Source organism: Aliiroseovarius sp. (assembly GCF_965228805.1).
Classification (GTDB): Bacteria; Pseudomonadota; Alphaproteobacteria; order Rhodobacterales; family Rhodobacteraceae; genus JASBTN01.
In genome coordinates this window covers 2,533,392-2,587,004 of record NZ_CBDDIE010000003.1, presented here as the reverse complement: position 1 = coordinate 2,587,004, position 53,613 = coordinate 2,533,392, and the positions used below count along the sequence as shown (strand labels likewise).

Here is a 53,613-nt window from a genome sequence, read left to right as displayed (position 1 = left end):
CCGCGTGATCCTGGGCACCGTGGCGGTGGAAAACCCCGATCTGGTGCGCGAAGCCGCCCGCGCGTTCCCCGGCAAGGTCGCGGTGGGCATCGACGCCCGCAATGGCCGTGTGGCGACCAAGGGCTGGGCCGAAGAGACCGACGTCATGGTCACCGACCTCGCCAAGAGCTTCGAGGACGCGGGCGTGGCCGCGATCATCTACACCGACATCAACCGCGACGGCGCGATGCAGGGTCCGAATGTCGAGGCAACCGCCGACCTCGCCCGCGCCGTGTCGATCCCGGTCATCGCCTCTGGCGGCGTGTCGTCGCTGGACGACCTACGCGCGTTGAAATCCTGTGGCACGGATCTGAACGGCGCCATCTCGGGCCGCGCGCTTTATGACGGCGCCATCGACCTGGCCGAGGCGCTGTCGGTGCTGAAATGACCCGCAAACGGCTTGGCATCCTGCTGATCGTATTCTCGGCCCTGCCCTTCGTCGGGCAGATTGCCGGGCTGCTTGCGGTCGGAGCGGCAGGCTGCACCGGGCCGGATTGCGCCTGGCTCACGACCCCGATGGGACGTTTGGCGGGGAGCGCCGTGAATGCAGGTGCCTGGGTCATGTTCACCGCCCCTCTTGGGGTGATCGGGCTGGCGCTGTTGATCATCGACGGGTTGAAGGGCGCGAAGCCGACCGACTGACATTGCGCGGACGCCCCGCTTGCCCTATCACAGCCCCGGAAGAACACCGGAGGCGACATGCTGAAAACCCGCATCATCCCCTGCCTGGACGTGGCCGAAGGGCGCACCGTCAAGGGCGTGAACTTCGTCGACCTGATCGACGCGGGCGACCCGGTGGAACAGGCGCGTGCCTATGACGCTGCGGGCGCCGATGAGCTGGTGTTTCTGGACATCAAGGCGACGCATGAAAACCGCGGCACCATGTTCGACCTGGCCACGCGCACGGCGGAACATTGTTTCATGCCGCTGACCATCGGCGGCGGTGTGCGCACCCCGGAAGATGTGCGCGACCTGCTGCTGGCGGGCGCTGACAAGGTCAGCTTCAACTCGGCGGCCGTGGCCGACCCGGACGTGGTCGCGCGCTCCGCCGACCGCTTCGGTAGCCAATGCATCGTCGTCGCCATCGACGCCAAGACGATCGAGACCGACGCGGATGGTAATGGTGTCAAATGGGGCATCTTTACCCACGGTGGCCGCAAACCGGCGCTGGATGCCGACGGAAACCAGATCGACGCGGTCGAGTTCGCCAAGACCGTTGAGGCCAAGGGCGCGGGTGAGATCCTGCTGACCTCAATGGATCGCGACGGCACCAAGGCCGGGTTCAACCTGCCCCTGACCCGCGCAATCTCTGACGCGGTCGGCGTGCCTGTGATTGCCTCCGGCGGCGTTGGCACCCTGGACCACCTGGTCGAGGGCGTGACCGAAGGCCATGCCAGCGCCGTTCTGGCCGCCTCGATCTTCCATTTCGGCGAATACACCATCCGCGAGGCCAAGGAACACATGGCCGCCGCGGGCATTCCGATGAGGCTGTGATGAGTACCCTTGAGACCCTCGAAGCCACCATTCAGGCGCGTATCGACGCTGATCCCGACAGTTCCTGGACCGCCAAACTGCTGTCCAAGGGGCCGGAGAAATGCGCCGAGAAGTTTGGGGAAGAGGCCATCGAGGCCGTCATCGCAGCGGTGAAGAACGATCGCGAGAACCTGACCTACGAGGCGGCGGACGTGCTTTATCACCTCATGGTCATGTTGGCCGCGCGCGATGTGCCGCTGGCCGATGTGCTGGCCGAACTCGACCGGCGCCAAGGCACATCTGGTATCGAAGAGAAGGCCGCGCGCGGGTAGCCGCCCAGATTGGCAGCCCCACGCGCGTTCCTGCCTAGATTGCCCGCAAGATCGGACGCCCGAACAGCGTCCGTTTCACCGATCCACGCGGCGTAGCTGCCTGCGCGCGTAACATGGCGAATATGCCGGGATAGGATCCCTTGATCTCTTGGGTCATGGCAGACCTCCTTGAACAGCCCTGCCACAGAATTGCACCAAGGTATGAACAGGCGGTTAACCAATCCGCTCGGACAGCTCTGACACGGTCAAATCCCCGAAAAGACGCGGATATTCGATCGCCGGGCAGCGGTCCATGACGACATCCACCCCGGCCGCACGCGCCTTTTCGGCGGCCGCCTCGTTCACCACACCCAGTTGCATCCAGACGGTTTTGAGATTGGGCAGGTGCTCCAACGCGGCGTCCACCACGGGCTCGACCGCGTCGGAGCGACGAAAGATGTCCACCATGTCGACCTCCGGCGGCAAGGAGGCCAGGTCAGGCACGATGATTTCACCGAACATTTCCTGCCCGGCCAGGCCCGGATTGACCCCGATCACCCGGTATCCGCGCCCATGAAGATAACGCGCGACCCCGTTCGAGGCCCGTTCCGGTTTGTGCGACAGGCCCACCACGGCAATGGTGCGCGTGCACTTCAGAATGTCTTCGATACTGCTCATGTGCCTAGCCTAACCCATTCATCCTCATAAAAAAGCGCCCGGGGGATGCCCGGGCGCAGAGTGTGTGGAACGAGGGACAGTGAAGTGAGATATCGGGGGTTCCACGCCCCGCTCTCATGAACACAGATAGGGTCTCTTTCCTCTCATAAAAGAGGGTGTAAAGAAGTTGTGAAGATCGGGTTAACGCCCTGTGATCACGCGTCCAGAATGCCCGGCCAATTTGCACGGCCCTTGGCGATGTTGCCGGGCACGTCCTTCAGCCACAGCTCGCGCGCACGCAGATTGGCGTTCAGATACAGGCGATCCTCGTAGACGGTCCAGGCTTCGGGCTGGGTCGGGGCGAGGTAGCCCAGGCTGGCCGCATAGGCGCAGTAGCCGCCGAAATTCGGGGTGAACCGCTCGCGGTCGGCCAGGAACATGTCGCGGTTGGTGGCGGAGGCGAACCGCAGCGTCGCGCCATCCCAGTCCGCGATGAACTCGGCAGAGCCTTCGACCGGCTTGCCCTCGATGAAATAGGCGACCGGATCATAGCCATTGATCGCCACGCCACCCGTGTTGAAGACGGAGGGGCTGGCGGCCTGGGCCACCTGGGCGAAAGCGGGGATCAGCGGGGCAGCGGCAAGGCCGGCAAGCAGGGAACGGCGGGTCAGCATCGGGGGGTCCTTTCGGTTGGTTTCCCCCAATCTGGCGGCTTTGGCGCGCCGCGTAACCCCGCCTCGCGCGCCTGTGACCGGATGTGTGAGATGTTACATCTTCGCCCGTGCGGCGTAGAGCCCGACGGCGGCCGCATTGGATACGTTCAGCGAGCCGAACCCGCGCGCGGCGTCGATCTTGACCAGGCTGTCGCAGGTTTCCTTGGTGCGCTGGCGCAGGCCCGGGCCTTCGGCGCCCAGCACCAGGCCGATGGCCCGACCCTTGGCCCCTTCCAGCGCCTGATCCAGCGTGACCTCGGCCTCACCGTCCATGCCATAGAGCAGGAAGCCCATCTCGCGCAGAGCCTCCATCGTGTCGGCCAGGTTGCGCACCTTTAGATAGGGCTGACGTTCCAGCGCGCCCGAGGCGGTCTTGGCAAGCGCGCCTGTTTCCGGGGCGGAATTGCGGGCCGGGGCAATGACGGCCCGGGCACCGAAGACCTCGGCAGACCGCAGGATGGCGCCCACGTTATGCGGGTCGGTCACCCGGTCCAGCAGGACGACGAGCGGCGCACCGTCGCCCTGCAGGCAGACCTCTTCCAGCGAGCCCCAGGACAGCGGTTTGACTTCCAAGGCTGCGCCCTGATGCACCGAGCCCGGATCAATCGGCACGGAAAACTTGCGCGGATCGACGATCTCCGGCTCCATGCCAGAGGCCGCTATGGCCTCGCCCAACTTGTCGGCGGCGTTCTTGGTCAGGACCAGGCGCAGGCGGTCGCGGGCGGGGTTCATCAGCGCGTCGCGCACTGCGTGCAACCCGAAGAGCCAGACGGTCTGCGCCGCCGCTGCGCGCTTGGATTGCTCTTTTTCAATGACCCATTTGGGCTTCTTCATGGGTCCGTTCCCCCGCATCTATGACAGGCGCAGGTAATGCGTCAGAGAAAGGCGCATCGCAAGCAATTTTCCGGTTGACGATGCTTTTCACTGGGCTTATTCAGCCCCTCACGTCAGGCGCGCAAGCGCCGGGCAAGTGGGCGACAGGCCGCAAGGTGTGGCAGGGGACTGTAACTCCCTCGCGGAGACGCACGCTTGGTTCGATTCCAAGGTCGCCCACCACTTTCCCTCCGAAACCGGATGAAAGTGGTCACCACGAAGTGGTGTCATTTCGTCGCAGGAAGGGACAAACCCTCCACCGGACACTGAAATTCCTGGGCTTTTTCAGCCATTTTGGCGATAATTTGCACAAAACGGGCGAGTTTCCGCTTAGGGGAAGCTTTAGGTTTACCCTTTGTTGACCAAATTCGCCGATCAATGCGAAACGTCGCCAATTGCCGCGTCAAGCGGTCTACAGGACCACCTTTGGGACAGAGAAGCGAATGATCCGACTTGCACCACTCAAGCGCATGGCCTTTGCTGTGTCCATGGCTGTTGCATCCCTTGCAGCCACGGAGGCGCAAGCGTTGATCCTCTGCGGCGATGACATGACCCGCGAAATTCCCCGCCGTTCGGCCCGGGCGGCCTCCGGCAGCGCCGTGATGGACCGTGTGATGAGCCTGGGCGGGGCCGAACGTGATCGCGCGATCACCCGCGAGGTGCTGGCGGGCAACATTCCTGATCACCTGCGCCAACTGGTGCCGGTCGGCTTTGACGGTGCGCTGTCCAACGGCCAGCCGGTCGTGGTGGTGCTCTGCGTGACGCCGGACTACCTGGCCGTGGGCTCGGACAATGACCATGTGCGCGTGCCGCTGGGCCTGCCCGCCGCTGCCCGCATTGCCGATGAACTGGGCTTCTTCCTGCCCACCACCCGCATCGTCGACGCGATCTATGAACAGGCCGAGGTGCAGCTGAGCCCCTCGCCGATGGAACCGACCAGCGCAATGGTCACCACCGATTACATGCGCCGTCATGATGCCACGGTGACCCGCCAGCGCGCCCGTGTAACCCGTTTCCTGGACACGCTGACTGCCGGGCAGAAGAAGGACCTGGTGCTGACAACCCGGCTCTACAGCAAACCCGGCCAGGTGGCGATCTATGGCTGGCACCGTCCCAACGGGCGCCCGATCCAGCCCCTGTCGACCGTACATGGCGCACAATACGCCGATTACAGCCACGGCATCCGCCTCGTCGCCCGCATCGCCTATGTGAACGGCCGCAAGGTGCCGCTGGACGAGCTGATGCGCCACCCGGAACTGGCCAGCCTCGTCAGCTCCGAAGGCCCGGTGGACGCGGCACGGTTGCAGGCCTCACTGTACTGAACGCAGATCCAGATCACACAGAGTTCAGAACGCCCGCCGAGACTTCGGCGGGCGTTTTTCGTTGACCGGATCAAGGTCCGGCCTAGTCCACCGATTTGCAGCAGCGGAAACCCAGGTGGTAATTCGCGTGGCTGCCGGTGCTCATCACCTGGCTGCCATGCCAATAGGGCGCGCGCCAGCGGCACCAGTCCTCATGCGCGCGGTACTTGTCGAAGATGAACCAGCTGCCCTTCATCTCGGTCACCCCCATGCCACCGGCCGAGGTCATCTGGGCAGGCGTCATCGGCAGGTTCATATGCTCCGCCGCATTGCCGTGCTGGTCATAGACGCCCAACGCCGAGACGCAGCCGGGGAAGGCGCCGGTCGGGTAGGTGTTCGAACCGCAGCGCCCAAAACCACCACCGGCACAGCCCGGGCTTTTTGAGCTGTTGGCGGCACAGACCCCGCGCTGGTAATTCGACCCGTAGGCCCAGTTCTTGGTCGCGGCATAACGCGCGTTGTGGCGGTTGCGCATGGCCGCGACCGAGCCCGCACCGAAGGGGTAATCAGGTTCGGTCAACGCCCCCGCACAGGCCCCTTCCCATTCGTGCGCGTCGCAGAGCCGCTTGCCCTGGGCCGCGCAGACCTGCGCCGCCTCGCGCGCCTTGATCCAAACGACCGGGTAGGTGCAGGGGATGTTCGGGAACTCGAACATGTCGATACAGGCCTGGGCGTCCTCGGGTCGCTGGGTGGCCGGGTCGTAAAGCGGTGCCATATAGCGGTCGCCGCAGATGCGCCTGTTGCGGGCATTGTCATAGCTCGACGGCCCGCCGGGAATCCGCGCCGCGCATTGTTCGGGTGTCAGGGGATGGACCGAGATCGCCGGGTTGCCCTGCCCCGCGAATCCGGAGGCGGCGAAAATCTCCTTGATGCGGGCAAGTTCGGCGGCGGACAGGTTGTGCACCCTGTCAAGCTGTTCGAACATTCGGGCATTCTGCTGGGCCAGGGTTTCGGCGGTCGCCGGGGCGGCCAGGCTCGCAAGGATCAGCAGAACGCGCAGCATCATGGGTCAAGTCCCTCCTTCAAGGTCAGGTAGAAGAAATCGCGGTTGTCGACGAAGCCCAGGTAACGCGGGATCACATCGCCCGAACGCGCCCGTTTCTCGATTGCCGCCATGCCGGGCATCAGGTGTTCGACATGCAGCGAGCCTTCGTTGCGGGTAAAGAGGGCGAGGTGCGTATGCTCCATCGCGTTCATGTCCAAGAGCATCGCGTAATCACAGCCGTAGCCCTGGAAGGCCCGCGCCATGGCCGAGGGCGTGGCGGTCGAGAACCAGCCGTAGATCAGCCATTGCTTGCCGTTCGCTTCCTTCATGCAGGCGCCGGCACGCAGGGTGCGCAGCTTGGCCTCGGCGGAGCCCGACCAGTTGCCCGGCCCCCAATGGGGCACCAGAGGGCCGGGAATGCCGTCTTCGACCAGGGGCACGCCGTTCTGCCGCGCAAAGCGGATGCGCGGCAGCATCTCGTTGTCTTCCTCGGTCCAGGTCTTCATCCCGTAGGTGCCATCCGTCAGCACATAGATCGTCGACAGGCGTGGTTGCAGCTTGGACAAGATGACGCCGTGTTCGATGAACCCGTAGTGGGAGCCATAATTCAGGCGGATATACTCGCCCCATTTGAACGCCGAATGCTGCCGCTTGAACCCGCCGGTAAAGACGGCCACGGCGCGGTCGGCCATCTGCGGCGGGATCATGCCCAGACGCACCAACGGCTTGGCATTGCTGACCCCGTCCGGGCCGGGCATTCCACGCGGGCGCACGTCCCAAGGGGGACGCGGCGACCATTCGAGACCTGGGTGGGCGGTGCCCACGGCATAGTTGATATCGAAGCGGGAAAGATCGAAGGCCACGAATTGCGCATTCGCCCGGCTTTCCACACCATCAAGCCAATTGGTTTTGCCCTCGCCTTTCAAAACCTCTTGCGCCAGGTGGCGCGGCTGGATGGTCGAGGTATAGACCCCTTCGGCCCCGGCAATCGGATACCAAAGCCCCATGGTCATGTTCTTGTTGTCCGCGCCCTCGAAACCCAGCGCATTGTAGGTGCGCACCACCGGGCGATCCTCCAGCGCGTAATCCATCGTGGCCGCACCGGGGCCAAGGTCCAGACGCCCCTGCCCGTTGGCCTCAAGCGCTTCGGAGGTCGTCATCTCACTGTCGCGGAAGAAGGTCCCCTTGACGAAATTGACGATGCTTTCCCCGCCCCAGACGTTTTCGCGCAGGAACTCGGTCGTGGCCTCGAGGTTCGAGCGCGAGCCCGACACCTGGTTGCGCAGGTAGATGCGGTCACCGCAAAGCGGCGCGAAGGGCAGCCCGGTCTTGCGCGCGACACTCAGGGAGGCGCCGGTGCCCAGCCACGGCGCACAGCGCAGCGTACCATCGGCATTTTCGACCACCAGCGCCGTGCGCCCTTCGGTATAGAGGCGCAGGGTCTGGCCGGTGGGGTTCGGATTTTCCAGGTGATAGCTGTCCTGAACCTTGCCCTCGGCGGTTTCCAGGCGCAGCAGGAACCAGCTGTTGACCGCCGGGTTCAGCGAGATCAGGCGCACCACGCGGCCGTCTTTCAGGGGGGCGGCGACTTCCTCACGGAAGGGTTGAAGCTCATGGATAGCCTTTGGCCGCACCTCCTCATAGGTGGCCCATTGTGCTTCCAGTTCCTCGGCGGTCTGCGCCAGGGCCGGAATGCCCCCGATCAGCGCGCCCGCCAAAGCTGCCCCCTTAAATGACCAGTGTGACAAGGCCCAAAGCTCCCTTCCGTCCAAGGCAAACGGGGTGTGCCCCCCGCTTTCGCCGAAATGCGGTCGCGACTCGCGACAATTCAATCGAAGTTTCGTTTAAACGCTTCTTCGTAAGGATATTGCGGCACAATTCTTAAACTGTCACCAATCTTGTCCGAAAAAATGCCCGACAGACAGGATTGTGATCGACAGGGGGTGGGTTTTCACGCCCCCTGGGCCAGCTGGTGTTCAGGCCGCGCCCTGCCCGTCGCCGAAGACGAAACGCTTGTCGAGCCGGTACTTGACCACGTAGCCCACGGTCAGCCCCGCCACCGCCCCCAGTTCGCGGGCAATATCCGTGCCCCAGACCGCCCAGGCCCCAGCCTCCGCCCCCCAGAAGATCGCCGTGGTGACGACACCCATCAAGGTATAGAGGCCGAACTTGCGCCCGTGCGTCGCCGCCCCTGTGGTGAGATCAAAGAAGATCCAGCGCTTGTCCAGAAGGTATTTCAGCACCAGCCCGACCCCGGTGCCGATGCCGATAGCCAGGGCCAGGGCGCCTGCCCCGTCATAGGTGGCCAGGCTGACCCGCTGCGCGGCCAGGTTGGCCAGGGTGGCCAGCACGGCAAACCCCGCGTAGCGCGTCACCAGTTGCGTATTCGTCAGCCGAGCCATGGGCGCGACTTGACCACGGCGCCGCCCCTTGCGCAAGGCCCGGTCGCCGTGGCATCTCTGCCGGGTCGCAGAAACCCGAGACAGCCCATGCAGATCGCCCATGTCACTGCCCCCGGCCGCGGGGAGACCAACAGGCTCCTGGCCCGCGCCGCTCAGGTGCTGAGGGCCGAAGGCCTGCGCTTGGCGGGTACGGTGCAGTTGGATACGGAAACACCCCGTTCGCCGCTCTGCGACATGGATGTGCTGGTGCTGCCGGACGGGCCCACGCTGCGCATCTCGACCAGCCTTGGCCCGGGCGCCTCGGGCTGTCGGCTGGATCCTGCGGGGCTGGAGGACAGCGTGGCCCTGACCCTGGCCAATGTCGAACGGGGGCCAGACCTGGTGATCATCAACAAGTTCGGCAAGCAGGAGGCCGCCGGACGCGGCTTTCGCGACGCCATCGGTGCGGCGATGGTGGCAGATATCCCCGTGCTGGTCGGCGTCAACGAAGCCAACCGCCCGGCGCTCGACAGCTTCTGCGAAGGAGCCGCCGAACAACTGGACCCAACGCTTGAGGCGATCTTGCACTGGGCCCGATGGGCCGCCAGGGACGCAAATCGCACATCTGCCTCCTGATATATGTCAAGGATCACCCCAGGTTTCCGCGCTAACAAGAGGCAGGAACAAAGGGACCGAACTCCGTGCGCCTGACCGTCAAGACGAACCTTGCGATGCGCGTGTTGATGTTCTGCGCGGTGAATACCGGGCGGACCGTGCGCAAATGCGAAGTGGCCGAGGCCTGCAATGCCTCGGCGAACCATCTGGGTGTGATTATCAACCAGCTGGGCCATGGCGGCTTTCTGGAAACCACCCGGGGACGCGGCGGCGGCATTCGCCTCAGCCGCCCGCCGAGCCAGATCAACGTGGGCGAGGTGTTCCGCGTGTTCGAAGCGGGCCTGCCCTTTGCCGAATGTTTCTCGGCCGCCGAGAACACCTGCCCCATCGCCCCGACCTGTCGGCTGAAGATCGCCCTGAAACGCGCGCTGGACGCGTTCTATGCCGAGCTGGACATGATCAGCCTGAACGAGCTGGTGGATGGCAACACGGGGCTTGAACACCTGTTCGACCTGGAACAGGTGCTGCGCATGAGCTGCGAACACGCCTGAGCACTATCCGGCAATCGCCGCCACCGCTTTCTGAACCGCCGCGCGGGTCAGCTCCAAGTCCGCTTCGGTCAGGGCCAGCGACGGGTAGAGCTTGCCCGGCGACTTGAACACGCCGTTGTCCCGCAGCACCGCATTGTAGCGCGCATTGATCGACGGATCGTCATGGCGCGCCGAGCGGTAATCGCGGCAAGCATTTTCCGTGAAGTAGATGTCGAACAGGGTCGCGTCACCAACCACCTGGTGGGCGATGCCCGCCGCAGTCAGGGCCTGGCTTTGCATCTGCTGCAATTCCATGCCCAGCGCACGCAACCGGTCATAGGTGCCCTCACGACGCAGGATCTCCATCGTTTTCAGACCGGCAGCCGAGGCGACCGGATTGCCCGAGAGCGTGCCCAGCTGCATCAGCCACTTGTCCTGTCCCACCGCGTCCTTGTCGAAATGGGCCATGATCTCGGCCGGGCCACCAAGCGCGGCCAAGGGGAAGCCGCCGCCGGTGATCTTGCCGAGGGTGCAAAGGTCCGGCGTAACGCCATAGCGCTCCTGCGCACCGCCGTAATCCAGGCGGAAGCCGGTGACGATCTCGTCAAAGATCAGCAGCACACCGTGCTTGTCACAGAGCGCGCGCAGCCCTTCCAGGTAACCGGGTTCGGGCGGGATGATGCGTTGCAGCGGCTCGGCGATGATCGCGGCGATATCGTCATGTTCGGTGAGCAGGCTTTCGACCGCAGCGAGGTCATTGTAGGGCGCGATCAGCATCTGGTCGGCCACGCCCTGCGGGATGCCCGCGCTGTCGGGTACGGCCGCCGGGAAGTTGCGTTCGATGGTGGGCGCCAGGCTCATCTGCGCCTCGGCGGACATGCCGTGATAGCCGCCCTCGAACTTCAGGATCTTGTCGCGACCGGTGTAGGCGCGCGCCAGGCGGATGGCGTACATGTCGGCCTCGCCCCCCGAAGCAACAAAGCGCACCTGTTCGCAACAGGGCACCGCGTCGATGATCGCCTCGGCCAGTTCAATCCCCTTGGCGTTGTTGGCAAAGAAGGTCATGCCCTTGGGCAGTTGTTCCAGAACGGCCTCCATCACCTCCGGATGGCCATGGCCCAGCAGCATCGGGCCGGAGCCGATCAGGTAGTCGACATATTCGCGCCCGTCCTCGTCCCAGACCCGCGCGCCTTCGCCGTGGGAGATGATGATGCCCGGATCGAAATTGCCAAACCCCCCGGCGGGCAGTGCCTTCTTCGCGCGGGCGATCCATTCGTCTTGGGTGTGCAGTCGGTTCATGTGGGTCAGTCCAGTATCAGGTCAGGGGTGCCAAGCAGGTCGAGGTCGGGGGTGATGCCCAGACCGGGCCCCTCCGGCGGGGCGATCCGGCCATTGAGCCTTTCAGGCGCGCCCGGGTCAAGCCGTGGCGACACATAGGAAGACAGGTCGCATGTGTTCATCAGCCGCGCGGGATCGGTCGCGGCGGCCAGGTGCAAAAGCGCGCCGGTCACGATATCCGAGCCCCAGGTGCATTCGACGCACATCTTCGCGCCCAGGTGCAGGCACAGGTCGCGGGCGCGCCGGGTAGCAGACAGCCCGCCGAACTTCGACAGTTTCAGCGCGACGGCATCCATCACGCCCGCCGCGTGGGCTTCCAGCAGCGAGGCCGTGTCATGGGCGTTTTCGTCCATTTTCATCGGCAGGCCGGTGGCGTCACGTACGCGGGCACAATCGGCAATGGTGGCGCAGGGCTGTTCCAGCATCACGTCCAGATCGGCCACGGCCCGGCCCACGCGGCTGGCGTCCAGCGATGTCGCCCCGCAATTCCAGTCACCATAGACCAGCGGCCCCGCCCCCACCGCTTCGCGCACCAGACGCAGGCGGGCGACGTCCGCCTGCCAGTCGCCATCCGCGCCCAGCTTGACCTGGAACTGCGCCATGCCCCTGGCCCGGGCATCCTTGGCAATGCGCGCCATGTCCTCGGGCGCGATGCAGGTGATCGAGTGATAAAGCGGCATGTCGCCAGCCCGTCGTCCGCCCAGCAGCGCGTGCACCGGCAGCCCGGCGGCCTTGCCGGTCAGATCCCACAGCGCGATATCCAGCGCGGATTTGGCATAGCGGTGACCTTGTAGGAAGGCATCCGCCTTGGCCATCAGCGCCTCTGCCCCAATCGGATCGGCACCCAACAGGACCGGGGCAAGCTCGGTCAACGCGGGCCCGACCCCGCGTGCATAAGCGGGCAGGTAATGCGGGATCGGGCAGACCTCGCCCCAGCCCACCAGCCCCACGTCCGTATCGACCCGCAGCACGGCGGTTTCGACCGTGTCGCAGGTCTTGCCGTCGGACATGTAATAGGCCTCGTGGCTGGTCAGCGGCACGTGCCAGAGCGACAGGCGGGTGATCTTCATTCGTATACCTCCATGGGGGCGCCGAGCGCGTCCGGATCAGGGGTCACGCCCAACCCGGGTGTGTTGGGCGGGCGAGCCACGCCGCTGTCGTTGCGCGCGCCCTGCCCCGGCACGGGGTCGACGCTCAGGTGATAGTGGCAGAGCCAGGAGGCCAGGCGGTTCGCCTCGGGTGTAGAGGCCGCGAGGTGAATCGCGGCGGTATCCGCCAGGGCCGAGCCGCCCACATCCTCGATATGCATCTGCCAGCCGACCGAGACGCCGAAATCCCGTATCTGGCGTGCTTTCGTCAGCCCACCGACACGGTTGGGCTTGACCTTGACGCCCTCGCAAGCGCTGCGTTTCCAGGCCTCCAGGTGGTCGGTGAAGGAGTGCATGCATTCGTCCAGCATGATCGGGTTCGACACCCGCGCGGCCACATGGGCGCATTGATCCAGCGTCTCGCAGGGCTGTTCCACCCAGTCACGCGCCTTGACCGAATTCAGCACCTCGACCGCCACGCCGGGCGTCCAGGCGCGGTTCACGTCGAAGGTGACGCGGTGGCCGGGGGGAAGGCCCGCCGAAATCGCCTCGATCCGCTCCACATCCACGGATGGGTCATCACCCCCGACCTTGGCGGAATGCACGGTGTAGCCCTTGGCGGCAGCTTTGGCGATCAGGGCCAGCATGTCCTCGGGCGTGCCCGTCGAAATCGAGCTGTTGACCAGCACCGGCGCGGGATCTGCGCCGCCCATCAGCTGCCAGATCGGCATTCCCGCCGCCTGCCCCAGGATGTCCCAACAGGCCATGTCCACCGGGCTTTTCACGTAAGGATGCCCCGGCAGGGTCACATCCATCACCCGGTTCACATGGTCCAGGCCGCACGGATCGAGCCCAATCAGCGCAGGCGCCAGCGTGGCAATTCCGGCACGAATGCCCGGACCATGAGCGGGCAGATAGGTATGGCCCCAGGGGCAACCCTCCCCCCAGCCGGTCAACCCTTCGTCCGTGTCGATCCGTACGAAGGTGCTGTCGAGCCGGTCGAACCGCAGACGCCCGCCCGACAGGAAATAGGGCTCCACCAGGGGCAGATCGAGCTGGTAGGTGGTGATGCGGGTAATCTTCATCTTAACTCCTCACCTTGTCGCGGTGATAGGTCAGCGCCATGCCCGCCATCTGTTGCAGGGCGGCCCGGGCGAAGGTGCCGGAGACCGGCACCTGAACGGTGCGATTGTCCTCGTAGGTAAACTCGTCCGGAAACAGCGCCCGCCAGCGTCCGACCAGATCGGTCTGGCAATGCACATGCAGGGTGCAGACGTCGGGCGCCTTGTCGGACCATGCCAGCCGGATCGTGGTACCCATCTTGCGCGCAGGCAGATAGGCAGGCTGCCCCCATTTCAGGACTTCTTCCAGCGGCGCCGTGCCGGTCGCGTCGGCCGCAGCAAGGATCAGCGCCCGCATCTCCCGCAGGCGCGTCTGCACCGGCGGCGGATACGCGGCGAAAACCGCTGCTATCTCGGCGGGGGGCTGGGTCACTTCAACTCCACCTCGACAAAGGACATGGGCGCATCGCCCGCGTTGATGACATTGTGTGCGACGCCCTCGTTGCGGCGATAGGCCTGACCGGCGAGCACCGTGACCTCATTCACTGCGCCGTCGGGCAGTTCCAGCCGCATGTGGCAGTCGGTGACGGCGGTGATCACATAGTCCATGGCGTGGGTATGCCAGCCGGTCTCGTCACCGGGCGCGAAATCGAACCGGGTCACGCGCACGCGGTCATCGTCGATCAGTTGGGTTGCTTTGCAATCAGCCATCTTCTTCTCCGTAAGTTGCCACCGGCGTGCCAAGGCTGTCGAAATCGGGCTTTACCCCCAAGCCGGGTGTATCGGGCGCGTAGAGCTTGCCGCCCTCCGCCCAGGCCCCGCCGATACCGGTGGAGCGGGTGTTGTAATTCATCAGATCAGTGGAGTTCTGCAGATATTCCGCGGGTGTGGAAGCGGCGAAATGGGCCACGACGGTGGAGGTGATCTCACCACCCCAGGTGTCCTCGCTGACCACGGGCATGCGGTTGTCGACCAGGAAGTCGCGCACTCGACGTGCTTTGGAAATTCCCCCGAGGTTCGAGATCTTCAGGCAGCAGACCTCCGCCCCCCGATCCGCCACGATACGCTGCGCCACCGCCAAGTCGGTCAGGCATTCGTCCAGCTTCATCGGCTGCTGGGCGACACGGCGCACCTGCTGGCATTCCTCGTAGGTCTTGCAGGGCTGTTCAAGGATATAATCCAGGTCCGCTGTCGCCCGCGCGACCCGGATGGCATTGTCGACACGCCAACCCTGGTTGGCGTCGGCCATCGCCTTCTCGCCCGGCTCCAGCAGCGGTACGGTCGCGCGGATGCGGTCGATATCGGTGGCCCAATCGCCGCCAACCTTGACCTGGAACTGCCGGTAACCGCTGGCGCGGTGGCGGTTCAGCTCGGCGATGGTTTCCTGCGGGCTGCGCTGCGGGGCGACGCGGTACATCGGCGCGCCGTCGGTCAGCTTGCCGCCCAGAAGCATCCACAGGGGCTGCCCACAGGCCTGGCCCAGGATGTCCCAACAGGCCGCATCAAACGGCGCCTTTGCATAGCCATGGCCCTGCACCAGATGATCCATGAGCCGTTCGATCCGCCCCACCTGGCGCGGGTCCTCGCCCAGCAGGTGCGGAGCGACCAGATGGGCCAACGCCTCGACCCCTTCGCTATGCGCGACCATGTAGTTCTCGCCACAGGGGGTGAATTCTCCGCATCCAGACAGGCCCGCATCGGTGTCGATAACCACGACGGAGGCGCGCGCAACCTCGATCGCATTGCCCGCGCCCCAGCAGTAGGCGCCGTCGACATAGGGCAGGTCGGTCTTGAACACACGGATACGAGTGATTTTCATTCCTCCGCCCCTCTCTGGTGTCGGATTTCCGAAAAATGGCCGGTTGTGGTAGGATGAGGAACCCGAGGCCGCGCCCAGGCAACGCCCCGGGCATTACCACTTGTGATTTTTACAATAACTTTCAATTTCTTATGGAGTTTCACCATGAACCTGCCAAAATCAATATCCATTGACCAGTTGAATGAGGCTGCGGAAAAGGCCGTGCGCAGCGTGCTCGGAGATGAGCTTGACACATTCGGCAGACCTGCAATCGGCTTCCTCCCTGACATCGGCACCGTCGGTCTGATCTGGAACGATCCGGACTTCACCAAGTTCGATGCAAGCAAGATGGTCGAGATCTCGGCCAAGATCACCGACGCCATGGGGCCGTTGGCGGCAAACGCCCGGCCCGTGGCCACATTGACCAAGGGAGGCGCGACGGCGGGGTATTTCCCTGTAGGGCCGGTGATCCTGCGCGACATGCTTTGAGCACGTCCGAACGCAGCTGCCCCTCGGCGCAGCCGGACATGAAGGGCGCGCGACTGTTGGGCGTGGTCGAACATGGCGAAGACGGGGCCAGCCTGTCCTATCTGAACCAGGAACTTGAGGTGGACGCGGCCCTGCTGGCAAAGAGCGGCTCTGTGCCGCCAACCGTGGTCTTTCGCTTTGCGGCCCCCTGCGTGGAAAGCCGGTGCACCCATTTCGATGGGCAGGTCTGCCGCCTTGCGGCGCGGGTCGTGGAACAGCTGGAGCCGACGGTGGACAAGCTGCCGCCCTGCACGATCCGCAAGACCTGCCGGTGGTATGGCCAGGAAGGCATGCCAGCCTGCACGCGATGCCCGCAAGTGGTGACCCGTGTCACGGATGAGAGCACCCCGCTTTATGCCGTGGCGCAGGGCCAGGTGGTGCATAGCCCCGACGCCTGAAAAAACAGAACACGGGGTGGGTGGATCAATGCGCCGCCCGCCCCTGCCCCGGTCAGGGTGCATATGCCCAGAAGGACATGTCATTCGTCATCCTCAGTCAAAACCGGCGGGGTGGCGAAGCCGTTGCGCCAGAGCACATAGGCCAGCACCGGGTGGTCGCCCGTCTCCATCCCGTGGGGCTGGTTTGAGGCGTGAAATGAACTGTCCCCAGCACGCAGCACCTCGTCGGGCTCGCCTCCGCGCATGAAACGCGCCTCTCCAGCCAGGACGAAATAGAGCTCCTCGGCCGGGTGGTGGTGCCAAGGGTAGTGCAGACCGGGCGGCATGTAGACCACATAGGCCGCCATCTGGTCCGATCGGTAGGCCCCGCCCGTGCCGATCAGGCAATAGCAGCCGAACCGGTCCAGAAAATCCTGGCCGATGTCGGTGCCCTTGTAGGTCTCGCGCCAATGGGCCTGGGGGCTGGCGGCGATGAAGGCGCGGCCCAGTGCGTCGGGAGTGAATCCCTTTTCCGCCTCCATCAACCGGGCCGCGTTGATGTGATGCGGTGTGACTTCCTGCCGGGTTAGATCGTCGGGAAATGGGCAGAAATCGCGCAAAGCCGGATGGATGGCATGGGCTGCGCGGGCCTCATCCAGAAGGGTGGTCCAGACGTCGCTCATGCCTGCATCCTCGGCAGATCCGCAAGCCCCGGCCCGCGCCAGAGCACAAAGGTCAGGATCGGTTGATCCTCGGTCACCATCGCATGGGGCTGATAGGCACTGTGATAAAGCGCCTCGCCCGGGGTCAGGATCACATCCGCTCGCCCTTCCGCCAGAAACCGCGCCTGCCCGCCAAGGCAGACATAGAGCTCTTCCGCCGCGTGATTGTGCCAGTCATAGAACAGGCCAGGGCCCCAATAGGCCACATAACCACGCATCTGGTCCGAGCGGAAATGCCCGCCAGGGCCGATCAACTCGTAATAGCCGTAATTGTCCAGGAAATTCCGCCCCACCTCGGCCTCGGTATAGGTCTGGATCCAGTGGCCGAAGTCGGCCGCAGCGCGGATGGCGTCGATCAGCGGCTGGGTCGCAACGGTGCCGGGCAGGTTGAAGCCCTTCACACGGTCCAGCGCCGGCATGGGCTGAGACGGGCGGTCTTCAGGCGTGGTGCTGCATTTCCAGGGCGAAAATGCCTGCATGCCGGGGGTTGCCGCGTGCAGCGTCCGGGCGGCGGACAGAACGCGTGCCAGACCGCTCATGGCGTCACCACGATGTTGCCCGCGTGGGTCTTGGATATGAACGCCGCCTGAGCCTCGCGCAGTTCCTCCAGCGGATAGGTGGCGGCCAGGGCCGGACGGATCTCACCCGCCTCGATGTAATGCACAAGGTTCTGCATGACCTCGGGGTCGATCACGGTCGAGCCAGTGAAGGTCAGGTCGCGCAGGTAGAAGGTGCGCAGGTCGAAATCCACCATCGGCCCGGCGATGGCGCCCGAACAGGTGTAGCGCCCGCCGCGTTCCAGCACATCGATCAACTGCGGCCAGTAATCGCCACCCACCACGTCCGCAACGACCGTAATCTTCTCATCCCCCAGCGCGGCGCGCAGATCGGCGGGGCCACGGGGCAGGATGCGGTCGGGGCCAAGCTTTTTAACCTCGCCATGTTTGGCCTCGGACGCCAGCGCGATCACCCGCGCGCCGCGCCGTTTGGCAAGCTGCACCAGCGCACCACCAACGCCACCGGAGGCGCCGGGCACCAGCACCGTGTCTCCGTCGGCAACCTTGGCGCGGGTCAGCATGCCCTCGGCGGTGGAATAGGAGCAGGAGAAGGTCGCAAGCTCGGCATCCGTGAGGTCCGAACGCACCGTCAGCGCGTTGCGGTCGGGCATGGTGGTGTATTGCGCATAGCCCCCGTCACGCTCGGACCCGAGATAGCCCGCCTTGTCCATATTGGTCAGGTCGTCGGCGTCGCGCAGCCAGTTGTCCGAGATGATGCGCTCGCCGATACGCGCCGGGTCCACGCCCGCGCCCACCGCGACAACCCGGCCGCAGACATCGGCACCCTGGATGCGCGGGAAGGTAATCGGCGCACCGCCCCAGGTCGGGTCCTCATCACTTACCTCGTCATAGGCGCCGCCTGTGGTCGCCTCGCTGACCGTCTTGGAATACCAGCCCGACCGGGTGTTCACATCCGTGTTGTTTAACCCGCAGGCACCGACTGCGACCAGAACCTCCCCCGGCGCGGGGTTGGGGGTCGGCCAATCCTCGTGCCAATGGTACTGATCCAGGTCGCCATGGCCCTTCAGAACCATGGCCTTCATTGTTGCGGGGATCGTCATTATGCGAGCTCCTGTACGGTGTCCGTGCGGGGAAGCAAGCTGTCGGGGTCATAGGCGGGCGCGCCCAGCACACGTGCTTGGCGGGGCTGGCCGTGGATCACCACCTCCAGCGCCGTGCCAATCTGGGCGGCGTCGGGTTTCAGATAAGCGAAAGCCAGCACCTTGCCGACGGTCGGACCAAAGGCGACCGAAGCGGTTGAGCCGACCACCTGACCGCCCAGCAGAACCGCCTCGCCTCCATGGCCGTCGATCTGCCCGTCCGGTTCGATTTCCAGATAGGCGCAGAGCCAGCGCGGGGTACCCGCAAGGGTCGGCTCCTTGCCCAGATACTCCTTGTCGGCCTTCACGAAACGCATGACGTCGGCCTCCGGCAAGGTGACCTCGTTGGTCAGCTCCCCTGCCCCTTTGAAGCCCTTCTCCATCCGCATCGCATTCATCGCGAAAGAGCCGTAGTCGGCAATGCCATGCGCCTCACCGGCAGCCCAGAGCGCGTCATAGACCTGAAGCGCGCCGTCGCGGGGAATGTGCAGCTCCCACCCCAGCTCGCCCGCATAGGACATGCGGAAGGCCCAGAGCGTGACGCCCGCCACGGTGATCTCCTGCGCCGACATCCAGCGAAACCCGGCGTTCGTGAGGTCGGCATCGGTACAGGCGCCCAACACGTCGCGGGCACGGGGGCCGTTGATCGTCAGGGCCGCCCAGTCGTTCGACCGCAGTGTGACGGTCACATCCTCACCCGCACGCTGGTGGTCGAGGTGATCCAACAGGCGCTGTTCGAAGAAGGCGGCGCAGACCAGGTAGAAACGATCCTGGGCCAGGCGCACCACGGTGGTCTCAAGCTCGATCCGCCCGGCGCGGTTCAGCATGTGGGTCAGGATGATGCCGCCGACCTTCTGCGGCAGGCGGTTGGCGACGAGGCGATCCAGGAAGGCCTCCGCCTCCGGTCCCGAGACCTCGACCTTGGTAAAGGCGGAAATGTCCATGATGCCAACGGCTTCGCGCACGGACTTCACCTCCGCCGCGACCATGTCATCGACGACGGAACGGCGGAAGGAATAGTGATCCTCCTGCGTCACACCGTCCTTGGCAAACCAGCGCGGGCGTTCGTGGCCGTAGACCTCTTCATGCACCGCGCCTTTCGCCTTCAGCCGCTCGTAGAAGGGCGAGGGTTTTACCGGGCGCCCCGCCAGGCGATTGAAATGCGGGAAGGGGATTTCGTGGCGCAGGCAATAATCTTCCTTGGCCTTGGTGACCTGCCAGTCCTTCGTGGCGTAGCTGCCGAAGCGGCGCGGGTCATAGTCGCGCATCGAGATATCGGCGGCGCCATGCACCATCCAGCGCGCCAGTTCACGGGTCAGCCCCGGCCCCCAGCCGATGCCGATCTGCGTGCCGCAGCAGCACCAGTAATTGCGCACCCCTGGCGCGGGGCCGATCAGCGGGTTGCCGTCCGGCGGGTGCGAAATCGCGCCATGCACCTCGCGTTGAATGCCCAGCTCGGCAAAGATCGGCATGCGGTTCAGGCTTTCCTCCAGCCAGGGCATGACCCGGTCGTAATCGGCATCGAACAGCTCGTTTTCCGCCTCCCAGGGGCAGTGATCCTCCCAGACCGTGTTGGGGTTTTCCTTTTCATAGATGCCGATCAGGCCGCGTTTTTGCTCCATCCGGATGTAGCCCGAGACCTTCTTGTCGTCGCGAATGACCGGCAGTTCGTGGTCCAGAGCTTCGAATTCGGGCACCGGTTCGGTGACGAAGTAATGGTGCGTCATCGAGGTCATGGGCAGTTGCAGCCCGGACCATTCGCCCATCTGGCGCGCATAGGTGCCGCCCGCGTTGACCACATGTTCGCAGGTGATCGTTCCCTTTTCCGTCTCGACCACCCATTCGCCGCTGTCCGATTGCGTGATGTTGGTCGCCCGGCAACGGCGGATGATCTTGACCCCCTTGGCCCGGGCACCGGCCGCCATCGCCATGGTCACATTGGTCGGATCCACATGGCCGTCATCCGGCGTATGCAGCGCGCCCAGGACCCCTTCGAGGTTGTAATAGGGATGCAGCGCGGCAATGCGCTCCGGCCCCACCAGTTCGATGTTGAACCCTAGCGAGCGGGCCACCGACAGGGTGTGGCGCAGCCAGTCCATCTCGTCCTCGGTATAGGCCAGCCGGAAAGACCCGCAGCCATGCCAGGTTACTGCCTGGCCGGTCTCAGCCTCCAGCGCGCCGGAATAGAGCCCGATGTTGTAATCGACGCATTTGCCCAGGGAAAAGGACGAGGTCGAATGGGTGATCTGCCCGGCCGCGTGCCAAGTCGAGCCGCTGGTCAGCTCAGCCTTTTCCAAGAGCACGGTATCGGCGCCCCAGCCTTCGTGACCGAGGTGATAGGCAAGTCCGACGCCCATGACACCGCCGCCAACAATGACGACGCGGGCGTGGGAGGGAAGGTCTGCGACCATGTCTCTGTGTCCTTTTTCTGGTTGGGGAAGATTCCCTCTCGACAGGCTAAGCGGACAAATATACCATCGTCAATCATGAATGGCACAAATGTATCATCTGCAATCCTGACCCGCCTCTCGGAGGAATGGGAAGACCTGACACCCGAGGCCCAGAAGGCCGCGCGCTATGTGCTGGAAAACCCGCGCGATGTGGGCGTGTCGACCGTGCGCGAGATCGCCGAGGCGGCGAATGTGAAACCCAACACGGTGGTGCGCATGGCGCGGCAGGTGGGGTTCGACGGGTATGAGGATTTCCGCGAGCCCTTCCGCGAGGCGATTCGCCAGGGGCTGGTCGATTTCCCGGACCGCGCGCGCTGGTTGCAGGATGTGTCGAAACGCGGCGAGCTGGGCGCGCTCTATGCCGAAACGATCTCGGGCGCCCTGGCCAACATCGAAGAAACCTTCGCCGCCATTGATGTTACCGACCTGAAGGCGGCTGCCGAGCGGATCTGGAACAGCCGGCAGGTCTTTACCCTGGGTGTCGGCGTGAACAACGCCAATGCACGCAACTTCACCTACCTGGCTTCAACCGGCATGACGCGGTTTCACGCGATCCCGCGCTCGGGTTCGACCGCCGTCGATGACCTGGCCTGGGCGGATGACCAGGACGTGCTGATCGCCATGACCTGCCGCCCCTACCGGTCGGAGGTGATCGACGCCATCCAAGTTGCCCGCGAGCAGGGGGTGACGGTTGTGGCAATCTCCGACAGCCCGGCCAGCCCGATCCTGCGCGGTGCCGATCACGGCTTCATCGTGCAGGCGGACGCACCGCAGTTCTTTCCTTCGTCCGTCTCGACCATCGCGCTCTTGGAAACCCTTCTGAGCTTCGTCATCGCGGTTGCCAGCGATGAGATCGTCGAGAGGGTCGAAACCTTTCACCGCCGCCGCCATCAACTTGGCATCTACAGGGAGTATCCTGAATGAACGCACCGCTCACCCGGTCGCTTGACGCGCGCTATTACACGGACCCGGCGATTTTTGCGCGGGAGATGGAGGGGCTTCTGTCCCGCACCTGGCAGTTTGCCGGGCATGTCAGCCAGGTGGCCAATGTGGGCGACTACTTCGCCTTCGAGATCGCGGGACAGAGCCTGTTCTGCATTCGCGGCCGCGATGGGGTGGTGCGCACCTTCTACAACGTCTGCCAGCACCGGGCGCATGAGATGGTGACCGGCACCGGCAACACCCGCGTGGTGGTCTGCCCCTATCACGCCTGGAGCTATGAGCTGACCGGCGAGCTGCGCGCGGGCCCGAACACGAAATCCGTGCCCGGCTTCGAACGGTCCGATATCTGCCTGACCGAGGTCCGGACCGAAGAATTCCACGGGTTCATCTTCGTGAACCTCGATGACGATGCTGCGCCGATGGACGATTGGTATCCGGGCGTGCGCGAGGAGATCGCCGAATATGTCCCCCATATCGCCGATCTGGCGCCGCTGGAATGGGTCGAGGTGCCGGAAGATTGCAACTGGAAGGTCTCGGTCGAGAACTATTCCGAATGCTACCACTGCCCGACCAACCACCCGACCTTCGCGGAAGGGGTGATCAAACCCGAGACCTATGACATCCAGCCGGATGCGGGCGGCGGATATGTGCTGCGCCATGTCACCGAATGCCAGTCGATGGACAAGATGACCTATCCGATCGACCTGTCGGTGCCGCATGCGGGCGACTATCAGAGCTGGTTCCTCTGGCCCATGTTCTCGTTCCAATGCTACCCGGGCAATGTGCTGAACACCTATCACTGGCGCGCAAGCGGGCCGGATCAATGCACCGTCTGGCGCGGCTGGTACACGCCCGAGGGTGCGGAAAGCGACGTGATCCGGGGTCTTGCCGTGCAGGACCGCCAGACCACGGTCGAGGAAGACATCCGCCTGGTCGAAAGCGTGCATCGCGGGCTGAAGTCACGCGGCTACAAGCCCGGCCCGCTGGTGCTGGACCCCGCCTGCGGTGTGATGAGCGAACACTCCATCGCCACCCTGCAACGCTGGATGCGCGAGGCGGTGGATGGGTGATCCTTGCACACGTAAAAAGCTCTCAAAAGCCGTTCGTGAGGCAATTATCATGGCTCACCAACGCTACTCCAAAATGTCTGGGGGATACTGGGTTTGGTCAGGGGCAGAGTATTTTGTGACGGTCAAGATAGCTGAGAAAATTCGCGCTGCTTTCAAAGGCGAGGGATGGGCGGTCTTTCTGGAGGAGCCACTCAACTACTCGGACATACGCTTTCGTCGTGGCGCCCCAGCCAAGAACGAAAGACGAAGCGGACGCGTGGATGTTGCCGCTTATGAAAAGCGGGATAATGCATGGTCACTGCGCTCAATCGTGGAGGTCAAATCGGGCGTGGCACCGAGCCAATGTGTAAGTGACATCAAAAGGATTGTTGCAGTCCTGGAAGGGCTTTCCGAACCTGCTGTTGGCTGTTTCGCGTTCTACTCATCGCATTCTGGCAAAAACCTTGAGAGGGTAAAATCAACCCTACGAAAGCGCGCCGAAAGCCTGCAAAGATTGGTAGTTGAATGTGCAGCGGGGTCTAAAGGCAAGCTGGTGGTGGAAGAAGCCAGCTACAAAATCACAGAAGACATCGCTGAAGACAACGACTGCTATCTTGCGTTTGCAATTACAATAGAACGGGAGGTCTGACATGTTGATGCCCGAGCAATGGCGCCCCGAACACAAGCTGTTCCCCCATCAGGTGGGCTTTACCTGCCCGCCCTTCGACTATGACGCCGCGCCCAGCGATTTCATCCGCATGGCGCCGGAAACCGTCGGCGTACATGGCTGGATGCTGCATGTGCCCGACTACGCCCATGGTCTGGACCAGCGCAAACAGAACTTCGCCATGATGGACGACTTCTGCCACTGCATGTCGCGCAACGGCGCGGATGTGGCAGCCCAGGTGGGCTCGAACTGGGTCCATGCCAGCGGGCTGGGCGTCGAAGGGATCCGTCAGCATTGCGCGGACCTGTCCGACAAATACGGGCTGGCCTTTCACATGTCGGGCTATGCCATGGTCGAGGCCCTGCGCGAGATGAACGTCGAGAAAGTCGCGCTGAACGCCGCCTATCATTGGCCCGCCTGGTGGCAGGGCACCGTGGGCTTCCTGCGCGAAGCCGGGTTCGACGTGATCTGGGCGGGAAACTTCCACGACCAGGGCTGGTTCGACAGCCAGGAGGCGGTGAACGACTGCCGCTGGGTGTTCGAGGGCGACCTGGCGTTGAGAAGCTTCGAATACGTCGCCGAACAGGCGCCGAACGCAGACGCCTACCTGATCAACGGCATGTGCAACTTCCGCACCGGACCCGGCGGCATTCCGCAGCGCCCGCTGCACCTGACCCCGATGCTGGAGGAGGCATTGGGCAAGCCGGTCATCGGCCATGACACCGCGCTCTATTGGCGGGTGTTCAAGACCCTGGGGCTGGCCCCGACCGGACACCACGGCCAGCTGCTGAACCGGCTCGGCTGACACGCCCCCGCATGACAGGAGGATCCATGCACAAGATCGTCGCCCTCTGGGCCATCCCCCGCTCCACCTCCACCGCCTTCGAATGGATGATGCGACAACGCGGTGACCTCGATTGCCTGCACGAGCCCTTTGGCGAGGCCTGGTATCAGGGCGAGGAACCGCTGTGGCACCGTTTCGGTCCCGGGGAAATGACCACACCGGGGCTGACCTTGGACAGCGTGTGGCAGGACATCCGCGAGCGCGCCACCAAGGGGCCGGTGTTCCTGAAGGATTTCCCCCACTATATCAACCACATGTGGACGCCAGAGTTCCTGTCGAACTTCACCCACGCCTTCCTGATCCGCGACCCGGCCAAGTCGATCAGCTCGATGTACAACAAGTGGCCCGATTTCCACGAGGGCGAGGTCGGCTTCCCCGAACAACGCGCGTTGTTCGATCTGCTCTGGGCGCTGAACGGCAGCCCGCCGCCGGTGGTGGACAGCGACGACCTGTTGGAAAACCCGCATGACATGACGCAGGCCTTCTGCGAGGCGGTCGGCATTCCCTTCATCGAAGAGGCGCTGCGCTGGGAGCCCGGCGGCGACCCGTCCGAACACAGCTGGTGGGACGGCGGATCCTTCCACCACAACCTGGCGAAATCCACCGGCCTCACCCCGCAGACCCGGCGTTATGTCGAGGTTGCCGATGCCCCCGACCGCGTGCAACAGGTGCACAGGCGGATGAAGCCGCATTACGATCACCTCTACGCACATCGTATCATTCTCTGAAGGAAAGACACCCATGGCCGACCTGTTCAACGAAGACCTGTTCCTGAAGGGGCTGGAGCAACGAAAATCCACCCTGGGCGCGGAATATGTGGAAAAGAACCTTGCCGCCGCAGATGACTTCACCCGCCCGTTTCAGGAGGCGATGACCGCCTGGTGCTGGGGCTTCGGCTGGGGCGATGATGTGATCGAGCCCAAGACGCGTTCGATGATGAACCTCGCCATGATTGGCGCGCTGGGCAAGATGCATGAATGGGAAATCCACTGCCGCGGCGCACTGAACAACGGCGTCACCCAGGAAGAGATCCGCGCCATCATCCACGTCATCGGCATCTACTGCGGCGTGCCCCAGGCGCTCGAATGCTTCCGCGTGGCCCGCAAGGTGCTGGAACTGGACTGACCGGGTCGGCAGAAAAACAAAAGCCCGGGCTGCTTCGGCAGGCCGGGCAACAGGGCACAAGCGGGCACACATGACCGCAGGGTCCAGTTTCTTCACTTTCTTGAGAAAAGTGGTGCCCGGGGGCGGAATCGAACCACCGACACGAGGATTTTCAATCCACTGCTCTACCCCTGAGCTACCCGGGCACGGGTGAACGTTTCATCGTTCGGGTAGCGGGTTTCTAGTCGTGGCGGACGGGGGTGTCCAGAGGAAAAATCATCTTTTTCAATGCGGGCGACGAGTTTCTTTTGCGAGCTCTTCGGCGGCCTCTTCCAGGTCCTCCGGCGCCTCTGACGGAATGGCGTAGGAGCCGTTCAGCCAGCGCCCCAGGTCGACATCCGCGCAGCGGCGCGAGCAGAAGGGCCTGTATTTCGGGTCGCTGACCTTGGCGCAGATCGGGCAGGTCATTTCGCACCCTCCAGAGCCTCGGCGAGGGGCAGGCGTTCGCGTTTGCGTTGCAGCTCGAAGTTGCCCAGCGTGGTCCAGCCGACCAGCGAGGTCTCAATCCCGTCGGCGCGGAAGGCGGCGCGCAGGATCTGTTCGAGCTGGCGACGTTCCTTCTTCGGCATCGGAGCAAAGTCGACCACGATCTGGCCACCCAGGCCACGGAGCCGCAGCTCGCGCGGAAGCACGCGGGCGAGCGCGATATTGGCCTTCAACCCGGCCGCCGGGCTGGTGTCCGCGCCGGTGTTCACATCCACGGCAACCAGCGCGCGGGTGGGTTCGACGAAGGCATGGGCGCCTCCGGACAGGCGCACGTGGGGTTGGAGCCACCGTGCGACCTCGATGTCATGGGCTGCAAAGCCCTCCTCGTCTAGCTGGTCGGGCTGCGGCCAGTCGCGCCAAGCCAGAAGGTGCGCGTCGGGACCATCGACCAGCAGTTCGGGCTCGCGGCCTCCAGCGTCACCTATGACCGCCCGGGCCAGGTCCAGCATCTCGGCGATGTCACCGACGACTTCATCATCGGACGCGCCTTCGGCGGCGGAGCGGATGATCAGACCCTCGGCGGCCTCGCCCATCAGCTCGACGGCAATCTCGTGCAGTCGCACGCGTTCCTCGTCATCGCGAATCGCGCGCGAGATGTTCAGGCCCGGCGCGCCGGGGGTGACGATGGCAAAGCGGCTCTTGAACAGCACGCGGTCGCTGACCGGTACGGCCTTTCCGGGTTCGCCCCGAGAGGTCACCTGAACCAGCACCGCCTGGCCGGGTTTCATCCCCTTGGCGCCACGCAGGTATCCGGTCTGCCCGTCCGGCAGACGCAGCATCATGCCCCCCTGCCCTTTCAGCGGCCGGTCACAGATACCACGCAGAATCGCACCCGGGGCAAAGCTGTCGTCAGGCCCGTCGACCAGCAGGTCCTCGACCACACCATCTTCGATCAGGGCAGCCACGCGACGCCCGTTCACTTCGTCCAGAGCAATCACGCGGCCCTTCATGACCAGCCTCCATATACGGGATAGCCTGCGGCCGTCAGCAGCGCGGCGGTTTCCGCCACCGGCAAGCCCACGACAGAGGTATAGCTGCCCTGAATCCACGGGATGAAGGCACCAGCCGGTCCCTGGATCGCATAGGCGCCCGCCTTGCCGCGCCAGTCATCCGAGGCCAGGTAGGCGTTCAGCTCATCATCCGACAGCCGCTTCATCTTGACGTTGGTCACCACGTCCCGCGCCCAGCGCCCATGGACGTTGCGCACGACGACCGAGGTGATAACGCGATGACGTCGCCCGGAGAGCGCCAGCAGAAACTCCGCCGCCTCGCCCGCATCCACGGGTTTGCCCATGATGCGACGGCCCAGCGCGACGGTGGTATCGGCGCAGAGCACGACCTCATCCGACGCAACCTGCATCGCGTCCGCCTTGGCACCTGCAATGCGGCGACAATAGTTCAGCGGCAATTCGCCCTTGAGTGGCGTTTCGTCCACGTCCGGCGGGCGCACCTCATCCGCTGTCAGACCCAGCTGGCCCAACAGTTCGGCCCGGCGCGGGCTGCCCGAGCCGAGGATCAGACGCGGCATCGGTTTCGCTTACTTGAAGCGGTAGTTGATCCGACCCTTGGTCAGATCATAGGGGGTCATCTCGACCTGCACCTTGTCGCCAGCCAGAACGCGGATGCGGTTCTTGCGCATCTTGCCTGCCGTGTGCGCGATGATCGTATGGCCGTTCTCCAGCTCGACCAGGAATGTCGCGTTCGGCAGGAGTTCCTTCACGACACCGGGGAATTCGAGCAGTTCTTCCTTGGCCATGTTCACTCCTGTTTTCACGCCCGCGGCTCGCGGGCGCCCTCTAAATGGCCCCGAAAGGGGGGATTTTCAAGGGAAAAGGATGCGCCGCAGCATCATAGGGCTGTGAGGAGCCCGGAAGAGTGCAAAATGACACACGTTTGCGGCGAGTTGATCCCGGAAACCACACACGTTAACCTTGCGTCAGCGACAGGATAGCAGCTCTTGGGGGTCCCTATGTGCTGGAACGTGGAAATTTCTGCCACCATGGCCGTGGGCGGCTTCGCCCTGTCGGCCTTGTCAGCCAAGCGCGGGGATCCGCCCGCCTTCTGGATGACGCTGAGCTTCTTTTCGGTGATGGAGGTGGTGCAGGCGCTGAGCTACCCGGTGATCGGGCAATGCGGGCTGTCGGCGAACAAGTATCTGACAATGTTCAGTTACGGCCATATCGCGCTGCATCCGTTCTTTTTCAACGCGCTGGCGCTGGCCTGCCTGCCGGATGCGGCGCGCAGGCGTGCCCAAGGCTGGGTCTATGCACTTTGCGCGGTCGCGGCGGGCTATACGATCCTGCAACTCGCGCCGATCAGCGGGCATGGGACCTGCGGGCCCGGGCGCATGATGTGCGGGCAGGCCTTCTGCACGGTCGAGGGCAATTGGCACCTGGCCTGGGAGGTCCCGTTGAACAGCTGGGGTAATGGGTTGATCAGTTCGGAATACTGGTTGCTACGCCAGTTCCGTGACGGGATGCCGGGTTATGGGCTGGCGGTCTTCGTGCTGCCCTTCTTCTACGGCGCCTGGCGGATCACGGTGTTTCAATTCCTGGTTGGGCCGATCGCCGCCCGGCTGATCACCGAGAACGTGAATGAACAGCCCGCAATCTGGTGCCTGGCCTCGGTCGGCATTGCCGCGGTGATCATCTTTACCCCGCTGCGCGAGGCGCTGAAGGTGCGCCGCCCTCCGCCCTGGCTGGGGCTCAGATCAACCGTTCAACCCTGACCGGCCCGTCGCGGCCCGCCTGTTCATCCCAATGGGTCTTGTTCAGTACGTGGCCGTCGGCGCGCACCTGGCGGATGGCGGTCAGGTCGATGTCAGCCGTAACCCAGCCGGGAGTGTCAAACCGCCCTTCTGCGATGATGCCGGTGTCCGGAAAGCCCTTGTCGGGCGGGCCGTAGATGGCGGCAGCCCCGGTGTTCACGTCGACCACCTGGTTCCACGGCGCAGCGCCCTGCGTGGGCGCGTGCACCGCCACGCATTGCCCCTCCAACGCCCGCGCCATTGCACCGATGCGCACACGGGAATAGCCCGACAGACCCTCGGTCGCCGAGGGCACCAGCAGGATTTCGGCGCCTTCCTCGATCAAGGCACGGCCCAGCAGGGGAAACTCGCTGTCATAACAGATCAACACGCCGATCTTGCCCAGGGCCGTCTCCATCAGCGTCAGCGGGGCGCCGCCGTGGCAGTCCATCGGGTCACGCTCCCACCGGGTCATGATCTGCTTGTCATGGGACACCGCCTGCCCGTCCGGGGAGAAGAAGGTGGCGCGGTTCACGGGGCGATTACCCGCAAAGACCGGGCCGGAGCCGCCGAGGATGTGCTTGCCGGTTTCCGCCGCCAACCGGGCGAGCAGACCATCCGCCCGCTCCAGGCGTTCGGCCACCGCATGAAGGCTGGCTTCGACATCGGCGCAAATGTCCTTGCCCGCAAGCGATGCCAGTTCCATCGCGCCATACTCGGGAAAGACCAACAGATCGGCCTCGGCCCCATGCACCCAGGCGCTGATCTTGTCCTCGTAGCTGGCCCAGCTGTCATGCCAGTCGATCGGATAGGCGGCGGCGGCGATCTTCATCTGTCCTCCAACTCCCGGATCCAAAATTGCAGCGGTTTCTCATCCTCGGCGGGCTTGTCGATATCTTTCCAGGAAAACCGCGCAATGGCTCCGTCCAGCTTACGATAGCCGCGCGCGGTCCAGAAGGCATCCAGCGGGCGGTAACCGGCAGGGCGCAGCGGATGGTCGTCCGGCCGGACCACGCCGCAGAAGGCGACGTGACGGCAGCCCAGCGCACGGGCATGGGCTTCGCGCGCGTCAAAGAAGGCGTGGCCGATCCCCCTGCCCCGGTATTCCGGCAACAGCACGCTTTCGGCGTTGTAGAAGATGTCGCTCAGCGCATAGCCCCTGCCCGCGAAGGCAGCGGCGAAATCGTCCGCGTGATCCTCCATCGGGGTGCCGGTGGAAGCGCCAACCAGCCGGTCGCCGTCAAAGGCCCCCACCAGGATCGCGCCTGCGGACTCGCGATAGCTCTGCAGGTAGCGGTGTTCGTAATCGAACGTGCCGTCATAGAGGTAGGGCCAGGCGCGAAACACCTCGATGCGCAGGCGCGCGACGTCGGGCAGGACGCGTTCAAGATCCGCGCCGGTCAGGGGGCGGACATCCAGGCTCACGCGACCTGCCGCTCCCAATCGGCAAGGTTGTAATAGGTGGTCACGCGGGTGATCTTGCCCGCGTCGAGCGTGAAGAAGGAGCCTGCGGGCAGGACATATTTTTGCCCCCGCGCCTCGGGCAGGCCCGGGTCGGTCTTCAGGTAGGCGCCGTTCACCACGAACTCTGCCGCCGCGCGGGTGCCATCGTCGGAGACAAAGATCACCATATCAGTGAGCTCTTCCTTGTAGCACTCTGACATATGGTCACAAAACTCAGAGAATAGAGCCTTTCCAGTACGGATCTTGCCCTCGTTCACATGGTGCGCCACCTCCTCGGACAGGCATTCCAACATGCTAGGCACATCGCCCGCGTTGAAAGCATCGAAATAGCGCTGAATGGTGTCGCGGCTCATGGAGGTCTCCCGGTCAGTTTCGGGAGAGAGTGCCGCCCCGCCCGAGCACCGGCAAGAGCGAAAGCGCCGCCCCGGGGCCGGGATGCGTCAATCTTGGGTCGGCTCGCCGAAGCGTTCGATCATGCGGGTGCGAATCTGGTCGCGGGCAGCGCGGTAGGCATCCATTTTTTCCTCGCGCCGGTTGCCCAGGCCGGTCGGGTCCATGATCGGCCAGTATTCCACCTCCAGGTGGTAATGCCGTGTCAGGTCAAGGGCCCGCCGTTGGCTGGCCGGTGACAGAGCAACCACCAGGTCGAAACTGCCCAGGTCATCGCCCCATTCGCGCATGTCGTCAAAACTGCGCACCGTGTGGCCGGACAGGGAAATCCCCAGCTCGTCACAGACCGCGACCGAGAAACCGTCGACCTCAAGTTCGCTGTGCACACCGGCGGATTGCACATAGGTTTCATGACCATAGAAGGCTTTCATCATGCCTTCGGCCATGGGGGATCGCACTGCGTTATGGTCGCAGCAGAACAGAACCGACTGTGGACGCTCCCCCTTGGCCACGCTCAGCCCCAATGCAACACGCAGATAAGGGTGAAGAGGCGGCGCGCCGTGTCGATGTCGATCTCGGCCTTGCCTTCCAGGCGTTCCTGAAGGACACGCGCACCCTCGTTGTGGATGCCACGCCGGGCCATGTCGATCGCCTCGATCTGGCTGGGCGGCAGTTTCTTCACCGCGTCGAAATAGCTTTCGCAGATGGCGAAGTAATCCTTCACCACCTGGCGGAACGGGCCGAGCGACATGTGGAATTCGGCCGCGTCTTCGCCGCTTTCCGTGTCCACGTCGAACACCAGGCGTTTTTCGCGGATCGCCAGGCCCAGGTGATAAGGGCCGTCCGCCACCGTCTGGTCCCCGCGTGCCTCCAACGCAAAGGAATTGTCCTCCAGCAGGTCGAACACCGCCACCTTGCGCTCCTGCTCGATGGCGGGCGTTGGGGCGGCAAGGCCGGTCTGGTCGATCTCGATATGGCTGATGCGGTTGGTCATTTTTCTTGTTCGTTCAGGGCGTTGAGCCGCGCGCGCACGGAAAGCCCATGCGCTTCGAGGCTTTCGGAAATGGCGAGGGTTTCGGCGGCGGGGCCGATGGCGGCGAGCGCCGCCGGGGTCATGCGGGCCAGCGTGGTACGCTTGAGGAAATCCATCACCGACAGGCCCGAGCTGAACCGCGCCGAGCGCGAGGTGGGCAGCACGTGGTTCGGCCCACCGACATAGTCACCGATGGCTTCCGGCGTGAACTGACCCAGGAAAATGGCGCCCGCGTGAATACATTTGGCGGACAGGGCCTCGGGGTCGACCACGCAGAGCTCCAGGTGCTCCGGCGCGATGCGGTTGGACAGTTGGGCGGCCTCGTCCAAGTCGTTGACGAGAATGACTGCGCCAAAGTCGCGCCAGGAGGCGCCTGCGATCGCGCGGCGCTCCAGGGTTTCCAGCCGCTTTTCAACGGCTTGGGCAACCTTCTCACCGAAAGCTGCGTCCGTGGTAATCAGGATCGACTGGGCGCTTTCGTCATGTTCGGCCTGGCTGAGCAGGTCCAGCGCCAACCAGTCGGGGTCATTGTCGGAATCCGCGATCACCAGGATCTCAGACGGCCCCGCGATCATGTCAATGCCGACCTTGCCGAAGACGCGGCGCTTGGCGGCGGCGACAAAGGCGTTGCCCGGACCGGTGATCTTGTCGACCGGCGCGATGGTATCGGTGCCGTAAGCCAGCGCGGCCACGGCCTGGGCGCCGCCGATGCGGTAGACCTCGTCCACACCCGCGATGCGGGCTGCCAGCAGGACCAGCGGGTTGGCCTGCCCGTCCGGGGTCGGCACCACCACGGCCAGGCGTTCGACGCCCGCCACCTTGGCCGGGATCGCGTTCATCAGCACCGAGGACGGGTAGCTTGCCAGCCCGCCGGGCACGTAGAGCCCCGCGGCCGACACGGCCGACCAGCGCCAGCCCAGCTCGGCGCCCGTTTCGTCCGTCCAGCGATCATCGGCCGGCATCTGGCGGATATGATAGGCGCGGATGCGTTCTGCGGCCAGTTCCAGCGCGGCGCGATCCGCCTCGCTGACCTTGGCGCACTCGGCGTCGATCTCCGCCTCAGAAAACCGCAGCGTTTCCGGCGTCAGATCTAGCCGGTCGAATTTAGAGGTCAGTTCAATGACCGCCGCATCACCCCGGTCACGCACATCGGCGATGATCTCGGCCACCACCGCATCCACATCCGGGCTGTCCTCGCGTTTCATCGACAGAAGCGCGGTGAAACGCGCCTCGAAATCGGCGTCCTGGGTCGAGAGGCGAAGGGGCATGGCTTACTCCGGGTGCTCAGGCGTGTGCTTGGAGGGCGCAATATAGGGGCGGGTGACGTCACGCAAGGTGACATCCAGCGCCTCGACCTCCAACGCAATGGCGCCATCGCCCGCCAAGGTCAGTTCGACGCGGCCGGTTCCATCTTCTCCAGGCACAAAGGAAATGGACAAAAGCGACAGAACCACATCCTTGTCGCCCCGCTCCACGCCTTGGGATTGCACTTTTTCAACATCGCCGATCACGAGCATGCTCTGCACCCGCTCCACCGCACGGCCGCGACGGTCGGCCGCTTGCTTGTCCTCCCAGCGGAAGCGGTTGAGCAGCAGGGCAAAGCGGCGCTGGCCCGGGTGCCAGGCCATTTCGCTGATCGGAAAGACCGCGTCCTGCACCAGGGTCGAGACAACCTGAAGGTCGTCTGCATCCACCGCCATCAGGCGCAGGGGCTCTTCGCCACCGTCTTCGAAACGTGCATCTTCGACCATGCCGGTCACTCCTTGATCCGTTCGATTTTCGCCCCGATGGAGGACAGTTTGCGCACCACTTTCTCGTAGCCACGATCGAGGTGATAGACCCGGCTGACCACGGTTTCACCTTCCGCCGCCATGCCCGCCAGAATCAACGAGATCGAGGCGCGCAGGTCGGTCGCCATGACGGGCGCGCCTTTCAGCTTCTCGACCCCATGCACGGTGGCAGTGCCGCCGTGGACCTCGATCTCGGCGCCCATGCGGGTCAGTTCCGGGGCGTGCATGAAGCGGTTTTCGAAGATGGTTTCATGCAGCACGCTGGTGCCCTCGGCGGTGCAGAGCATCGCCATCATCTGGGCCTGCAGGTCGGTGGGGAAGCCGGGGAAGGGTTCGGTGGTCACGTCGACCGCGCTGACCCGCCCGTTCTTGCGCGCAACTTTCAGGCCACGGGCGGTTTCTTCGACCGAAATGCCCACCGCGTCGAGCTTTTCGCAGAAGGCCGAGAGCAGCTCGATCTTGCCACCCAGGCATTCGACCTCGCCACCGGCGATGGCCGGGGCCAGCATATAGGTGCCGAGTTCAATCCGGTCGGTCACCACCTGATGGGTGGCGCCATGCAGCCGGTCGACGCCCTGGACCACAATCTCCGAGGTGCCATCCCCGTCAATCTGCGCCCCCATGGCGCGCAGGCAGGTGGCGAGGTCGACGATCTCCGGCTCGCGGGCTGCGTTGCGGATCACGGTGGTGCCCTTGGCCAGCGTCGCGGCCATCAGGATGTTCTCGGTCGCGCCGACCGAGGCGAATCGCAGTTCGATCTCGGCGCCCTTCAGCCCGCGCGGGGCCTTGGCGTGCAGGTAACCGTCGCGCAACTCGATCTCGGCCCCCAGCGCTTCGAGACCGTGGATGTGCAGATCCATCGGACGTGCGCCGATGGCGCAGCCGCCGGGCAGCGAGACCTCGGCATGGCCCATACGCGCCAGCAGCGGGCCCAGGACAAGGTTCGAGGCGCGCATCTTGCGCACGATGTCATAATCCGCGTGTGACGAGGTCAGGTTGTGGCTGGACATGGCCAACACCTGGCCGTCCTGCATTGCCGCCGCCTCGGCGCCCAGGCTTTCCAAAAGCGTTGTCATCGTCTTGATGTCCGACAAGCGCGGCGCGTTGGTCAGCGTCAGCGGCTCTTCGCTCAGAAGCGTCGCAGGCATCAAGGTCAGGCAGGCATTTTTGGCCCCTGCAATCGGAATTTCACCCTGCAGCTCACCGCCGCCCGTCACCACAATCGAATCCATCTACCTGCCTCGCTATTCTTTACTTGTATCCGGTTTATCCGCGCGCGCCTTGGCCTGCGCCTTGCGCCGACCCATGTTGGCCTTCAACGCCGCCTTGAGGCGATCCTCACGCGATTGCGCTTGTTTTACTGGCTTTTTTGGCTTGTCGGAAGTGCTCATGAGCTCTTCTGTAACCCAGAGTGAAAAAAGGGTCCAGATTGCGCTTGCATCCCTGCGCCGAGGGGGCTAGATACCCGCTCACGCCGCCGCAGTAGCTCAGTGGTAGAGCGCACCCTTGGTAAGGGTGAGGTCGGGAGTTCAATCCTCCCCTGCGGCACCATTCACTATTTCACCCCCTGAAATCATGCTCAAAGCCTTGAAAGGCAACGCTATTTGGGGTGTTCTAGGTCCATCAATTCGATGGTACGAAAATCCGCCAGAAAATCCCAATCTCAGGACAATTCTACGCAAGCTGGAATCACCACTTTCCCATATTTTCCAAGGGCTCGAGAGGAATGTCAGGGCGAGTTCTAGGTATGCTTCGTAGCCCTTCGATTTTGTCTGCGGTTTTGTAAGGTTTTCGACCATAATCACCTTTGACTTCTCTAGCTCAGTGATTTTGCTTTCGTAGGCCCCGATAACAGCATCATTGCTTGCCTGCATAATCCGCGAGAGCAATGCTTCAATTCGTGAATCGGCCTCGGCGATCTGACGCTTGGTCAAACGCGCTGTGTCTTTGGCTTGGGACAAGCGCGCATCCCATGCACGTCTGAACATAGTTTTTGCCAACTCCAAGTATTTTGGGCTGGGCTCTAGTGTTTTGACCACATCTGCAAACGCACCTTCGATCCTGTCACGCGGGATCGACTTTCCGTAGCTTTCGCAGCTTTTGGTATGACATAGGTAATACGGATAGTACTTGGTCTTCCCCTTTGACCAAGAAGCCCTGAGCTTAGCACCACAGTCTCCGCAGGTTGCAAAGCCACGAAGGGCGAAGTCTTCGCCAATGTCAGCACGCGCAGGTGCATAGCCAGTACCTTTGAGGCGTTGTTGCACCTTTTCATACGTCGCCATCGAAATAAGCGGATCGTGCTGGCCCTTCAGCCAGTTCAGCTCATACACCTCACTACAGATGTAGCCCACGTACAGCGGATTTGTCAGCATATCCGTGACGCGCTTGTCCCGCACCTTACCATCCTTGATATGCGGATAATCTGGCTTGGATTCCAAAAACCGCCTGACCTCGGCCTGCGTTTGAAACCGACCAATCGCAAACCCTTCAATTGCCTCACGCACTGTGCTGGCATGCGGTTCATCAGGCTTCAGTAGCTTCCCATGCCCCCTAACCGTATGATAGCGAAAACCAACAGGTGCGTTATGAACCCAGCACCCCAACTGCATCCGGGCCTTCATTTTTTGTGCAACTTGCCGTCCATTTTGCTTGCGCTCCAAGGCACTTTGGGCAGCCATGATTGTTTCGATGAACTCGCCTTCGGGCGTTTCATCAAATTTGAAGTTTAAGCATTCAATCGTCGCACCACGCACACGGAAGGCCTCACGCAGATCTAGGTGAAACCTTGTGTCCCGAGCAAAACGCTTGAGGTCATCGAAGATTACAACAAACTGCGTATCTGGTTGAGCGTCCAGGAACGACAGAAGCGCAACCATTCCAGGCCGTTTCAAGAAGTCACCACCGCCCGAAATCGTATCTGGGAAAACGGCAACCACTTCATGCCCCTTAGATGCCGCAAACTCACGGCAACGGGTTTCTTGGCTCTGAAGGCCATGCCCCTCAGCTTCTTGCGCCCGTGATGACACGCGGCAATAGATCACCGCCTGCCTCGGAGCAGCCGTATTTGATTTTTTGTTTTTATTCTGACGCATGCGGACTCCTTTCGTTTGGCCCCATGCGATGGGGGGACGCAACTTGTTCAAAATCTGATGAGGTGTTGCCCAAGTTTAACACATCTCGCATCGGCACTTCAGCTAAAGAGACATCTTTTCCACAAGCCTGTTGGATGGGGTGAACTCCAAAGCCTAGATCAACGAAATTGACGACTATCGACCAGAGCGCTTCGATCAGCTCACGCTTATCTTCCTCTGAAATATCCTCGTCTTCGAAGAACGGTAGATAGGCATCCCAATCAATGGTCAAACTTGGCGGGGCGGTCTCGGGGTTAAAGTCTGGCGGGATATCTGACATGGCATGGTCCTTTCTCTATTTCTGGCTTTGTGTGCCTCCTGTCTTGCGCTCGCCCAATTACGAACAAAAAGAGAACATGATAGGATATTATTCCCAATTTACAAAGCGTTATTTTGACTTCGAGAGAGAGAATAGTCTGGCCAAGCCAACAAGAAACGAGGCAAACTGCGGGTAAGGACGGGTAATTTTATCTGGAAATTTTCTTGTGCATACTGATTGGCTGAAAGCATCTGAGGACGAACGAGCACGCTTGTATGCTCTCGCTAAGGACGTAGGCGGGTTGCTCAACATGAATGTAGAGCAAGTTCTATTCGCCGCTCTTGGTCGCGAAGTTGCCCTTGGCGAGGGCTACATAGACAACTTCCGAAAGGGCAAGATCCGCCGAGCATATGCCAAGCTGGTCTTTGAGTGGGTCAAACAAAACCACAGCGACATAGCCCGAGGCTTTGCTCCTGAGTGGTTCCCCGTGTCTGGACGGCACGCGTGGGATAAGTGAGCCGCCCCATCTGACTGGTCCAGGTTGATAGTTAGTGCATGATCGGCCTGTGTTCCATCGGGATGATGGTTTCGGGTGCCGGTGGGCGATAGCCCAATGCACTGTGAGGTCGTTTTGTGTTGTAGTGTTTCCTCCATTCTTCGATCAGGATCTGGGCTTCATGCAGGGTATAGAAGATCTCCCCGTTGAGCAGTTCGTCCCGGAACCGGCCATTGAAGCTTTCACAATATCCGTTCTCCCATGGGCTTCCCGGTTCGATGTAGGCAGTTTGAGAGCCGACGGCTGCGATCCAATCCCGAACCGCTTGTGCAACAAACTCGGGGCCATTGTCGGAACGTATGAAGGCTGGAGGGCCACGTAGGATGAACAGGTCGGTCAAAGCGTCAATCACATCTGTCGAGTTCAGTTTGCGCTCCACCTTAATCGCCAGACATTCGCGGCTGTGCTCATCAATGATGTTCAGCGTCCGGAAGACCTTGCCGTCATCTGTCCGGCAGTGAACGAAGTCATAAGACCAGACATGGTTCTGATACTCAGGCCGCAGCCGCACGCATGATCCATCGTTCAGCCAAAGCCGTCCCTTCTTCGGTTGTTTCTGCGGAACCTTCAGCCCCTCTCGTCGCCATAGTCGTTCGATACGGCCATCGCTGACCCATTGCCCGGCAGGCGCATGCGCAGCATGCTGCCGAGAGGGGGCCAGCCTGCCTCTCTGAGCAAGGCCGCGACCCGACGATAGCCGTATCGACCATACTGCCTGGCCAACTCAATCATGTCGGCCACCAACCGATCCTCATCGGCTCGGCCTCTCGGGGCATGCCTCTGCGTCGAACGATGTTGCCCCAGTACCCGGCAAGCTCGGCGTTCAGACACTTTGAACTGGCCGCATACATGATTGATACAAGCGCGACGACGAGCGGGGCTTAGGGGCTCCGCCCGTTCAGGGCTGAAACGGTCTGATGACCGTTTCCGGGACGCCCCTCACTCCCTTCGCAGCTTCCTTCAGGATCAGCTTATCGAGCGTCAGGTCTGACACAGCTCGTCTCAACCGGTCGTTCTCTTTCTGGAGCCGCTTCAGTTCCTTCAGTTGATCTACACCCCTCTCGGCAGATTGCTCCGCAATCACCTGCCGGCAACGCATTCCGCCGTATTGCTTGCGCCACCGGTAATAGGTCTGTTCAACAACACCGATCTGTCTGATTGCATCCAGACGGGGCATGCCTTGCCCCATCAGCACCTCAACCTGCCGTAACTTCGAGACAATCTCTTCGGGCTTCGGTCGCTTGTTTGCCATTCTTGGTCCTCCGTTTCCTAAACATAGCGGTGGACCAGTTCAGTTGGGGAGGCTCAAGGCTGTACTAAAACCCTTGATCATTTTTTTGACACCGCCTACAGGGCCAGCTTTGCGACAACTAAACCACTAGTGATTGTGTCGATATGTGTAACAGATGACACGACGCACTACGTTCCCTTCGGCCACCTCACAGCATTTCCTGATGCTGCAAGATGTGTGTGGTAGTACCACACGATCTTGAAAAGGGGGCTGCTGCGCTCCCCCGTTTTATCCCCCAAAGCGATGGCCGAGATTGGCATTGAGCCAGTCACGACCATGCAAACATATCTGTGTTTGATCCCTCGTCAGGGAGAAGTCATCTCTCCCCAACACCCCATAGACCAAAGGGCGTGCCGCCACCCCTTGGAACCCGCTCGTAGGCCTTGGAGATGTGCCTCTCCACCTACACCGAACCATGCACAATCTGATGCCCGATTGATCCCCAATCAGGTGAGCTTGCCCGCTCCCCCAATGCCCCCATGGCTTGCTAGGGCGGCTGCCCCCGCGCAGATCAAAGGGTGGGTCCTCGCCATGCTCGGTTCGCTGCGCTGCACCTGTGCGTGGCTCTGGTCCTGCCTATGGCTCCTTTGATCCTTGCACCCCCGCTCCTCGGCGGAAGCCAGACGGTTGCATGCGCAACCCGTCAAAACAAAGAGGAGAAAAGACAATGCCAGCACTTTATGCCCAACCTTACGACCTATCCGCCAATGGCTTCTATTTCGAAAGCATGGAAAACTATGCCGCTAAGGCCGACAGCAACTGCAACGACTACGGCAATCCAGTCGAGGAATACGAAATCCAGTTTATTGATGGTGATCAAATGGATCGTGACCTGGCTAAAGCGTGGGGGATCAATCAGGCCAACACAGGGCAGTACCTTGAAGCCTGCGAAAGCTGGGATGATCACGACAAGCTGGTGTTCATCATTGCCGTTGGTGAAGTTGGTTACAGCTTTGATCCCGCAACCGTTTCACCGTCAGATTTTGACGTTGATATCTACCGTGTGGACAGCATGAAAGAGCTGGCGGAGCAGTTTGTTGAAGAAGGTTTGTTCGGAGAAATCCCCGAGCATCTGGCACACTACATCGACCTAGACTCCATCGCTAACGATTTGGCTATGGACTACACAGAAACCGAAATCACAGGTCAAAGGCTGGTCTATCGGGCGGTGTAACGCTCGCCCGATAGGCTTTACTGCTTTGCTTCTAAAAGCCAATTCACAACATGTTTGCTGGGGATCATGGGAGACTGCCATCTAGTTCAAAGCTTGCGAATAAACCGGTGTACAAAAAGATCAGCAAACCACCGCTCGCCAGTTTGGATCGTGGCGGACCCTCGCTTGATCCAAGCTTTCACTGCTAAACTGTGAAAACTCCGACAACTCAATTGCTGTATCGCGGAGTTTTGCGGCCTGATCGCTTGATGTTACTTCGATCCCAATAACAATAAATCTCTTATCCGACGTCTCGAACAAAGCTGGCTTCACCTCAAACCGATCCACATATGAGGCGAGCTCGTTTTGTGCAATTAGGCAGTTTTGGTGCTGGTAGGTAGCTAGTTGCACAATGTAACGATCGTCATTACCTTCAGTCGTGGTTGCATCCGCTCCAGTATCGAGAGCAATTTGTTTAGCCGCGTTTGAGCTGTCGAGAGCATCGTCTGCGGCAGGTTTCACGACATTCAACGTAACCAAAAGCGTCACTATGGAAACTCCCACCGTGAGCCAATCGGTTGGCTTAGACTCTGCTAACCAACCAAGTAGAGGTTTCGAGGGTTTGAAGTTTTCGGGGTTAGGCACAATACGCTCCATTTGTATGAAAGTTAGTGGTATTAACTAACCACCTTGTGGGTGGTCCTACTGAAAAAAGAGATATCTGCTTCGGGTCAATCGCTGAAACGTCATTGCCCACAGGTAGGGCGGCGAGGGCGCGGTCTCTTCACGCGTTGCGTGCGTGTACCATAGGATGCTCAAAAACAACGACCTACAATGCCGAACACATCTCACTGAGCGTCCCCAACTGAACTGGTCCACCGCTATGTTTAGGAAACGGAGGACCAAGAACGGCAAACAAGCGACCGAAGCCCGAAGAGATTGTCTCGAAGTTACGGCAGGTTGAGGTGCTGATGGGGCAAGGCATGCCCCGTCTGGATGCAATCAGACAGATCGGTGTTGTTGAACAGACCTATTACCGGTGGCGCAAGCAATACGGCGGAATGCGTTGCCGGCAGGTGATTGCGGAGCAATCTGCCGAGAGGGGTGTAGATCAACTGAAGGAACTGAAGCGGCTCCAGAAAGAGAACGACCGGTTGAGACGAGCTGTGTCAGACCTGACGCTCGATAAGCTGATCCTGAAGGAAGCTGCGAAGGGAGTGAGGGGCGTCCCGGAAACGGTCATCAGACCGTTTCAGCCCTGAACGGGCGGAGCCCCTAAGCCCCGCTCGTCGTCGCGCTTGTATCAATCATGTATGCGGCCAGTTCAAAGTGTCTGAACGCCGAGCTTGCCGGGTACTGGGGCAACATCGTTCGACGCAGAGGCATGCCCCGAGAGGCCGAGCCGATGAGGATCGGTTGGTGGCCGACATGATTGAGTTGGCCAGGCAGTATGGTCGATACGGCTATCGTCGGGTCGCGGCCTTGCTCAGAGAGGCAGGCTGGCCCCCTCTCGGCAGCATGCTGCGCATGCGCCTGCCGGGCAATGGGTTAGTGATGGTCGTGTCGAACGGCTATGGCGGCGAGAGGGGCTGAAGGTTCCACTAAAACAACCGAAGAAGGGACGGCTTTGGCTGAACGATGGATCATGCGTGCGGCTGCGGCCTGAGTATCAGAACCATGTCTGGTCTTATGACTTCGTTCACTGCCGGACAGATGACGGCAAGGTCTTCCGGACGCTGAACATCCTGGATGAGTACAGCCGCGAATGTCTGGCGATTAAGGTGGAGCGCAAACTGAACTCGACAGATGTGATTGACGCTTTGACCGACCTGTTCATCCTACGTGGCCCTCCAGCCTTCATACGTTCCGACAATGGCCCCGAGTTTGTTGCACAAGCGGTTCGGGATTGGATCGCAGCCGTCGGCTCTCAAACTGCCTACATCGAACCGGGAAGCCCATGGGAGAACGGATATTGTGAAAGCTTCAATGGCCGGTTCCGGGACGAACTGCTCAACGGGGAGATCTTCTATACCCTGCATGAAGCCCAGATCCTGATCGAAGAATGGAGGAAACACTACAACACAAAACGACCTCACAGTGCATTGGGCTATCGCCCACCGGCACCCGAAACCATCATCCCGATGGAACACAGGCCGATCATGCACTAACTATCAACCTGGACCAGTCAGATGGGGCGGCTCAGTCGCGTGTTCAACGAAAGGCGGAGTTGTTGAGCAAAGACACTTCTATCTTTGACGTGCTTGCGCCGCAGTTTTCGGAATTCACGCTGCAATTCTTGGCGCTCTTTCATTTGCTCAAGCACGAGCTGATCTCGCTGATCTTGATCACGTTTGGCGCATCGGATCGCTTCCATCTCATTTTTGGATCGAATGGTTTTTGCCTTTCCCGACAACCGATCAAACAGGCCCCTTACACCTTTGTTCACCCCCAAGGCTTGCATCAAAGTCGTGCGCATCCACGCAACTTCGGCCACGGCGCGCTTGAGGTCCTCTTCCAACTCGGGATCGACGATCAACGTGCCTTGGTTCAGGTGCTTTGCGATCTGATTGAGGTTGCTGGCCTGACGAGATTGTCCAAGGCGAGCCAGAGCCTCGGCCAAGAGCTGTTGCTCGGCAACAGGTGGTTTGCGCCGTTTTCGATACTTGGGAGCTTCATCGGCAAAGACTACGGACTTGATGTAAGCAGACAGCGGCATTGCACCAGCTTGGGCTTCAAGCTGCGAGCGCTCCTCTGGTGTTAGTCGAATAGAGAAGGGGGCGAGGCGGCTCATGGACGTGGTCCTCGTAGCTTGGGACTTCTCGCATTCGCACCTTTTTTTTCGGGTGCCATTCGATCCAAAGATCGAAGCTTGCGAGCCACGTCAGGTTCGGCCTGCAAATAGCTTTCCCAATCCTCTAGGGTTTCCAGCAAAGCATTGGGATCTATGGGTTCTACGGTTTCTTCGGTAAGTGCACCATTCTCCTCGACATGACAGATTTGATACGGGTTTCGACCGGTGTGGAATGGCTATTGCCCGCGCGGCTCTTCCTCTGCGGGAAAACCGTGTTTTCTGGCGATTCACGCTGAAACGCTCCGCAGGCCCGGCATCGGGCGCGCTATGCGCCCTCAGCGGGCCGAGATGAATCGCGCCAGGTCCTCCATGTCACGCACCCCATCGGGCAGCGGGGCATCAGTCACCACCCAGGGCAGTTTGGCGAACCGGCCCATGGCCAGAAGCCCCTGATCAGTCGATCCGTCCAGCTTCGACTGGTCGATGGCAAAAATCGGTTGTTCGGCGATGGCGGCCATGGCCTGGGCCATGTCGGCTTCGCATTGTTCGGCCACCAGGAAGCCGCGACGCTTGCACACTTGGGCAACGGTCAGGATGGAGAAATCCACGCTCATCCGTTCGACCACGTCAAAGGCCGTGCGATCATAGGAAGCGCCATCATAGTCACGCAGCTGGGTGCCTGCGAAATAGACCTTGTTGCTTCCGGTCATGCAGAGCGTGCTGGCCACGAAGGCGGAATTGGTCACCACTGTCAGCTTCTGGCGCATCTGCAACGCCTGGGCGGCAAAGCCCGCGCTGGAGCCCGCGTCGATCGCGACCGAGGCGCCGTCGGGCACCAGGTCCAGGATTTTCGAGGCGATCTCGGCCTTCGCCTCGCGATTGTGCTGCATGCGAATCTGAAAGGGCGCGGTCATCGGGTTCGACACGCTGACAATGGCGCCATGGACCTTTTCCACCTGCCCCGCCTCGACCAGAGGTTTGACAATGCGCCGAATGGTCTGATCCGAGACGCCCAGCATCTCGGACAGTTCGGTGACGGTCAGTTTTCCACGAAGGGCAACGGCGTTCAGAATTTCTTGATCGTATTTGGCCATGGATATTCCTTCTCAGAAACAGGTCCAGGACGCAACTCCACCCCTTGTTTTTCAGCCGTACCGCGAGGGTGTCATGCCGAATTTGCGTTTGAAAGCCGACCGAAAACAGGCGGCGGAGGGGAAACCGCTGGCCAGGGCCACGTCCAGCACGCTCATATCCGTTGATTGCAGGAGCTGCTGCGCCTTGCGCAGGCGGTATTCCTTGATGAAACGCAGGGGAGAGGTGCCGGTCTTCTCGGCAAATTGCCGTTCAAGTTGGCGGCGCGAGATGTTGAACTCGATGCAGAGTTCCTGCACCGTCAGATCCGTGTCGAAGCAGCGTTCGATCCGCTCGATCACAGCCAGGAAGGTCTGGTTGCGCGAGCCATAGCGACGGGCCAGCGGCACGCTTTGCGGCGTCGTCGGCGGGCGGCAGTGCGGGCGGTTGAGGCGTTCCTGCACCTGGCGAGCAAGGTCGGCCCCGTGGCGTTCCTCGATCAGTCCGACCACCAGTTCGGTCGCCGCATCGCTGCAGGAACTGGCGCAGATACGTGGCGCAAGCGTATAGAGGTGATCGACCGCCTCGACCTGCGGATGAAGCTCCTGCATCAGCGACAGCCATTCCCAATGCACCGCCACCGGCTCCCCCTCCAGCAACCCGGCCCGGGCGAGGGTAAAGGCCGAGTTGCCCAGGGACACCAGGCGCGTGCCGAACCGATGCTGCTTGCGCAGCCAATCCACCAGGACTTGTTCTTCCTCCTTGTCCGGGTTGGCCCAGTTCAGGAACACCAAAGCATCGCGGTGCAGCGCGCCGATCTCGGTCGTGCAGGCCAGCATCGCCCCGCAGGCAAAGCGCTGAACCGGCTCTGTCAGCGACGCATAACGCCAACGATAGAGCTGCCGCCCGGACAGTCGGTTGGCCTCCATCAACGGTTGGGTAATCGCACTGCAATCGGACAGGGTGGCCCCGTCGGAAAGTAGAATCACCACCTCCTGCGGCGTGGCCCGAACGCATTGCGTGCTGTCTTCAAAGATCTTCCGTGCAGGCTGTCCCATCGGGCAACTCCTTCGTTCGCCGTGTGAATCGCGCCCGGTCAAATGCCGAATACGACGATTTTCCATGCATTCTGCGCGGGTGTTTCTCTCATTTCAACATTTTACAACATTTTTTGTTGTTTTTTGTTGTTTTTGTGGCAGGCTGTTCGTGACTTCAACGGGGACCGGACATGACCACACATTCGGCGAAACATCTTATCATTGGCGGCGGCATCATCGGCTGTTCGACCGCCTATCACCTGGCGCGCAACGGCGAGAAGGACGTCATCCTACTGGAAAAGGCCGCGCTGACCGAAGGCGCGACCTGGCACGCGGCGGGGCTGGTCGGACAGCTGCGCTCGTCGCGCAACACCACGCGCATGCTGAAACGCTCGGTCGCCATGTATGACCGGCTGGAGGCGGAAACCGGCATGGCCTTCGACTGGAAGAAGGTCGGCAGCCTGCGCCTGGCTGCAACCAAGGAACGGCTGCTGGAAGCTCAGCGCTTGACCACCATGGCCAAGAGCTTCGACCTGGAGATGGAGATGATCACCGCCGCAGAGGCCAAGGATCTCTTCCCCTATATCGACGCGACCGGGCTGGAGGGCGCGGCCTTCATCCCCTCCGACGGTCATGTCGACCCGGCCAGCCTGTGCCAGGCCGTGGCGGCGGGCGCGCGCAAACACGGCGCACAGATCCGTCAGGGGGTTAAGGTGCTGGATTTCGAGATCAAGGATGGGCGCATCACCAAGGTGATGACCAGTGAGGGGGATTATGAGGCCGAAACCGTAGTCATGGCCGCCGGGATGTGGAGCCGCGAACTGGGCGCGAAACTGGGCATCCACGTCCCCGCCTGCGCGGTCGAACACCAGTATATCGTCACCGAGCCCTTGCCTGACGAGGCGCTGGTCAAGGGCCTGCCTACCCTGCGCGACCCGGAGCGGCTGGTCTATTACAAACCCGACGCGGGCGGGCGGCTGGTCATTGGCGGCTACGAGGAAGGCACCCTGCCCTTCGGCGACAATGGCATTCCCGGTGAGTTCGTGCGTCAACTGTTGCCTGACAACCTGGACCGCTTCGGCCCGCTGGCCGAACTGGCGGCCGAAGTGACGCCCGTCTTGAACCAGGTCGGCATCCGGTCGGTGATCAACGGCCCTATCCCCTATTCGGCGGATGGCGATTTCGTACTGGGCTGGGCGCCCGGGTTCGACAATCTGATGATGGCCACCGGCTTCCTCTATGGCATCGCCGCGGGCGGCGGCGCGGGCGAGATGATTGCCGAATGGATCACCGAGGGCCGACCGAGCCTCGATCTTTGGCCGCTCGATTGCCGCCGCTTTGGCCCACATCATGGCACCAAGGGCTTCATGTATCCCCGCGCCGTCGAACATTACGCCCATCACTACAAGATGCGCTACCCGGGCCAGGAACATGAAAGCGCGCGCAACCTGCGCCTGTCGCCGCTGCATGGCATCTTGACGGACAACGGCGCGGTCTATGGCTCCAAAAACGGCTGGGAGCGACCGCTCTGGTTCGCCCCCGAAGGCGTTGAGCCGGTCGACCAGCTCGATTTCCTCGACCCAGGCTGGCATCGTTTCGCGGCCGAGGAACACAGGGCGGTGCGCGAGGGCGTGGCGCTGATCGACCAATCGAGCTTCGCCAAGTTCGAGATCATGGGCCCGGGCGCATTGGACCTGCTGCAACGGCTTGCCGCCTGCAACATGGACAAGCCCGATGGCACGGTGATCTACGCGCAGCTGTGCAACGAGACCGGCGGGATCGAGGCCGACGTGACCATTACCCGGCTGGGGCGCGATCATTTCTACTTGGTCACCGGGTCCGGCTTTGGCACCCATGACGCGGATTACATCCGCCGCCAGATGCCCAAGGATGGCTCGGTACAGATGGTCGAGGTCACCTCGGGCCGTGCGGTGATCAACATCTGCGGGCCCAAGGCACGCGACGTGCTGCAGGCGGTCTGCGAACAGGATGTCTCGAACGCGGCCTTCCCCTTCGGCACGGCACGCGACATCACCGTGGGCTGCGCCCCGGTGCGCGCCGCGCGGATCGGCTTCGTGGGCGAACTGGGCTGGGAGCTGCATATCCCCACAGAATTCGGCGCCCATGTCTATCACACCCTGCGTGCGGCGGGCGAAGCGCATGGCATTCGCGATGTGGGCTACCGCGCCATCGACAGCCTACGGCTAGAGAAAGGCTACCTCTACTGGTCCGGCGACATCTCGCCCGACTACACCCCGATCGAGGCCGGATTGGGCTTTCGCGTACATCTGAAAGCGGGCGGGGATTTCATCGGCCGCGAGGTGCTGGCGAAACAGAAGGCGGAGGGGGCGGCACGCCGCCTCTGCACCTTCACCACCCCGGTGAAACTGCCGCTTTACGGCGGCGAAACGATCCTGAGGGGCGGCGAGACCGTCTCGCTGGCCGCCAGCGCAGGCTTCGGCCACACCGTCGGGCAGACCATCGTTTTCGGCTACCTGGATCACGAGATCAGCGCCGAGACCGTATTCGAGATCGAGGTCTTCGGGGAGCGCCACCCGATCACAAGGGTCGACGGGCCGCTTTACGACCCGCAGAATGACAAGCTCAAGTCGTGAGGAGGCGACATGACCGAACACACTGACACCATCCTGACCACGCTACGCAAAACTCCGGGGTTCGAACAGATCACCGCGTCCAACTGCACCATTACCCGCCTGGGTGGGCTGACCAATCTGGTACATCTGGTCGAAACCGGGGATGCGCGCGTCATCGTGCGCATCCCCGGCGAGGGCACCGAGGATTACATCGACCGCGCCATTGAAGTGACCAATGCCGAAGCCGCCTGGCGCGCGGGCGTGTCGGCTGAGGTGCTCTGGGCCGATGCGGGCTCCGGCGAGATGGTCACCCGCGCCATCGGGGGGATCGAGACCATGACACCTTCCCTGTTCAAGACCCGCGGCGGGTCACCGGAACGGGCGGGCAAGGCGCTCGCCAAGTTGCACAACTCCGGCGAGACATTCGATTTCCGCTTCGAGCTTTTCGCGATGATCGACGAATATCTCAAGGTGCTCTCGACCAAGGATGTCACCCTGCCCGAAGGCTATCACGATGTGGTCAAAGCCGCCGAGCCCGTGAAAGAGGCGCTGGCCGCGAACCCGGCCCGCCTGGCCCCCTGCCACTGCGATCCGCTGTGCGAGAACTTCCTGGATGACGGCACGCTCATGTGGATCGTCGATTGGGAGTATTCCGGCATGAACGATCCGCTGTGGGACGTGGGCGACCTGTCGGTCGAGGCCGAGATGGACGCGACCCAGGAGGCCGCCCTGCTACACGGCTACTTCGGGCGCGAACCCACGGCCGCCGAACAGGGCCGCGTGGTGATCTACAAGGCGATGTGCGATCTTCTCTGGACGCTCTGGGGGCTGATCCAGCATGCCGACGACAACCCGGCCGAGGATTTCTGGGCCTATGCCACCACACGTTTCGAACGCTGCAAGGCGCTGATGCAAAGCGGCGGGTTCGCGGAACACGTGGCCGCCGTCAATCGCGGCTGAAACACACAAGAAAAACGCCGGGGTCGAGGCCCCGGCGTTTTGCTGTCAGGCTTTCAGCACCGCCAGAAGCTCCCGATGCAGCTCCGGCGTCGCGGCGGAAACGACGCACCCGTCACTTTCCAACGTCAGCGCCTTGCCGTCCCAATCGGTGATCACGCCCCCGGCAGCCTCGATCAGCCCGACCAGCGGCAGGTAGTCATAGGGTTCCAACCCGCAATCCACCACGGCGTCGATCTGACCCGAAGCGACCAGTGCGTGAGGGTAGCAGTCATAGGCCATGCGCCGAGTATGGCCCACGGTGCAGAGCCGGGCAAACAGCGCTGGATCCATCGCTTGAATGCGCTCCGCCTCGTTCACATAGACCAGCGCCTCGTCCAGTGCGGTTGTTGCCCGGCAGCGGATCGGTTCGCCGTTCAGCGTCGCCCCAACGCCGGGCAGTCCGACATAGGTCTCGTCAATCGCCGGCATGCGCACCAGCCCCAGCTGCGGCGTGCCGCCGATCAGATAGCCCATCAGCATGCCGAACAGAGGCGATCCGGTGATGAAGGAGCGGGTGCCGTCGATCGGGTCGATGATCCAGGTCTCGCCCTCCAGCGAGCCCGAAATCCCGTATTCCTCGCCAAAGATGCCGTGGTCGGGAAAGCTGTCGGCCAAAGCGTCGCGAATGAAGGCTTCGGTCTTCTGATCGGCCACGGTGACCGGGCTGTCATCGGCCTTGGCCGCAATGTCCAACGGCGCACGGAAATGCGCCATCGGAATGACGCTGGCCGCGACGGCAATGCGCTCGGCCGCCGCGCGGACCTCTGCGATCGGGGTGGTCATGATCTCTCCTATTTGGCTATCTGGATCTCGGTGCCCCAGTCAGTCAGGGCGGCCGCGGCGATCTCGGTCGGTGGTTCCTTGTCGCAGACCAGGTAGTCGACCCGCGACGGGTTGCCGATATCGACCGGCGCGACCCGGCCGAACTTGCTGGAATCTGCGGCCATGATGCACTTGTCCGCCTGCTGCATGATCAGGCGCGAAAAACGCGCCTCCTCCAAATCGAACAGGAAGAACCCCTTGGGCGTGATGCCCGCCGAGGACAGCACCGCATAATCGGTATTGAAATTCGCCGCGAACTCCATTGCGTCCGTCCCGAAGGCCCCGCCGTCATGGCCGCGCAGCTCGCCGCCGGCCAGGAAGACGCGGTTTTCGTTGCGGGTCGCCAGGCGAAACGCCACGTAGACCGAGTTCGTCACGATCACCATGCGCCGGTGATCGCGCAGCGCGTCGGCGATATGGGCGGTGGTGCTACCAATGTCCAGAAACAGCGAGACATCGTCGGGCAACATACGGGCAACATGGGCGGCGATACGCTGCTTTGCGACCGGGTTGTCGCGGTAGCGTGCGTTGAAATCGGCCTCTTCATTGTCGCCAACGATGCGCACCCCGCCATGCATGCGTTCGACCAACCCGTCATCGGCGAGCGCCTTGAGGTTGCGGCGCACGGTCTCTTCGGTCACGTCCAGCGCGCGGGCCAGGGAATGGATGCGCATGGACCCGCCCGAGCGGCGCAGCTCGTCCAGGATCACCTTCTGTCTGTGATTGGCCCGCGCTTCCATGATTCTACTCCATTGCAACGACACATGACGAATTTACGGCCCCATTTAGCCAGTTATTTCACCAAACTTCCACATAAATTTCCCCAATTCCAACATTTTCAGATTTTTGTTGTTGCTTTTTGTTGGTTTTTGCCAAACGATTTCCTCGTTCCCGCTCTTCCGGACGATTGGAGGCGTGAAACCCACAAAAAACAAAGCTGGGAGGCTGACCATGACGAAATTCACACCTTATTCCGCGGCATTACTGACGGCTTTATCGGCAACGACCGCCTTGGCCGAGGTGGAGTCGCTGGACCCGATCAAGCTGACGACCCATGACTGGACCGGTCAGATCATCACCACCACGATCATGGGCGAGGTACTGAAACAGGCCGGCTACAACGTGGAATATGTGCAGGCCGACTACATCGCCCAGTTCGCCGGGCTGAAGACCGGTGACCTGCATGTCGCAATGGAGATCTGGGAAACCACCGGCCGCGAGGCGATGGACGAGGCCTTTGCCACCGGCAACGTAGTGAACATGGGCCCATCGGGCATGGAGGCGATCGAAGAGTGGTGGTACCCGGCCTATATGGAAAAGCTCTGCCCGGGTCTGCCGGACTGGCAGGCACTGAACGACTGCGCGATGGAATTCTCAACCCCCGAAACCGCGCCGATGGGCCGTTACCTGGGCGGGCCGGTCACCTGGGGCGGCTTTGACGATGAACGCGTTGAAGCGCTGGAAATGGATTTCGAAGTCGTACACGCGGGCACGGATGCGGCGCTATTTGCCGAGCTGGAAAGCGCCTATCAGCGTGAGGCTCCGATCGTGCTGTGGATCTATTCGCCGCATTGGGCGACCGCAAAATACGACGGCAAGTTCATCGAATTTCCGCCCTATTCGGCCGAGTGCTACAACGACCCCTCGGTCGGCCTCAACCCGAACGCCGCCTATGACTGCGGCAAGCCCACCGGCCCGATCTGGAAGGTGGCCTGGACCGGCGTGGCCGACAAATGGCCGGGGGCAGCCGACGCGATCAAATCCTTCGACATCAGCAATGACGTGATGGGCGACCTGGTCGGCAAGGTCGACCTGGAAGGCGCTTCCGTCGAGGCCGTGGTCGGCGACTGGATGTCGGCCAACGAGGCAACCTGGTCGACCTGGATCAAGTAACCCCTGATCCTTGTCCCCGGAGAAGGCGCCCACTCCCCGCGCCTTCTCCCCCTACTTTTCGTCGAAACTCCGGCCAGCATTGGCCCAATCCCGAGGTTCAAATGGAGCGTTCCGTCAAATTGGAGTGCCGTGGTGTCTGGAAGGTCTACGGGGCGCATCCCGAAACCTTCCTGGCGAAACACAACGGCACGCCGAGCTCAGAGGATTTCGAACACGCGCATATGGTCGGCGCGGTCCGTGACGCCAATGTGCAGATTTTCCAGGGCGAGATCTTCGTCATCATGGGCCTGTCGGGATCGGGCAAATCGACCTTGGTGCGCTGCCTGTCGCGCCTGGTGGACTCCACTGCCGGAGAGATCAATTTCGAGGGTCGCGACCTGTTGACGATGAGCAATGCCGAACTGATCGACGTGCGGCGCAAGAAGATGGGTATGGTGTTTCAGCATTTTGCCCTGTTGCCGCATTTGACGGTTCTGCAGAACGCCGCCTTTCCGCTGGAAATTCAGGGCGTTGGCCAGCAGGAACGCGAGGATCGTGCGCGCCAGATGATTGAAACCGTCGGGCTGAAAGGGCGCGAGAACCATTATCCCCGCCAACTGTCCGGCGGTCAGCAGCAGCGCGTCGGCATCGCCCGCTCGCTGGTGGCAGACCCAGACCTGTGGTTTTTGGATGAACCTTTCTCGGCACTCGACCCCCTGATCCGGCGCGAGATGCAGGACGAGTTCCTGCGCCTGCAATCCATGCTGCATAAGACCATTGTCTTCATCACCCATGATTTCGACGAGGCGATCCGCCTGGCCGACCGCATTGCAGTCATGAAGGACGGCTGCATCGAACAGATCGACACGCCCGAGAATCTGGTGATCAACCCGGCCACGCCCTATGTCGAGGAATTCACCCGCCACATCCCCCGCGCCAAGGTGATCAAGCTGAGCTCGATCATGTCCGAAGGCGTGCCCGAGGGCGACTATGCCGGCGACCTGCCCGGCCATCTGACCGTAGCCGACACCGTGCACCAGCTGGACGAGGCCACCCTGCCCTTCCGCGTGCTCGACGAGGATGGCCAGCCCGCTGGCACCATCGACGCCCGCGCGGCGATCGACATCATGATCGGGCGAGGCGCCGCATGATGCGCTTTGTGAAATCCCTTCTGACCGGACCCAAGCTGTTCTGGCTGGGGCTTCTGGCCCTGACCTGGGCGCTGTCCAGCTGGTCTTTCGCGCTTTACAAGGCGCTGGACGCGCGCTGGATCGTGCGTTTTCCCAAGCAGTATGAGCTTGGGCTGGACACATGGATCTCGAACGCCATGACCTGGCTGGTCGAGGACGCCCATTTCGGCCTGTTCACCTTCCGCGACCTGACCCGCTTCATTGCCGCGGTGATCGAGTTTCCCTATCAGATCATGCGCTCGCTGCTGATCGACGGGTTCTCGGTCGGGCAAGGCCAGCAGGCGATCGAGGTCGCCCCCTCGATCAGCTGGATCGCCATCATTGGCACCATGGCCGCCGTTGCGCTCTATGCGCGCAACACCGCACTGGCCTGGCTGGCCGGGCTGTGCTTTGCCTATCTGGCCATCTTCGGCCAGTGGGAAAGCGCCATGGTGACGCTGGCCTCGGTGCTGATCGCCGTGCCCATCGGCGTGACCGGCGGGCTTCTCTTGGGCATCCTCTCCTACCGCCATCCCTGGTTCGAAAAGGCGCTGCGCCCGATCCTGGACCTGATGCAGACCGTGCCGGTCTTCGCCTACCTGGTGCCAATCCTGTTCCTGTTCGGTTTTGGCCCGGTCTCGGCCCTGGTGGCAACGGTGATCTACGCCATGCCGCCGATGGTGCGCATCGCCACCGTGGCGCTGCAATCCGTGCCCGAAGAGGTCAAGGAAGCTGGCCGCATGGTCGGTTGCAAGCCGCATCAGCAGATGTGGAAGGTCATGGTGCCGACTGCCCTGCCCTCGCTGATGGTGGGCGTGAACCAGGTGATCATGCTGACGTTAAACATGGTGATCATCGCCTCGATGATCGGGGCCGGCGGCCTGGGCTATGACGTGCTGACCTCGTTGCGCCGGTTGGACATCGGCGGCGGGATCGAGGCCGGTCTGGCGATTGTGGTCATGGCCATTGCGCTGGACCGTGTCAGCCAGGCCTTCGCCATCCGCCGCGTGCGCCCGCGCCCGGACCCGGCCGATCCGATCTACAAGCGCCACCCGCTGACCAGCGCGAGCCTGGCCCTAATCCTGGTGACCACGGTCCTGGGCCTCTACATCCCCGGCTTCCGCCTGCTGCCCGAAAGCCTGACCATTACCACCGGCACGATCTGGTCCTCGATGATGGAGTGGATCAACGTGACCTTCTTCGACGCCTTCGAAGCGGTAAAGACCTTCTTCCTGACCACCCTGCTTTTGCCCGTGAAACGCTTCTTTGCCGGCATTCCCTGGGGTTGGGGCGTGATCGTGGTGGGCCTGATGGCGGGGCGTCTGGGCGGTTG

The 53,613-nt window shown here is 62.4% G+C and carries 60 protein-coding genes, 3 tRNA genes and 2 pseudogenes (2 of these 65 running past the window's edge); 25 read left to right on the top strand and 40 right to left on the bottom strand.

The genetic code is table 11. From position 1 onward, the window contains the following. The 4 genes in view from hisA to ACO07D_RS13685 are tightly spaced (at most 57 nt apart) and all read left to right on the top strand, a layout consistent with a single transcriptional unit that may run on beyond the window. On the top strand, window positions 1–427 hold the 3' portion of the coding sequence (hisA, locus tag ACO07D_RS13700) for a 1-(5-phosphoribosyl)-5-[(5-phosphoribosylamino)methylideneamino]imidazole-4-carboxamide isomerase (RefSeq protein ID WP_421703503.1). It extends 293 nt beyond the left edge of the window; the window shows 427 of its 720 coding nt (coding positions 294–720); its start codon lies off the left edge, out of view; its stop codon occupies window positions 425–427. Next, window positions 424–681, top strand: coding sequence for a hypothetical protein (locus ACO07D_RS13695; RefSeq protein WP_421703502.1), 258 nt, complete (start codon window positions 424–426; stop codon window positions 679–681). Before hisA ends, ACO07D_RS13695 begins: the two co-directional genes overlap by 4 nt. A 57-nt stretch (window positions 682–738) precedes the next feature. Further along, window positions 739–1,533, top strand: coding sequence for an imidazole glycerol phosphate synthase subunit HisF (gene hisF / locus ACO07D_RS13690; protein ID WP_421703501.1), 795 nt, complete (start codon window positions 739–741; stop codon window positions 1,531–1,533). Beyond that, the gene (locus ACO07D_RS13685) at window positions 1,533–1,844 is read left to right on the top strand and encodes a phosphoribosyl-ATP diphosphatase (RefSeq protein WP_421703500.1); all 312 of its coding nucleotides are present in this window, start codon (window positions 1,533–1,535) and stop codon (window positions 1,842–1,844) included. Before hisF ends, ACO07D_RS13685 begins: the two co-directional genes overlap by 1 nt. Before the next feature lie 34 nt (window positions 1,845–1,878). Here the strand turns inward: ACO07D_RS13685 and ACO07D_RS13680 are convergent, their stop codons facing one another. The 4 genes from ACO07D_RS13680 to rlmB all read right to left on the bottom strand — a co-directional run bounded on the left by ACO07D_RS13680 (window position 1,879) and on the right by rlmB (window position 4,027). Beyond that, window positions 1,879–2,001, bottom strand: a complete 123-nt coding sequence (locus ACO07D_RS13680; protein ID WP_421703499.1) for a hypothetical protein — start codon at window positions 1,999–2,001, stop codon at window positions 1,879–1,881. Between the two features lie 56 nt (window positions 2,002–2,057). Further along, the gene (locus tag ACO07D_RS13675; RefSeq protein ID WP_421703498.1) at window positions 2,058–2,501 is read right to left on the bottom strand and encodes a CoA-binding protein; all 444 of its coding nucleotides are present in this window, start codon (window positions 2,499–2,501) and stop codon (window positions 2,058–2,060) included. A 194-nt stretch (window positions 2,502–2,695) separates the two neighbouring features. Further along, window positions 2,696–3,154: a YHS domain-containing (seleno)protein gene (locus tag ACO07D_RS13670; protein WP_421703497.1), complete on the bottom strand. Its 459-nt coding sequence runs from the start codon at window positions 3,152–3,154 to the stop codon at window positions 2,696–2,698. Window positions 3,155–3,247: 93 nt separating this feature from the next. Beyond that, the gene (gene rlmB, locus ACO07D_RS13665; RefSeq protein ID WP_421703496.1) at window positions 3,248–4,027 is read right to left on the bottom strand and encodes a 23S rRNA (guanosine(2251)-2'-O)-methyltransferase RlmB; all 780 of its coding nucleotides are present in this window, start codon (window positions 4,025–4,027) and stop codon (window positions 3,248–3,250) included. 138 nt (window positions 4,028–4,165) lie between these two features. Here rlmB and ACO07D_RS13660 point away from each other — a divergent pair. After that, a tRNA-Tyr gene (locus ACO07D_RS13660) sits at window positions 4,166–4,249 on the top strand. A gap of 305 nt (window positions 4,250–4,554) precedes the next feature. Beyond that, window positions 4,555–5,388, top strand: coding sequence for a hypothetical protein (locus ACO07D_RS13655; protein ID WP_421703495.1), 834 nt, complete (start codon window positions 4,555–4,557; stop codon window positions 5,386–5,388). A gap of 82 nt (window positions 5,389–5,470) precedes the next feature. On the opposite strand, the gene ACO07D_RS13650 is transcribed toward ACO07D_RS13655, so the two are convergent. From ACO07D_RS13650 to ACO07D_RS13640, 3 genes are all read right to left on the bottom strand, one after another. After that, entirely contained in the window at window positions 5,471–6,433 is a 963-nt protein-coding gene (locus tag ACO07D_RS13650) for an SUMF1/EgtB/PvdO family nonheme iron enzyme (protein WP_421703494.1), read from the bottom strand. After that, the gene (locus ACO07D_RS13645) at window positions 6,430–8,130 is read right to left on the bottom strand and encodes a hypothetical protein (protein WP_421703493.1); all 1,701 of its coding nucleotides are present in this window, start codon (window positions 8,128–8,130) and stop codon (window positions 6,430–6,432) included. Before ACO07D_RS13645 ends, ACO07D_RS13650 begins: the two co-directional genes overlap by 4 nt. A 258-nt stretch (window positions 8,131–8,388) precedes the next feature. After that, a complete protein-coding gene (locus ACO07D_RS13640; protein ID WP_421703492.1) occupies window positions 8,389–8,814 on the bottom strand; it encodes a GtrA family protein in 426 nt (141 codons plus the stop codon). A gap of 87 nt (window positions 8,815–8,901) precedes the next feature. Between ACO07D_RS13640 and ACO07D_RS13635 the strand changes: the two genes are divergently transcribed. Next, window positions 8,902–9,429, top strand: a complete 528-nt coding sequence (locus tag ACO07D_RS13635) for a DUF2478 domain-containing protein (protein ID WP_421703491.1) — start codon at window positions 8,902–8,904, stop codon at window positions 9,427–9,429. A 65-nt stretch (window positions 9,430–9,494) separates the two neighbouring features. Further along, the gene (locus tag ACO07D_RS13630; RefSeq protein ID WP_421703490.1) at window positions 9,495–9,959 is read left to right on the top strand and encodes an Rrf2 family transcriptional regulator; all 465 of its coding nucleotides are present in this window, start codon (window positions 9,495–9,497) and stop codon (window positions 9,957–9,959) included. Between the two features lie 3 nt (window positions 9,960–9,962). On the opposite strand, the gene ACO07D_RS13625 is transcribed toward ACO07D_RS13630, so the two are convergent. Genes ACO07D_RS13625 through ACO07D_RS13600 form a run of 6 tightly spaced genes read right to left on the bottom strand, consistent with a single transcriptional unit; the run spans window position 9,963 to window position 15,244 of the window. Further along, window positions 9,963–11,237, bottom strand: a complete 1,275-nt coding sequence (locus ACO07D_RS13625; protein ID WP_421703489.1) for an aspartate aminotransferase family protein — start codon at window positions 11,235–11,237, stop codon at window positions 9,963–9,965. A gap of 5 nt (window positions 11,238–11,242) precedes the next feature. Continuing rightward, complete coding sequence (locus tag ACO07D_RS13620; protein ID WP_421703488.1) at window positions 11,243–12,346, bottom strand: mandelate racemase/muconate lactonizing enzyme family protein; 1,104 nt, start codon at window positions 12,344–12,346, stop codon at window positions 11,243–11,245. Beyond that, entirely contained in the window at window positions 12,343–13,449 is a 1,107-nt protein-coding gene (locus tag ACO07D_RS13615; RefSeq protein ID WP_421703487.1) for a mandelate racemase/muconate lactonizing enzyme family protein, read from the bottom strand. The genes ACO07D_RS13620 and ACO07D_RS13615 overlap by 4 nt, the downstream gene beginning before the upstream one ends. A 1-nt stretch (window position 13,450) precedes the next feature. Next, window positions 13,451–13,858 (bottom strand): DUF1801 domain-containing protein, encoded by a 408-nt coding sequence (locus tag ACO07D_RS13610; protein WP_421703486.1) that lies wholly within the window; start codon window positions 13,856–13,858, stop codon window positions 13,451–13,453. After that, complete coding sequence (locus ACO07D_RS13605; protein WP_421703485.1) at window positions 13,855–14,136, bottom strand: cupin domain-containing protein; 282 nt, start codon at window positions 14,134–14,136, stop codon at window positions 13,855–13,857. Before ACO07D_RS13605 ends, ACO07D_RS13610 begins: the two co-directional genes overlap by 4 nt. Next, a complete protein-coding gene (locus tag ACO07D_RS13600; protein ID WP_421703484.1) occupies window positions 14,129–15,244 on the bottom strand; it encodes a mandelate racemase/muconate lactonizing enzyme family protein in 1,116 nt (371 codons plus the stop codon). Before ACO07D_RS13600 ends, ACO07D_RS13605 begins: the two co-directional genes overlap by 8 nt. A 144-nt stretch (window positions 15,245–15,388) precedes the next feature. Here ACO07D_RS13600 and ACO07D_RS13595 point away from each other — a divergent pair, with 144 nt between their 5' ends. Then, complete coding sequence (locus ACO07D_RS13595) at window positions 15,389–15,712, top strand: hypothetical protein (protein ID WP_421703483.1); 324 nt, start codon at window positions 15,389–15,391, stop codon at window positions 15,710–15,712. Further along, window positions 15,709–16,149, top strand: a complete 441-nt coding sequence (locus tag ACO07D_RS13590) for a hypothetical protein (protein WP_421703482.1) — start codon at window positions 15,709–15,711, stop codon at window positions 16,147–16,149. Before ACO07D_RS13595 ends, ACO07D_RS13590 begins: the two co-directional genes overlap by 4 nt. An 80-nt stretch (window positions 16,150–16,229) precedes the next feature. Here ACO07D_RS13590 and ACO07D_RS13585 read toward each other — a convergent pair whose 3' ends face one another. Genes ACO07D_RS13585 through ACO07D_RS13570 form a run of 4 tightly spaced genes read right to left on the bottom strand, consistent with a single transcriptional unit; the run spans window position 16,230 to window position 20,918 of the window. Next, window positions 16,230–16,811, bottom strand: coding sequence for a dimethylsulfonioproprionate lyase family protein (locus tag ACO07D_RS13585; protein ID WP_421703481.1), 582 nt, complete (start codon window positions 16,809–16,811; stop codon window positions 16,230–16,232). After that, complete coding sequence (locus ACO07D_RS13580; RefSeq protein WP_421703480.1) at window positions 16,808–17,389, bottom strand: dimethylsulfonioproprionate lyase family protein; 582 nt, start codon at window positions 17,387–17,389, stop codon at window positions 16,808–16,810. The genes ACO07D_RS13585 and ACO07D_RS13580 overlap by 4 nt, the downstream gene beginning before the upstream one ends. Beyond that, window positions 17,386–18,468 carry an alcohol dehydrogenase family protein gene (locus ACO07D_RS13575; protein ID WP_421703479.1) on the bottom strand — a complete coding sequence of 361 codons (1,083 nt, stop codon included), beginning with the start codon at window positions 18,466–18,468 and terminating at the stop codon, window positions 17,386–17,388. Before ACO07D_RS13575 ends, ACO07D_RS13580 begins: the two co-directional genes overlap by 4 nt. Then, window positions 18,468–20,918 (bottom strand): FAD-dependent oxidoreductase, encoded by a 2,451-nt coding sequence (locus tag ACO07D_RS13570; protein WP_421703478.1) that lies wholly within the window; start codon window positions 20,916–20,918, stop codon window positions 18,468–18,470. Before ACO07D_RS13570 ends, ACO07D_RS13575 begins: the two co-directional genes overlap by 1 nt. A gap of 75 nt (window positions 20,919–20,993) precedes the next feature. On the opposite strand from ACO07D_RS13570, the gene ACO07D_RS13565 reads away from it, so the two are divergent. The 6 genes from ACO07D_RS13565 to ACO07D_RS13540 are packed head-to-tail and all read left to right on the top strand — an operon-like array spanning window position 20,994 to window position 25,584. Next, window positions 20,994–21,881: a MurR/RpiR family transcriptional regulator gene (locus ACO07D_RS13565; RefSeq protein WP_421703477.1), complete on the top strand. Its 888-nt coding sequence runs from the start codon at window positions 20,994–20,996 to the stop codon at window positions 21,879–21,881. After that, window positions 21,878–22,969 (top strand): aromatic ring-hydroxylating oxygenase subunit alpha, encoded by a 1,092-nt coding sequence (locus ACO07D_RS13560; RefSeq protein WP_421703476.1) that lies wholly within the window; start codon window positions 21,878–21,880, stop codon window positions 22,967–22,969. The genes ACO07D_RS13565 and ACO07D_RS13560 overlap by 4 nt, the downstream gene beginning before the upstream one ends. A gap of 49 nt (window positions 22,970–23,018) precedes the next feature. Continuing rightward, the gene (locus ACO07D_RS13555) at window positions 23,019–23,597 is read left to right on the top strand and encodes a hypothetical protein (RefSeq protein ID WP_421703475.1); all 579 of its coding nucleotides are present in this window, start codon (window positions 23,019–23,021) and stop codon (window positions 23,595–23,597) included. Between the two features lies 1 nt (window position 23,598). Then, window positions 23,599–24,420, top strand: coding sequence for a hypothetical protein (locus tag ACO07D_RS13550; RefSeq protein ID WP_421703474.1), 822 nt, complete (start codon window positions 23,599–23,601; stop codon window positions 24,418–24,420). 26 nt (window positions 24,421–24,446) lie between these two features. Beyond that, entirely contained in the window at window positions 24,447–25,187 is a 741-nt protein-coding gene (locus ACO07D_RS13545) for a sulfotransferase family protein (RefSeq protein WP_421703473.1), read from the top strand. 13 nt (window positions 25,188–25,200) lie between these two features. Next, a complete protein-coding gene (locus ACO07D_RS13540; protein WP_421703472.1) occupies window positions 25,201–25,584 on the top strand; it encodes a carboxymuconolactone decarboxylase family protein in 384 nt (127 codons plus the stop codon). A 110-nt stretch (window positions 25,585–25,694) separates the two neighbouring features. On the opposite strand, the gene ACO07D_RS13535 is transcribed toward ACO07D_RS13540, so the two are convergent. The 5 genes from ACO07D_RS13535 to infA all read right to left on the bottom strand — a co-directional run bounded on the left by ACO07D_RS13535 (window position 25,695) and on the right by infA (window position 27,865). Next, a tRNA-Phe gene (locus tag ACO07D_RS13535) sits at window positions 25,695–25,769 on the bottom strand. Window positions 25,770–25,848: 79 nt separating this feature from the next. Next, a complete protein-coding gene (locus ACO07D_RS13530; protein ID WP_421703471.1) occupies window positions 25,849–26,031 on the bottom strand; it encodes a DNA gyrase inhibitor YacG in 183 nt (60 codons plus the stop codon). Then, window positions 26,028–27,059, bottom strand: coding sequence for a ribonuclease E/G (locus ACO07D_RS13525; protein ID WP_421703470.1), 1,032 nt, complete (start codon window positions 27,057–27,059; stop codon window positions 26,028–26,030). Before ACO07D_RS13525 ends, ACO07D_RS13530 begins: the two co-directional genes overlap by 4 nt. Further along, entirely contained in the window at window positions 27,056–27,637 is a 582-nt protein-coding gene (locus tag ACO07D_RS13520; protein ID WP_421703469.1) for a Maf family protein, read from the bottom strand. The genes ACO07D_RS13525 and ACO07D_RS13520 overlap by 4 nt, the downstream gene beginning before the upstream one ends. 9 nt (window positions 27,638–27,646) lie before the next feature. After that, a complete protein-coding gene (infA, locus tag ACO07D_RS13515) occupies window positions 27,647–27,865 on the bottom strand; it encodes a translation initiation factor IF-1 (protein ID WP_008186030.1) in 219 nt (72 codons plus the stop codon). Between the two features lie 225 nt (window positions 27,866–28,090). Here infA and ACO07D_RS13510 point away from each other — a divergent pair, with 225 nt between their 5' ends. Then, on the top strand, window positions 28,091–28,837 hold the full coding sequence (locus tag ACO07D_RS13510) for a DUF5765 domain-containing protein (protein WP_421703468.1): 747 nt from the start codon (window positions 28,091–28,093) through the stop codon (window positions 28,835–28,837). Here ACO07D_RS13510 and ACO07D_RS13505 read toward each other — a convergent pair. The 9 genes from ACO07D_RS13505 to ACO07D_RS13465 form a co-directional block, all read right to left on the bottom strand. Next, window positions 28,815–29,687, bottom strand: a complete 873-nt coding sequence (locus ACO07D_RS13505) for a carbon-nitrogen hydrolase family protein (RefSeq protein WP_421703467.1) — start codon at window positions 29,685–29,687, stop codon at window positions 28,815–28,817. The genes ACO07D_RS13510 and ACO07D_RS13505 overlap by 23 nt on opposite strands. Further along, on the bottom strand, window positions 29,684–30,274 hold the full coding sequence (locus ACO07D_RS13500) for a GNAT family N-acetyltransferase (RefSeq protein WP_421705033.1): 591 nt from the start codon (window positions 30,272–30,274) through the stop codon (window positions 29,684–29,686). The genes ACO07D_RS13505 and ACO07D_RS13500 overlap by 4 nt, the downstream gene beginning before the upstream one ends. Window positions 30,275–30,276: 2 nt before the next feature. Beyond that, on the bottom strand, window positions 30,277–30,672 hold the full coding sequence (locus ACO07D_RS13495) for a ketosteroid isomerase-related protein (RefSeq protein ID WP_421703466.1): 396 nt from the start codon (window positions 30,670–30,672) through the stop codon (window positions 30,277–30,279). Between the two features lie 87 nt (window positions 30,673–30,759). Beyond that, window positions 30,760–31,155 (bottom strand): low molecular weight phosphatase family protein, encoded by a 396-nt coding sequence (locus ACO07D_RS13490; protein ID WP_421703465.1) that lies wholly within the window; start codon window positions 31,153–31,155, stop codon window positions 30,760–30,762. Between the two features lie 68 nt (window positions 31,156–31,223). Next, window positions 31,224–31,703: a UPF0262 family protein gene (locus ACO07D_RS13485; RefSeq protein WP_421703464.1), complete on the bottom strand. Its 480-nt coding sequence runs from the start codon at window positions 31,701–31,703 to the stop codon at window positions 31,224–31,226. After that, the gene (gene hisD / locus ACO07D_RS13480; RefSeq protein ID WP_421703463.1) at window positions 31,700–33,010 is read right to left on the bottom strand and encodes a histidinol dehydrogenase; all 1,311 of its coding nucleotides are present in this window, start codon (window positions 33,008–33,010) and stop codon (window positions 31,700–31,702) included. Before hisD ends, ACO07D_RS13485 begins: the two co-directional genes overlap by 4 nt. Before the next feature lie 3 nt (window positions 33,011–33,013). Then, complete coding sequence (locus ACO07D_RS13475) at window positions 33,014–33,493, bottom strand: DUF2948 family protein (RefSeq protein ID WP_421703462.1); 480 nt, start codon at window positions 33,491–33,493, stop codon at window positions 33,014–33,016. A gap of 5 nt (window positions 33,494–33,498) precedes the next feature. Then, entirely contained in the window at window positions 33,499–34,764 is a 1,266-nt protein-coding gene (gene murA / locus ACO07D_RS13470) for a UDP-N-acetylglucosamine 1-carboxyvinyltransferase (protein ID WP_421703461.1), read from the bottom strand. 12 nt (window positions 34,765–34,776) lie between these two features. Then, window positions 34,777–34,923, bottom strand: coding sequence for a hypothetical protein (locus tag ACO07D_RS13465; protein WP_421703460.1), 147 nt, complete (start codon window positions 34,921–34,923; stop codon window positions 34,777–34,779). 85 nt (window positions 34,924–35,008) lie between these two features. On the opposite strand from ACO07D_RS13465, the gene ACO07D_RS13460 reads away from it, so the two are divergent. Further along, a tRNA-Thr gene (locus ACO07D_RS13460) sits at window positions 35,009–35,083 on the top strand. Here the strand turns inward: ACO07D_RS13460 and ACO07D_RS13455 are convergent. The 3 genes and pseudogenes from ACO07D_RS13455 to ACO07D_RS13445 form a co-directional block, all read right to left on the bottom strand. Further along, window positions 35,062–36,627 (bottom strand): recombinase family protein, encoded by a 1,566-nt coding sequence (locus ACO07D_RS13455; RefSeq protein ID WP_421703459.1) that lies wholly within the window; start codon window positions 36,625–36,627, stop codon window positions 35,062–35,064. The two genes, ACO07D_RS13460 and ACO07D_RS13455, sit on opposite strands and share 22 nt — an antisense overlap. Further along, window positions 36,614–36,946: a hypothetical protein gene (locus ACO07D_RS13450; protein ID WP_421703458.1), complete on the bottom strand. Its 333-nt coding sequence runs from the start codon at window positions 36,944–36,946 to the stop codon at window positions 36,614–36,616. The genes ACO07D_RS13455 and ACO07D_RS13450 overlap by 14 nt, the downstream gene beginning before the upstream one ends. A 527-nt stretch (window positions 36,947–37,473) precedes the next feature. Continuing rightward, window positions 37,474–38,733 (bottom strand): annotated as a pseudogene (locus tag ACO07D_RS13445) (IS3 family transposase). A gap of 706 nt (window positions 38,734–39,439) precedes the next feature. Here ACO07D_RS13445 and ACO07D_RS13440 point away from each other — a divergent pair. Beyond that, on the top strand, window positions 39,440–39,946 hold the full coding sequence (locus tag ACO07D_RS13440; RefSeq protein WP_421703457.1) for an antirestriction protein ArdA: 507 nt from the start codon (window positions 39,440–39,442) through the stop codon (window positions 39,944–39,946). Between the two features lie 120 nt (window positions 39,947–40,066). Here ACO07D_RS13440 and ACO07D_RS13435 read toward each other — a convergent pair whose 3' ends face one another. Further along, window positions 40,067–40,582, bottom strand: a complete 516-nt coding sequence (locus ACO07D_RS13435; RefSeq protein WP_421703456.1) for a hypothetical protein — start codon at window positions 40,580–40,582, stop codon at window positions 40,067–40,069. A 281-nt stretch (window positions 40,583–40,863) separates the two neighbouring features. On the opposite strand from ACO07D_RS13435, the pseudogene ACO07D_RS13430 reads away from it, so the two are divergent. After that, a pseudogene (locus tag ACO07D_RS13430) lies at window positions 40,864–42,093 on the top strand (IS3 family transposase). A gap of 17 nt (window positions 42,094–42,110) precedes the next feature. Here the strand turns inward: ACO07D_RS13430 and ACO07D_RS13425 are convergent. From ACO07D_RS13425 to ACO07D_RS13415, 3 genes are all read right to left on the bottom strand, one after another. Continuing rightward, on the bottom strand, window positions 42,111–42,716 hold the full coding sequence (locus ACO07D_RS13425) for a hypothetical protein (RefSeq protein WP_421703455.1): 606 nt from the start codon (window positions 42,714–42,716) through the stop codon (window positions 42,111–42,113). 335 nt (window positions 42,717–43,051) lie between these two features. Next, window positions 43,052–43,810 (bottom strand): DeoR/GlpR family DNA-binding transcription regulator, encoded by a 759-nt coding sequence (locus tag ACO07D_RS13420; RefSeq protein WP_421703454.1) that lies wholly within the window; start codon window positions 43,808–43,810, stop codon window positions 43,052–43,054. A 51-nt stretch (window positions 43,811–43,861) separates the two neighbouring features. After that, a complete protein-coding gene (locus tag ACO07D_RS13415; RefSeq protein ID WP_421703453.1) occupies window positions 43,862–44,845 on the bottom strand; it encodes a GlxA family transcriptional regulator in 984 nt (327 codons plus the stop codon). A gap of 170 nt (window positions 44,846–45,015) precedes the next feature. Here ACO07D_RS13415 and ACO07D_RS13410 point away from each other — a divergent pair, with 170 nt between their 5' ends. Continuing rightward, window positions 45,016–47,439, top strand: a complete 2,424-nt coding sequence (locus tag ACO07D_RS13410) for a GcvT family protein (protein ID WP_421703452.1) — start codon at window positions 45,016–45,018, stop codon at window positions 47,437–47,439. Between the two features lie 9 nt (window positions 47,440–47,448). After that, window positions 47,449–48,378: a phosphotransferase gene (locus ACO07D_RS13405; RefSeq protein ID WP_421703451.1), complete on the top strand. Its 930-nt coding sequence runs from the start codon at window positions 47,449–47,451 to the stop codon at window positions 48,376–48,378. 45 nt (window positions 48,379–48,423) lie between these two features. Here the strand turns inward: ACO07D_RS13405 and ACO07D_RS13400 are convergent, their stop codons facing one another. Both ACO07D_RS13400 and ACO07D_RS13395 read right to left on the bottom strand, forming a co-directional pair. Next, the gene (locus ACO07D_RS13400) at window positions 48,424–49,200 is read right to left on the bottom strand and encodes an inositol monophosphatase family protein (protein ID WP_421703450.1); all 777 of its coding nucleotides are present in this window, start codon (window positions 49,198–49,200) and stop codon (window positions 48,424–48,426) included. 8 nt (window positions 49,201–49,208) lie between these two features. Beyond that, entirely contained in the window at window positions 49,209–49,979 is a 771-nt protein-coding gene (locus tag ACO07D_RS13395; protein ID WP_421703449.1) for a DeoR/GlpR family DNA-binding transcription regulator, read from the bottom strand. A 211-nt stretch (window positions 49,980–50,190) separates the two neighbouring features. On the opposite strand from ACO07D_RS13395, the gene ACO07D_RS13390 reads away from it, so the two are divergent. The 3 genes from ACO07D_RS13390 to ACO07D_RS13380 all read left to right on the top strand — a co-directional run. Then, a complete protein-coding gene (locus tag ACO07D_RS13390; RefSeq protein WP_421703448.1) occupies window positions 50,191–51,132 on the top strand; it encodes an ABC transporter substrate-binding protein in 942 nt (313 codons plus the stop codon). A gap of 101 nt (window positions 51,133–51,233) precedes the next feature. Continuing rightward, on the top strand, window positions 51,234–52,262 hold the full coding sequence (locus tag ACO07D_RS13385) for a quaternary amine ABC transporter ATP-binding protein (RefSeq protein WP_421703447.1): 1,029 nt from the start codon (window positions 51,234–51,236) through the stop codon (window positions 52,260–52,262). Continuing rightward, a protein-coding gene (locus ACO07D_RS13380; RefSeq protein ID WP_421703446.1) for an ABC transporter permease crosses the window boundary here: on the top strand, window positions 52,259–53,613 show its 5' portion. It continues 649 nt past the right edge of the window; 1,355 of the gene's 2,004 nt are visible here — the first part of the coding sequence; its start codon is at window positions 52,259–52,261; the stop codon falls past the right edge of the window. Before ACO07D_RS13385 ends, ACO07D_RS13380 begins: the two co-directional genes overlap by 4 nt.

Coding starts and splice junctions, on each gene's coding strand:
- ACO07D_RS13695 (WP_421703502.1), top strand. CDS start 424: ATGACCCGCAAACGGCTTGGCATCCTGCTGATCGTATTCTCGGCCCTG.
- hisF (WP_421703501.1), top strand. CDS start 739: ATGCTGAAAACCCGCATCATCCCCTGCCTGGACGTGGCCGAAGGGCGC.
- ACO07D_RS13685 (WP_421703500.1), top strand. CDS start 1,533: ATGAGTACCCTTGAGACCCTCGAAGCCACCATTCAGGCGCGTATCGAC.
- ACO07D_RS13680 (WP_421703499.1), bottom strand. CDS start 2,001: ATGACCCAAGAGATCAAGGGATCCTATCCCGGCATATTCGCCATGTTA.
- ACO07D_RS13675 (WP_421703498.1), bottom strand. CDS start 2,501: ATGAGCAGTATCGAAGACATTCTGAAGTGCACGCGCACCATTGCCGTG.
- ACO07D_RS13670 (WP_421703497.1), bottom strand. CDS start 3,154: ATGCTGACCCGCCGTTCCCTGCTTGCCGGCCTTGCCGCTGCCCCGCTG.
- rlmB (WP_421703496.1), bottom strand. CDS start 4,027: ATGAAGAAGCCCAAATGGGTCATTGAAAAAGAGCAATCCAAGCGCGCA.
- ACO07D_RS13655 (WP_421703495.1), top strand. CDS start 4,555: ATGGCTGTTGCATCCCTTGCAGCCACGGAGGCGCAAGCGTTGATCCTC.
- ACO07D_RS13650 (WP_421703494.1), bottom strand. CDS start 6,433: ATGATGCTGCGCGTTCTGCTGATCCTTGCGAGCCTGGCCGCCCCGGCG.
- ACO07D_RS13640 (WP_421703492.1), bottom strand. CDS start 8,814: ATGGCTCGGCTGACGAATACGCAACTGGTGACGCGCTACGCGGGGTTT.
- ACO07D_RS13635 (WP_421703491.1), top strand. CDS start 8,902: ATGCAGATCGCCCATGTCACTGCCCCCGGCCGCGGGGAGACCAACAGG.
- ACO07D_RS13625 (WP_421703489.1), bottom strand. CDS start 11,237: ATGAACCGACTGCACACCCAAGACGAATGGATCGCCCGCGCGAAGAAG.
- ACO07D_RS13620 (WP_421703488.1), bottom strand. CDS start 12,346: ATGAAGATCACCCGCCTGTCGCTCTGGCACGTGCCGCTGACCAGCCAC.
- ACO07D_RS13615 (WP_421703487.1), bottom strand. CDS start 13,449: ATGAAGATTACCCGCATCACCACCTACCAGCTCGATCTGCCCCTGGTG.
- ACO07D_RS13605 (WP_421703485.1), bottom strand. CDS start 14,136: ATGGCTGATTGCAAAGCAACCCAACTGATCGACGATGACCGCGTGCGC.
- ACO07D_RS13600 (WP_421703484.1), bottom strand. CDS start 15,244: ATGAAAATCACTCGTATCCGTGTGTTCAAGACCGACCTGCCCTATGTC.
- ACO07D_RS13595 (WP_421703483.1), top strand. CDS start 15,389: ATGAACCTGCCAAAATCAATATCCATTGACCAGTTGAATGAGGCTGCG.
- ACO07D_RS13585 (WP_421703481.1), bottom strand. CDS start 16,811: ATGAGCGACGTCTGGACCACCCTTCTGGATGAGGCCCGCGCAGCCCAT.
- ACO07D_RS13580 (WP_421703480.1), bottom strand. CDS start 17,389: ATGAGCGGTCTGGCACGCGTTCTGTCCGCCGCCCGGACGCTGCACGCG.
- ACO07D_RS13575 (WP_421703479.1), bottom strand. CDS start 18,468: ATGACGATCCCCGCAACAATGAAGGCCATGGTTCTGAAGGGCCATGGC.
- ACO07D_RS13570 (WP_421703478.1), bottom strand. CDS start 20,918: ATGGTCGCAGACCTTCCCTCCCACGCCCGCGTCGTCATTGTTGGCGGC.
- ACO07D_RS13565 (WP_421703477.1), top strand. CDS start 20,994: ATGAATGGCACAAATGTATCATCTGCAATCCTGACCCGCCTCTCGGAG.
- ACO07D_RS13560 (WP_421703476.1), top strand. CDS start 21,878: ATGAACGCACCGCTCACCCGGTCGCTTGACGCGCGCTATTACACGGAC.
- ACO07D_RS13555 (WP_421703475.1), top strand. CDS start 23,019: ATGGCTCACCAACGCTACTCCAAAATGTCTGGGGGATACTGGGTTTGG.
- ACO07D_RS13550 (WP_421703474.1), top strand. CDS start 23,599: ATGTTGATGCCCGAGCAATGGCGCCCCGAACACAAGCTGTTCCCCCAT.
- ACO07D_RS13545 (WP_421703473.1), top strand. CDS start 24,447: ATGCACAAGATCGTCGCCCTCTGGGCCATCCCCCGCTCCACCTCCACC.
- ACO07D_RS13540 (WP_421703472.1), top strand. CDS start 25,201: ATGGCCGACCTGTTCAACGAAGACCTGTTCCTGAAGGGGCTGGAGCAA.
- ACO07D_RS13530 (WP_421703471.1), bottom strand. CDS start 26,031: ATGACCTGCCCGATCTGCGCCAAGGTCAGCGACCCGAAATACAGGCCC.
- ACO07D_RS13525 (WP_421703470.1), bottom strand. CDS start 27,059: ATGAAGGGCCGCGTGATTGCTCTGGACGAAGTGAACGGGCGTCGCGTG.
- ACO07D_RS13520 (WP_421703469.1), bottom strand. CDS start 27,637: ATGCCGCGTCTGATCCTCGGCTCGGGCAGCCCGCGCCGGGCCGAACTG.
- infA (WP_008186030.1), bottom strand. CDS start 27,865: ATGGCCAAGGAAGAACTGCTCGAATTCCCCGGTGTCGTGAAGGAACTC.
- ACO07D_RS13505 (WP_421703467.1), bottom strand. CDS start 29,687: ATGAAGATCGCCGCCGCCGCCTATCCGATCGACTGGCATGACAGCTGG.
- ACO07D_RS13495 (WP_421703466.1), bottom strand. CDS start 30,672: ATGAGCCGCGACACCATTCAGCGCTATTTCGATGCTTTCAACGCGGGC.
- ACO07D_RS13490 (WP_421703465.1), bottom strand. CDS start 31,155: ATGGCCGAAGGCATGATGAAAGCCTTCTATGGTCATGAAACCTATGTG.
- ACO07D_RS13485 (WP_421703464.1), bottom strand. CDS start 31,703: ATGACCAACCGCATCAGCCATATCGAGATCGACCAGACCGGCCTTGCC.
- hisD (WP_421703463.1), bottom strand. CDS start 33,010: ATGCCCCTTCGCCTCTCGACCCAGGACGCCGATTTCGAGGCGCGTTTC.
- ACO07D_RS13475 (WP_421703462.1), bottom strand. CDS start 33,493: ATGGTCGAAGATGCACGTTTCGAAGACGGTGGCGAAGAGCCCCTGCGC.
- murA (WP_421703461.1), bottom strand. CDS start 34,764: ATGGATTCGATTGTGGTGACGGGCGGCGGTGAGCTGCAGGGTGAAATT.
- ACO07D_RS13465 (WP_421703460.1), bottom strand. CDS start 34,923: ATGAGCACTTCCGACAAGCCAAAAAAGCCAGTAAAACAAGCGCAATCG.
- ACO07D_RS13455 (WP_421703459.1), bottom strand. CDS start 36,627: ATGCGTCAGAATAAAAACAAAAAATCAAATACGGCTGCTCCGAGGCAG.
- ACO07D_RS13450 (WP_421703458.1), bottom strand. CDS start 36,946: ATGTCAGATATCCCGCCAGACTTTAACCCCGAGACCGCCCCGCCAAGT.
- ACO07D_RS13440 (WP_421703457.1), top strand. CDS start 39,440: ATGCCAGCACTTTATGCCCAACCTTACGACCTATCCGCCAATGGCTTC.
- ACO07D_RS13435 (WP_421703456.1), bottom strand. CDS start 40,582: ATGGAGCGTATTGTGCCTAACCCCGAAAACTTCAAACCCTCGAAACCT.
- ACO07D_RS13425 (WP_421703455.1), bottom strand. CDS start 42,716: ATGAGCCGCCTCGCCCCCTTCTCTATTCGACTAACACCAGAGGAGCGC.
- ACO07D_RS13420 (WP_421703454.1), bottom strand. CDS start 43,810: ATGGCCAAATACGATCAAGAAATTCTGAACGCCGTTGCCCTTCGTGGA.
- ACO07D_RS13415 (WP_421703453.1), bottom strand. CDS start 44,845: ATGGGACAGCCTGCACGGAAGATCTTTGAAGACAGCACGCAATGCGTT.
- ACO07D_RS13410 (WP_421703452.1), top strand. CDS start 45,016: ATGACCACACATTCGGCGAAACATCTTATCATTGGCGGCGGCATCATC.
- ACO07D_RS13405 (WP_421703451.1), top strand. CDS start 47,449: ATGACCGAACACACTGACACCATCCTGACCACGCTACGCAAAACTCCG.
- ACO07D_RS13400 (WP_421703450.1), bottom strand. CDS start 49,200: ATGACCACCCCGATCGCAGAGGTCCGCGCGGCGGCCGAGCGCATTGCC.
- ACO07D_RS13395 (WP_421703449.1), bottom strand. CDS start 49,979: ATGGAAGCGCGGGCCAATCACAGACAGAAGGTGATCCTGGACGAGCTG.
- ACO07D_RS13390 (WP_421703448.1), top strand. CDS start 50,191: ATGACGAAATTCACACCTTATTCCGCGGCATTACTGACGGCTTTATCG.
- ACO07D_RS13385 (WP_421703447.1), top strand. CDS start 51,234: ATGGAGCGTTCCGTCAAATTGGAGTGCCGTGGTGTCTGGAAGGTCTAC.